The organism is Micromonospora globosa (assembly GCF_000717585.1).
GTDB classification, from domain to species: Bacteria; Actinomycetota; Actinomycetes; order Mycobacteriales; family Micromonosporaceae; genus Micromonospora; species Micromonospora aurantiaca.
The window spans coordinates 1-57332 of record NZ_JNZR01000010.1 but is presented as its reverse complement, the minus strand read 5'-3'; the positions used below and the strand labels follow the sequence as shown (position 1 = coordinate 57332).

The 57332-nt window shown below is 73.3% G+C and carries 52 protein-coding genes (1 of these 52 running past the window's edge); 19 read left to right on the top strand and 33 right to left on the bottom strand.

The genetic code is table 11. The features are described 5' to 3' along the window. Positions 1-1589, bottom strand: partial view of an aspartate--tRNA ligase gene (gene aspS, locus IF06_RS0112105; protein ID WP_030271027.1) — the 5' portion only. It extends 217 nt beyond the left edge of the window; only the first 1589 of its 1806 coding nucleotides appear in the window; it begins with the start codon at positions 1587-1589; the stop codon falls past the left edge of the window. 149 nt (positions 1590-1738) lie between these two features. On the opposite strand from aspS, the gene IF06_RS0112100 reads away from it, so the two are divergent. Beyond that, a complete protein-coding gene (locus IF06_RS0112100) occupies positions 1739-2437 on the top strand; it encodes a DUF998 domain-containing protein (RefSeq protein WP_036310672.1) in 699 nt (232 codons plus the stop codon). A gap of 59 nt (positions 2438-2496) precedes the next feature. Here IF06_RS0112100 and IF06_RS0112095 read toward each other — a convergent pair whose 3' ends face one another. Together IF06_RS0112095 and IF06_RS0112090 are read right to left on the bottom strand one after the other, a co-directional pair. Continuing rightward, positions 2497-3546, bottom strand: a complete 1050-nt coding sequence (locus IF06_RS0112095; protein WP_013285478.1) for a S1 family peptidase — start codon at positions 3544-3546, stop codon at positions 2497-2499. 202 nt (positions 3547-3748) lie between these two features. Continuing rightward, positions 3749-4225: a winged helix-turn-helix transcriptional regulator gene (locus tag IF06_RS0112090; RefSeq protein ID WP_013285477.1), complete on the bottom strand. Its 477-nt coding sequence runs from the start codon at positions 4223-4225 to the stop codon at positions 3749-3751. A gap of 56 nt (positions 4226-4281) precedes the next feature. Here IF06_RS0112090 and IF06_RS0112085 point away from each other — a divergent pair, with 56 nt between their 5' ends. Next, positions 4282-4782 carry a PaaI family thioesterase gene (locus tag IF06_RS0112085; RefSeq protein ID WP_013285476.1) on the top strand — a complete coding sequence of 167 codons (501 nt, stop codon included), beginning with the start codon at positions 4282-4284 and terminating at the stop codon, positions 4780-4782. 116 nt (positions 4783-4898) lie between these two features. On the opposite strand, the gene IF06_RS0112080 is transcribed toward IF06_RS0112085, so the two are convergent. The 3 genes from IF06_RS0112080 to IF06_RS0112070 are packed head-to-tail and all read right to left on the bottom strand — an operon-like array spanning position 4899 to position 8006. Then, positions 4899-5840, bottom strand: a complete 942-nt coding sequence (locus tag IF06_RS0112080; RefSeq protein ID WP_013285475.1) for an acyl-ACP desaturase — start codon at positions 5838-5840, stop codon at positions 4899-4901. A 51-nt stretch (positions 5841-5891) separates the two neighbouring features. After that, the gene (hisS, locus tag IF06_RS0112075; RefSeq protein WP_013285474.1) at positions 5892-7232 is read right to left on the bottom strand and encodes a histidine--tRNA ligase; all 1341 of its coding nucleotides are present in this window, start codon (positions 7230-7232) and stop codon (positions 5892-5894) included. Between the two features lie 54 nt (positions 7233-7286). Then, entirely contained in the window at positions 7287-8006 is a 720-nt protein-coding gene (locus tag IF06_RS0112070; protein ID WP_030271023.1) for an MBL fold metallo-hydrolase, read from the bottom strand. Between the two features lie 236 nt (positions 8007-8242). Here IF06_RS0112070 and IF06_RS0112065 point away from each other — a divergent pair, with 236 nt between their 5' ends. Continuing rightward, entirely contained in the window at positions 8243-9112 is an 870-nt protein-coding gene (locus tag IF06_RS0112065; protein ID WP_013474876.1) for a peptidylprolyl isomerase, read from the top strand. 94 nt (positions 9113-9206) lie between these two features. Continuing rightward, positions 9207-10049 (top strand): peptidylprolyl isomerase, encoded by an 843-nt coding sequence (locus IF06_RS0112060; RefSeq protein WP_013285471.1) that lies wholly within the window; start codon positions 9207-9209, stop codon positions 10047-10049. 71 nt (positions 10050-10120) lie between these two features. On the opposite strand, the gene IF06_RS0112055 is transcribed toward IF06_RS0112060, so the two are convergent. From IF06_RS0112055 to ruvC, 8 genes are all read right to left on the bottom strand, one after another. Beyond that, complete coding sequence (locus tag IF06_RS0112055) at positions 10121-12592, bottom strand: RelA/SpoT family protein (protein WP_013285470.1); 2472 nt, start codon at positions 12590-12592, stop codon at positions 10121-10123. 226 nt (positions 12593-12818) lie between these two features. Beyond that, positions 12819-13385, bottom strand: a complete 567-nt coding sequence (locus tag IF06_RS0112050; protein ID WP_030271021.1) for an adenine phosphoribosyltransferase — start codon at positions 13383-13385, stop codon at positions 12819-12821. A gap of 97 nt (positions 13386-13482) precedes the next feature. Continuing rightward, a complete protein-coding gene (gene secF, locus IF06_RS0112045; RefSeq protein WP_013285468.1) occupies positions 13483-14670 on the bottom strand; it encodes a protein translocase subunit SecF in 1188 nt (395 codons plus the stop codon). Between the two features lies 1 nt (position 14671). Continuing rightward, the gene (secD, locus tag IF06_RS0112040; RefSeq protein WP_030271019.1) at positions 14672-16579 is read right to left on the bottom strand and encodes a protein translocase subunit SecD; all 1908 of its coding nucleotides are present in this window, start codon (positions 16577-16579) and stop codon (positions 14672-14674) included. A 224-nt stretch (positions 16580-16803) separates the two neighbouring features. Further along, on the bottom strand, positions 16804-17148 hold the full coding sequence (gene yajC, locus IF06_RS32095) for a preprotein translocase subunit YajC (protein WP_036345294.1): 345 nt from the start codon (positions 17146-17148) through the stop codon (positions 16804-16806). Positions 17149-17288: 140 nt separating this feature from the next. Beyond that, positions 17289-18353, bottom strand: a complete 1065-nt coding sequence (gene ruvB / locus IF06_RS0112030) for a Holliday junction branch migration DNA helicase RuvB (RefSeq protein WP_030271015.1) — start codon at positions 18351-18353, stop codon at positions 17289-17291. After that, positions 18350-18952 carry a Holliday junction branch migration protein RuvA gene (gene ruvA / locus IF06_RS0112025; RefSeq protein ID WP_030271013.1) on the bottom strand — a complete coding sequence of 201 codons (603 nt, stop codon included), beginning with the start codon at positions 18950-18952 and terminating at the stop codon, positions 18350-18352. Before ruvA ends, ruvB begins: the two co-directional genes overlap by 4 nt. Continuing rightward, positions 18949-19476 (bottom strand): crossover junction endodeoxyribonuclease RuvC, encoded by a 528-nt coding sequence (gene ruvC / locus IF06_RS0112020; protein WP_030271011.1) that lies wholly within the window; start codon positions 19474-19476, stop codon positions 18949-18951. Before ruvC ends, ruvA begins: the two co-directional genes overlap by 4 nt. A gap of 184 nt (positions 19477-19660) precedes the next feature. On the opposite strand from ruvC, the gene IF06_RS0112015 reads away from it, so the two are divergent. Further along, positions 19661-20443 (top strand): 3-hydroxybutyrate dehydrogenase, encoded by a 783-nt coding sequence (locus IF06_RS0112015; RefSeq protein ID WP_013285462.1) that lies wholly within the window; start codon positions 19661-19663, stop codon positions 20441-20443. Positions 20444-20457: 14 nt separating this feature from the next. Further along, positions 20458-22377 (top strand): helix-turn-helix domain-containing protein, encoded by a 1920-nt coding sequence (locus IF06_RS0112010; protein ID WP_013285461.1) that lies wholly within the window; start codon positions 20458-20460, stop codon positions 22375-22377. Positions 22378-22414: 37 nt separating this feature from the next. Here IF06_RS0112010 and IF06_RS0112005 read toward each other — a convergent pair whose 3' ends face one another. From IF06_RS0112005 to IF06_RS0111995, 3 genes are all read right to left on the bottom strand, one after another. Next, positions 22415-23023 carry a TetR/AcrR family transcriptional regulator gene (locus tag IF06_RS0112005; RefSeq protein ID WP_013474870.1) on the bottom strand — a complete coding sequence of 203 codons (609 nt, stop codon included), beginning with the start codon at positions 23021-23023 and terminating at the stop codon, positions 22415-22417. A gap of 11 nt (positions 23024-23034) precedes the next feature. Beyond that, positions 23035-24600 carry an MFS transporter gene (locus tag IF06_RS0112000; RefSeq protein ID WP_030271009.1) on the bottom strand — a complete coding sequence of 522 codons (1566 nt, stop codon included), beginning with the start codon at positions 24598-24600 and terminating at the stop codon, positions 23035-23037. 119 nt (positions 24601-24719) lie between these two features. Further along, the gene (locus IF06_RS0111995; RefSeq protein ID WP_030271007.1) at positions 24720-25781 is read right to left on the bottom strand and encodes an FAD-dependent monooxygenase; all 1062 of its coding nucleotides are present in this window, start codon (positions 25779-25781) and stop codon (positions 24720-24722) included. 54 nt (positions 25782-25835) lie between these two features. On the opposite strand from IF06_RS0111995, the gene IF06_RS0111990 reads away from it, so the two are divergent. After that, entirely contained in the window at positions 25836-26393 is a 558-nt protein-coding gene (locus IF06_RS0111990; RefSeq protein WP_030271005.1) for a TetR/AcrR family transcriptional regulator, read from the top strand. Between the two features lie 58 nt (positions 26394-26451). Here the strand turns inward: IF06_RS0111990 and IF06_RS0111985 are convergent, their stop codons facing one another. The 4 genes from IF06_RS0111985 to IF06_RS0111970 form a co-directional block, all read right to left on the bottom strand. Then, positions 26452-27093 carry a transcriptional regulator gene (locus tag IF06_RS0111985; RefSeq protein WP_232236670.1) on the bottom strand — a complete coding sequence of 214 codons (642 nt, stop codon included), beginning with the start codon at positions 27091-27093 and terminating at the stop codon, positions 26452-26454. Positions 27094-27183: 90 nt separating this feature from the next. Beyond that, a complete protein-coding gene (locus tag IF06_RS0111980) occupies positions 27184-28260 on the bottom strand; it encodes an alcohol dehydrogenase catalytic domain-containing protein (protein WP_225319659.1) in 1077 nt (358 codons plus the stop codon). Next, positions 28257-29699 (bottom strand): aldehyde dehydrogenase family protein, encoded by a 1443-nt coding sequence (locus IF06_RS0111975; RefSeq protein WP_013474866.1) that lies wholly within the window; start codon positions 29697-29699, stop codon positions 28257-28259. The genes IF06_RS0111980 and IF06_RS0111975 overlap by 4 nt, the downstream gene beginning before the upstream one ends. A 45-nt stretch (positions 29700-29744) precedes the next feature. Beyond that, positions 29745-30398: a TetR/AcrR family transcriptional regulator gene (locus tag IF06_RS0111970; protein ID WP_030271001.1), complete on the bottom strand. Its 654-nt coding sequence runs from the start codon at positions 30396-30398 to the stop codon at positions 29745-29747. An 87-nt stretch (positions 30399-30485) separates the two neighbouring features. Here IF06_RS0111970 and IF06_RS0111965 point away from each other — a divergent pair, with 87 nt between their 5' ends. Next, the gene (locus IF06_RS0111965; protein ID WP_030270999.1) at positions 30486-31658 is read left to right on the top strand and encodes an acyl-CoA dehydrogenase family protein; all 1173 of its coding nucleotides are present in this window, start codon (positions 30486-30488) and stop codon (positions 31656-31658) included. 4 nt (positions 31659-31662) lie between these two features. Here the strand turns inward: IF06_RS0111965 and IF06_RS0111960 are convergent, their stop codons facing one another. Then, positions 31663-32700: an aminotransferase class V-fold PLP-dependent enzyme gene (locus tag IF06_RS0111960; RefSeq protein WP_030270997.1), complete on the bottom strand. Its 1038-nt coding sequence runs from the start codon at positions 32698-32700 to the stop codon at positions 31663-31665. Positions 32701-32997: 297 nt separating this feature from the next. Beyond that, positions 32998-33882, bottom strand: a complete 885-nt coding sequence (locus IF06_RS0111955; protein WP_030270992.1) for a hypothetical protein — start codon at positions 33880-33882, stop codon at positions 32998-33000. An 890-nt stretch (positions 33883-34772) separates the two neighbouring features. On the opposite strand from IF06_RS0111955, the gene IF06_RS34950 reads away from it, so the two are divergent. Continuing rightward, on the top strand, positions 34773-35723 hold the full coding sequence (locus IF06_RS34950; protein ID WP_420063439.1) for an N-acetylmuramoyl-L-alanine amidase: 951 nt from the start codon (positions 34773-34775) through the stop codon (positions 35721-35723). A gap of 39 nt (positions 35724-35762) precedes the next feature. On the opposite strand, the gene dnaE is transcribed toward IF06_RS34950, so the two are convergent. Further along, entirely contained in the window at positions 35763-39296 is a 3534-nt protein-coding gene (gene dnaE / locus IF06_RS0111945) for a DNA polymerase III subunit alpha (RefSeq protein WP_013285448.1), read from the bottom strand. Positions 39297-39480: 184 nt separating this feature from the next. Here dnaE and IF06_RS0111940 point away from each other — a divergent pair, with 184 nt between their 5' ends. The 4 genes from IF06_RS0111940 to IF06_RS0111925 all read left to right on the top strand — a co-directional run bounded on the left by IF06_RS0111940 (position 39481) and on the right by IF06_RS0111925 (position 42010). Continuing rightward, entirely contained in the window at positions 39481-39822 is a 342-nt protein-coding gene (locus tag IF06_RS0111940; RefSeq protein ID WP_013285447.1) for a PadR family transcriptional regulator, read from the top strand. After that, the gene (locus IF06_RS0111935; RefSeq protein ID WP_013285446.1) at positions 39819-40763 is read left to right on the top strand and encodes a permease prefix domain 1-containing protein; all 945 of its coding nucleotides are present in this window, start codon (positions 39819-39821) and stop codon (positions 40761-40763) included. The genes IF06_RS0111940 and IF06_RS0111935 overlap by 4 nt, the downstream gene beginning before the upstream one ends. A 145-nt stretch (positions 40764-40908) precedes the next feature. Then, a complete protein-coding gene (locus IF06_RS0111930) occupies positions 40909-41448 on the top strand; it encodes an RNA polymerase sigma factor (RefSeq protein WP_013285445.1) in 540 nt (179 codons plus the stop codon). After that, the gene (locus IF06_RS0111925) at positions 41441-42010 is read left to right on the top strand and encodes a hypothetical protein (RefSeq protein WP_013285444.1); all 570 of its coding nucleotides are present in this window, start codon (positions 41441-41443) and stop codon (positions 42008-42010) included. Before IF06_RS0111930 ends, IF06_RS0111925 begins: the two co-directional genes overlap by 8 nt. 9 nt (positions 42011-42019) lie before the next feature. Here the strand turns inward: IF06_RS0111925 and IF06_RS0111920 are convergent, their stop codons facing one another. Beyond that, positions 42020-43384 (bottom strand): serine/threonine-protein kinase, encoded by a 1365-nt coding sequence (locus tag IF06_RS0111920; RefSeq protein ID WP_013285443.1) that lies wholly within the window; start codon positions 43382-43384, stop codon positions 42020-42022. A gap of 118 nt (positions 43385-43502) precedes the next feature. Here IF06_RS0111920 and IF06_RS0111915 point away from each other — a divergent pair, with 118 nt between their 5' ends. Further along, positions 43503-44102, top strand: coding sequence for a hypothetical protein (locus tag IF06_RS0111915; protein WP_013285442.1), 600 nt, complete (start codon positions 43503-43505; stop codon positions 44100-44102). A gap of 52 nt (positions 44103-44154) precedes the next feature. Here IF06_RS0111915 and IF06_RS0111910 read toward each other — a convergent pair whose 3' ends face one another. Continuing rightward, positions 44155-44715: a GNAT family N-acetyltransferase gene (locus IF06_RS0111910; RefSeq protein WP_030270988.1), complete on the bottom strand. Its 561-nt coding sequence runs from the start codon at positions 44713-44715 to the stop codon at positions 44155-44157. 87 nt (positions 44716-44802) lie between these two features. On the opposite strand from IF06_RS0111910, the gene IF06_RS0111905 reads away from it, so the two are divergent. From IF06_RS0111905 to IF06_RS0111890, 4 genes are all read left to right on the top strand, one after another. Continuing rightward, positions 44803-46095 (top strand): sensor histidine kinase, encoded by a 1293-nt coding sequence (locus tag IF06_RS0111905; RefSeq protein ID WP_030270986.1) that lies wholly within the window; start codon positions 44803-44805, stop codon positions 46093-46095. Further along, positions 46092-46769 (top strand): response regulator, encoded by a 678-nt coding sequence (locus IF06_RS0111900; RefSeq protein WP_013285439.1) that lies wholly within the window; start codon positions 46092-46094, stop codon positions 46767-46769. Before IF06_RS0111905 ends, IF06_RS0111900 begins: the two co-directional genes overlap by 4 nt. A gap of 81 nt (positions 46770-46850) precedes the next feature. Next, positions 46851-47744, top strand: coding sequence for an ABC transporter ATP-binding protein (locus IF06_RS0111895; protein WP_030270984.1), 894 nt, complete (start codon positions 46851-46853; stop codon positions 47742-47744). Beyond that, positions 47741-48802, top strand: a complete 1062-nt coding sequence (locus IF06_RS0111890) for an ABC transporter permease (RefSeq protein ID WP_030270983.1) — start codon at positions 47741-47743, stop codon at positions 48800-48802. Before IF06_RS0111895 ends, IF06_RS0111890 begins: the two co-directional genes overlap by 4 nt. Positions 48803-48869: 67 nt before the next feature. Here the strand turns inward: IF06_RS0111890 and IF06_RS0111885 are convergent, their stop codons facing one another. The 7 genes from IF06_RS0111885 to pgsA all read right to left on the bottom strand — a co-directional run bounded on the left by IF06_RS0111885 (position 48870) and on the right by pgsA (position 54873). Next, complete coding sequence (locus IF06_RS0111885) at positions 48870-49619, bottom strand: YebC/PmpR family DNA-binding transcriptional regulator (RefSeq protein ID WP_013285436.1); 750 nt, start codon at positions 49617-49619, stop codon at positions 48870-48872. A 230-nt stretch (positions 49620-49849) separates the two neighbouring features. Beyond that, entirely contained in the window at positions 49850-50455 is a 606-nt protein-coding gene (pdxT, locus tag IF06_RS0111880) for a pyridoxal 5'-phosphate synthase glutaminase subunit PdxT (protein WP_013285435.1), read from the bottom strand. A gap of 73 nt (positions 50456-50528) precedes the next feature. Then, positions 50529-51440, bottom strand: a complete 912-nt coding sequence (gene pdxS / locus IF06_RS0111875) for a pyridoxal 5'-phosphate synthase lyase subunit PdxS (RefSeq protein WP_013285434.1) — start codon at positions 51438-51440, stop codon at positions 50529-50531. 126 nt (positions 51441-51566) lie between these two features. Further along, positions 51567-52070, bottom strand: a complete 504-nt coding sequence (locus IF06_RS0111870; RefSeq protein ID WP_013285433.1) for a hypothetical protein — start codon at positions 52068-52070, stop codon at positions 51567-51569. Positions 52071-52153: 83 nt separating this feature from the next. Next, entirely contained in the window at positions 52154-53314 is a 1161-nt protein-coding gene (locus tag IF06_RS0111865) for a glycosyltransferase family 4 protein (protein ID WP_030270979.1), read from the bottom strand. A gap of 9 nt (positions 53315-53323) precedes the next feature. Further along, positions 53324-54256: a phosphatidylinositol mannoside acyltransferase gene (locus IF06_RS0111860; protein ID WP_030270977.1), complete on the bottom strand. Its 933-nt coding sequence runs from the start codon at positions 54254-54256 to the stop codon at positions 53324-53326. Continuing rightward, the gene (pgsA, locus tag IF06_RS0111855; protein WP_030270975.1) at positions 54253-54873 is read right to left on the bottom strand and encodes a phosphatidylinositol phosphate synthase; all 621 of its coding nucleotides are present in this window, start codon (positions 54871-54873) and stop codon (positions 54253-54255) included. Before pgsA ends, IF06_RS0111860 begins: the two co-directional genes overlap by 4 nt. A 252-nt stretch (positions 54874-55125) precedes the next feature. On the opposite strand from pgsA, the gene IF06_RS0111850 reads away from it, so the two are divergent. Next, a complete protein-coding gene (locus IF06_RS0111850; RefSeq protein ID WP_030270973.1) occupies positions 55126-57282 on the top strand; it encodes an elongation factor G-like protein EF-G2 in 2157 nt (718 codons plus the stop codon). The last annotated feature ends 50 nt before the right edge of the window (positions 57283-57332 follow it).

Genomic DNA, 57332 nt, shown 5'->3' with positions numbered 1-57332 from the left:
CAGCCGAACGCGATGCCGCCGTGCGGCGGGGCGCCGTACTTGAACGCCTCCAGCAGGAAGCCGAACTTGTCCTGCGCCTCGTCGGCGGTGATGCCGAGCAGGTCGAACACCCGCTGCTGCACGTCGCCGCGGTGGATACGGATCGAGCCGCCGCCGATCTCGTTGCCGTTGCAGACGATGTCGTACGCGTAGGCGAGCGCCCGGTCCGGTGCCTCCTCGAACCGGTCCACCCACTCGGCGTTCGGCGAGGTGAACGGGTGGTGCACGGCGGTCCAGCCGCCCTCGTCAGTGCGCTCGAACATCGGCGCGTCCACGACCCAGCAGAACGCCCAGGCGCTCTCGTCGATCAGGTTCGCCCGCTTGGCGATCTCGATCCGGGCCGCGCCGAGCAGTTCCTGCGCCTCGCGGGTGTTCGTGCTCGCGGCGAAGAAGACCGCGTCGCCGGGCTTCGCGCCGACCGCGTCGGCCAGGCCGGACAGGTGCGCCTCGGACAGGTTCTTCGCCACCGGGCCGCGCGCCTCGCCGGTCTCGGCGTCCAGCACCACGTACGCCAGGCCGCGCGCGCCGCGCGCCTTGGCCCAGTCCTGCCAGCCGTCCAGTTCCTTGCGGGTCTGCGACGCGCCGCCGGGCATGACCACCGCGCCGACGTAGCCGCCCGCGTCGATCGCGCCGGCGAACACCCGGAACTCGGTGCCGCGCAGGTAGTCGGTCAGCTCGGTCAGCTCCACGCCGTAGCGCAGGTCCGGCTTGTCGGAGCCGTAGCGGGACATGGCGTCGTGCCAGGTGATGCGCGGGATCGGCCGGGCGATCTCGTGGCCGGCGAGGTCCTTCCACAGCGCCGAGACGATCGCCTCGCCGAGGTCGATCACGTCGTCCTCGGTGACGAACGACATCTCGATGTCGAGCTGGGTGAACTCCGGCTGCCGGTCGGCGCGGAAGTCCTCGTCGCGGTAGCAGCGGGCGATCTGGTAGTACCGCTCCATGCCGCCGACCATCAGCAGCTGCTTGAACAGCTGCGGCGACTGCGGCAGCGCGTACCAGCTGCCCGGCTGCAGCCGCACCGGCACCAGGAAGTCGCGGGCGCCCTCCGGGGTGGAGCGGGTCAGCGTCGGCGTCTCGATCTCCAGGAAGTCCCGCTCGTGCAGCACGCCGCGGGCGATCTGGTTGGCCCGCGAGCGCAGCCGCATGGCCTTGGCCGGGCCGCCCCGGCGCAGGTCCAGGTAGCGGTACTTGAGCCGGATGTCGTCGCCGGCCTCGATCTGGTCGTCCACCGGCAGCGGCAGCGGCGCGGCCTCGGAGAGCACCTCCAGCTCGGACGCGGTCACCTCGACCTCGCCGGTGGGCAGGTCCGGGTTCTCGTTGCCCTCCGGGCGGCGGGTCACCTCGCCGGTGACCTTGACGCAGAACTCGTTTCGCAGCGCGTGCGCGTCCTCCTCGCGGAAGACCACCTGCACGACGCCGGAGGCGTCGCGCAGGTCGACGAAGATGACACCGCCGTGGTCGCGCCGGCGGGCCACCCACCCGGCGAGCGTCACCGTCGAGCCGGCGTCCGCGGCGCGCAGGCTTCCGGCATTGTGGGTACGGATCACGGCTGGCGTCTCCTCAATCTGGTCCACTCACTGCTCCCCCGCATTCTGTCAGGGCGGGCGGGCCCGCTCCCGGGCACCCGTCGAGCCGGTCCGCCCCGACGGTGGCGAAAGCGCCGTGCGGGCCGGGTCCGGCGGTCTACCGTGGCCGGGTGCGTGCCGTACCGAGCTGGGCCGTCGTCACCGCGGCCGCCGCGCCCGCGCTGCTGGTCGCGGGCTGGACGGTGGCGGGCGCCCGCCAGGGGCCGGGGTACGACCCGGTGCGGGACACGATCAGCGAGCTGGCCGGTGAGGGCGCCACCGATCCGTGGCTGATGGCCGGCGCGCTGGTGCTGCTCGGCTGCTGCTACTGCGCCACCGCCGCCGCGCTGCACGCCGCCGGGCTGCCGAGCCGCTTCCTGCTGGCGGTCGGCGGGGTGTCCACCGTCGCGCTCATCGCGTTCCCCCGGCCGCAGGTGGGCGGTTCCCCGGCGCACGGGGTGGTGGCCACCGTGGCGGTGCTCGCGCTGGCGCTCTGGCCGGCCGGGTCGGCGCTGCGGCTGCCCCGCAGGGTGCCGCGCGAAGTGGCCGCCTCCCCGGCGGGCCGGCCGCCGTGGGCGTTCCGCCGGCCGGTGGCGCTGGCCGTGACGGCCGTGCTGCTGGCGTTGTTCGGCTGGTCGGTGGCGGAGGTGACGGGCGGCTCCCGGACCGGGCTGGCCGAGCGGGTGGCGGCGCTCGCGGTGACGCTCTGGCCGCTGGCGGCGGTGCTGTCGGCGCGGCGGGCCCACCGGCACTGGACGGTCCGGCCGTCGGACCCGCCCCGCCCGGACGGCCCGCCGGTCGGTCCGGGCCGCCTCGGGGCAGGCACCTGAGACGGGTACGCGGAACGGGCCGCCGGTCACCCGGCGGCCCGTTCACAGCGGTGCGTGGATCAGAAGACGCTCACGCCGTAGCGGCTGAGGGCCTCGGTGACCGGCTGGAAGTAGGTGGTGCCACCGGTGCGGCAGTTGCCGCTACCACCGGAGGTGAGGCCGAGCGCGACGGTGCCGGCGAACAGCGAGCCGCCGCTGTCGCCCGGCTCGGCGCAGACGTTGGTGCGGATGAGGCCGGAGACGCTGCCCTCGGCGTAGTTCACGGTCGCGTTGAGGGCGGTGACGCTGCCGCTGCGCAGGCCGGTGGTGCTGCCGGAACGGCGGACGGACTGGCCGACGTACGCGTTGCCGGCCGAGGTGATGTCCTGGAAGCTGCCGTTGTAGAGCGACACGTTGCCGGCCGCGTTGGCCGAGTTGTTGTGCCGGACGATGCCGTAGTCGTTGCCCGGGAAGCTGGTGCCGGTCCGGGTGCCGAGCAGGCTGGTCTGCGCGGAGTTGCTGTACCAGCTCGACGAGATGTTGGTGCAGTGACCCGCGGTGAGGAAGTAGTAGGTCGAGCCGCTGCGGACGTTGAACCCGAGCGAGCAACGGCCCCCGCCGCCGGCGTAGATGGCCTGGCCGCCGGAGATCCGGGTGCTGAGCGTGCCGGCCTCGGCCTCGATGCGGATCGCGCCGTTGTGACGGGCGGCGGCGGCCTTGACCCGCTCCAGCTTGGCGCCGGTGACGGTGCTGTCGACGGAGACGACGACCTGGTTCGTGGCCGGGTCGGTCCACCAGGCGGTGCCGGGGATCTTGGCGGAGCGCTCCAGCTCGCTGGTGGCGGCGTTGAGCTTGTCCGCGCCGCGCGCCACGATCTTCGGGATGGCACCGGCGGCGCGCACCTGGCGGGCGGTCGCGGTGTCGGTCACCGTGACGACCATCTTGCCGCTGGCGTCGGCGTACGTGCCGGCCGCGCGGGCACCGAGCTTCTCGACGAGGGTGGCGGCGGCGTCCGGCGAGAGGGCCGTGGGGGCGGCCTGCGCGGGTGCGCCGAGCAGCGAGCCGGTGACCAGGGTGCCGGCGACGGCGACTGCGGCGGCGCGGCGGAGCGTGGACCTCGTGGGTCGCATGTAACAACCTCCGAATGGGGGTGAACGGGCGCTGTCATGGGGGCGCGCCCGAGGACAACCCGGGCGACCTGGGGAAACCGCCCGGGTGCCCAAAGTATTCACATATTTAAGATCGTAAGCAAGACATGACTTTGCCCGGATTCGCACCCGCGCCCGATGTAACGCCGGAGCAACAACATCGACATCATCTGTCAGAGCCGGTTCAGGGCGTACGGCGACGGGCGCCCGGACCCGGGCGGGGCAGCACGTCCCGCGCCCCGGTGATCTCGTGCCCCTCGCCGCAGCGCAAGGCGACCCGGACCTCGGCGCCGCAGTCACGGTGCGCCACGCTCAGCGGCGAGCCCTCCGGGTCGGCCAGGTAGCGGTCACCCCATCCGAGCACCGCGACGAGCACGGGCCACAGGTCCAGGCCCATCTCGGTGAGCCGGTACTCGTGGCGCGGCCGGCTGCCCGGCTCGCGGTACGGCTCCCGGCGCAGCACACCGCGCTCGACGAGCATGGCGAGCCGGTTCGTCAGCACCTGGCGCGGAATGCCGGTCCGCACCCGCATGTCGTCGAACCGGCGTACGCCGTTGAAGACCTCGCGGAGCACGACGAGGGTCCACCGCTCGCCGAGGATCTCCATGGCGCGTGCGATGGTGCAGTTCTCCACCGACCAGTCCAGTGCCGCGGGTCTCATGCCGACCAGGCTAGGTCTGATTGACAGACTCAGCAACGCGCTGCGAGGCTGAGTCCATGACGCAGACGCAGGAGCGCACCCGCACGTTCACCTGGTCCGACCCGGCGGCCGGCGCCGCGCACCTGGGCCGGCGCAGCGGCCTGGAGCTGATGCAGGCGATGATCGCCGGCGAGCTGGACGCGCCGCCGATCATGCACCTCGTCGACATGTCCCGGATGGAGGCCGAGGAGGGGCGCGTCGCGGTCGAGCTGCTGCCGCAGGAGTTCCACTACAACCCGCTCGGCACCGTGCACGGCGGCGTCATCTCCACGCTGCTGGACACCGCCGCGGCGTGCGCCGTGCACACCACGCTGCCGGCCGGCGTCGGCTACACGTCGCTGGACCTCAACGTGAAGTTCCTGCGCCCGGTAACCGTCGACACCGGCACGCTGCGCTGCGAGGGCACGGTGCTCCAGCGAGGCCGCCGTACCGCCCTGGCCGAGGCCCGCCTGACGGACCCGGCCGGCCGCCTGGTAGCCCACGCCACCTCGACCTGCCTCATCTTCCCCCTCCCCTGACCGCCCCGCTCGTTCTCGGCGATCTTGCAGTTGCGGCCCCCGCGGCGCCGGTTTCGCGGCAAATGCGGGGGCCGTAAGTGCAAGATCGCGCGGGAGAGGAGGGAGAGGGGCGGGGGTCAGGCCTGGGTCGTCGCGGAAACGCGGGCGGCTCGGGCGGCTCGGCGGTCCTCGAAGCGGGACGCCTGGGTCTCCAGGGTGTCCAGGTGGGCGGCGATCTGGTCACGGGCGGCCTCGCCGTCGGCGTTCAGGCCGGTCACCTCGAACAGGTTCCACTGGCGCAGCACCGGCATCACCACCTCGTCGCGGTGCTGGCGCAGGTCGTAGATCCCGGCCAGCGCGATCGCCACCGACTTGCGGGCGAAGCCGTCGATGCCGACACCCGGCATCTGGAAGTTGGCCAGCACGTCGGCGACGGCGCGCATCGCCTGCGACGGCGCCAGCTCGAACGCCGCGCCGAGCAGGTTGCGGTAGAAGACCATGTGCAGGTTCTCGTCCGCGGCCACCCGGGCCAGCAGCGCCTCGCACATCGGGTCGCCGGTGGCCCGGCCGGTGTTGCGGTGCGAGATGCGGGTCGCCAGCTCCTGGAACGACACGTACGCCAGCGAGTGCAGCATCTCCTGGTCGTGGACGTTCTGGTAGCCCGCCGACATGTGCACCATGCGGGCCCGCTCCAGCGCCACCGGGTCCACCGCCCGGGTCACCGTGAGGTAGTCGCGGATCGCCGTGCCGTGCCGCCCCTCCTCGGCGGTCCACCGGTGCACCCAGGTGCCCCACGCGCCGTCGCGCCCGAACAGGGTGGCGATCTCGTGGTGGTACGACGGCAGGTTGTCCTCGGTGAGCAGGTTGACGATCAGCGCGGTACGCGCCACCTCGGGCAGCGTCGAGTCCTCCGGCGACCAGGCCTCGCCGCCCAGCGGGCCGTCGAAGGTGCGGCCCTCGCTCCACGGCACGTACTCGTGCGGGAACCACTCCTTGGCCAGCGACAGGTGGCGGTCGAGGTTCTTCTCGACCACCGGCTCGAGTTCGGTGAGCAGAGCGGTCTGGCTGAGCACGGTCACGACGTTCTCCCTACGGTGGCGTAACTTACGCCACCGTAGGTCGAAACGTCGTCAGGCGCCAGTGCCGGCCGGGCCGACCAGCGGTTTCAGGTCCGCCCGAGGCGGCGTCCACTCCCCCGCCGCGGCGGGCACCTGCTCGCCGGAACGGATGTCCTTGACCTCGTCGCCCTCCGCGCCGGGGAACCAGACGTACGGGATGCCACGCCGCTCGGCGTACCGGATCTGCTTGCCGAACTTGGCCGCCGACGGGGACACCTCGGTGGGCACACCGCGCGACCGCAGCGCCGCCGCGACCGCGTCGCTGGCCGCCCGGTCCTCCTCGGCGGTGACCGCCACCAGCACGCAGGTCGGCACCGAGCGGGACACCGACAGCGCCTCGGCGCCGAACAGCAGACCGAGCAGCCGGGTCACCCCGATCGAGATGCCCACCCCCGGGAACCGGACGTTGCCCGAGCTGGCCAGGTTGTCGTACCGGCCGCCGGAGCAGATCGAGCCGAACCGCTCGTAGCCGATCATCTGCGTCTCGTAGACCGTACCCGTGTAGTAGTCCAGGCCCCGCGCGATGCGCAGGTCGGCCACGCAGAGGCCGGGTGCGTGCGCGGCGGCGGTCTCCACCACGGCGGTCAGTTCCGCGACGCCCTCGTCCAGCAGCGGGTCGCTCACCCCGAGGCCGCGCACCGCGTCGGCGAAGGAGGCGTCCGGCGCGGAGATCTCGGCCAGCGACAGCACGGCCTTGGCCTGCGCCTCACTCGCCCCGGCGGTGCTCGCCAGCAGCTCCGTCACCCCGGCCGGGCCGATCTTGTCGAGCTTGTCGACGGCGCGCAGCGCCGCCTCCGCGTCGGTCAGCCCGATGCCCCGGTAGAACCCCTCGCAGATCTTGCGGTTGTTGACCTGGATGCGCACCGGCGGGATCGGCAGCGACCGCAGCGCGTCGCCGATGACCAGCGGCATCTCCGCCTCGTAGTGGGCCGGCAGGGTGTCCCGGTCGACGATGTCGATGTCGGCCTGGAGGAACTCCCGGTACCGGCCCTCCTGCGGACGCTCACCGCGCCACACCTTCTGGATCTGATAGCGGCGGAACGGGAACTGCAGCTTGCCGGCGTTCTCCAGCACGTAGCGGGCGAACGGCACGGTCAGGTCGAAGTGCAGGCCGAGCGCGTCGTCGCCGGCCGGGCCGTCGGTGTCGGCCTGCAACCGGCGCAGCAGGTAGACCTCCTTTGCGGTATCCCCCTTCCGCAGTAACTGATCCAGCGGCTCCACCGAGCGGGTCTCCAGTGGCGCGAAGCCGTACAGCTCGAACGTGGCGCGGATCCGGTCGAGCACGAACTGCTCGATCATCCGCTGAGCCGGCGTCCACTCGGGGAAGCCGGAGATGGGCGTGGGCTTGCTCATGGCGTACTCCTCGATCCCGCGCGGGGCGCGGGCGAACGTCGTGGGTCGCGGCGGTCAGAGGCCTCGGGTGGGCGCGGCCGGGCGCGCGCCGCCGGTGCCCGCCACCTCGACGAGGTACGGGTTGGTCGCGCGCTCGCGGCCGATCGTGGTCGCGGGGCCGTGGCCGGGCAGGACGACTGTGTCGTCGGCCAGCGGGAGCACCTTGTCCCGCAGGCTGGACAGCATCCGGGGCATGCTGCCGCCCGGCAGGTCGGTGCGGCCGATCGAGCCGGCGAACAGCACGTCACCGGAGAGGCAGATCTGCTCCGCCTCCCAGCGCGAGCCGGCGCCGGGCAACCGGAACAGCACCGACCCGCCGGTATGGCCGGGGGCGTGGTCGACGGTGATCTCCAACCCGGCCAGCGACAGCGTCGCGCCGTCGGTCAGCTCGGCCACGTCGTCCGGCTCGGCGTACGGCAGCCGGCCGCCGAACAGCTGGGTCAGGTCCATCGACAGCGCCTTGCTCGGGTCGGCCAGCAGCTCCCGGTCGTCCGGGTGGACGTAGGCGGGGATGCCCCGCGCACCGCAGACCGGGGCGACGGAGAACGTGTGGTCGAGATGGCCGTGGGTGAGCAGCACGGCGGCCGGGTGCAGGCGGTGCTCGGCGAGCACGGCGTCGAGCCGGTCGAGCACCCCGATGCCGGGATCGACCACCACGCACTGCTCCCCCGGCCCGGTCGCCACCACGTAGCAGTTGGTGCCGAAGGCGTCCGCGGGAAAGCCGGCCACGAGCACGTCGCTCCCCTTTCCGTCCGGTCGTCGTCTGCCTGCAGCCTAGTCGTAGCGGCCGGCGAGTTCCGTCCGCCACCGGCCCGGTCCGCCCCGGCCGGGCTGAGACGGCGGGACCTCGTACACCACATTCACAGTCGCTACCCGTACACTCTGGCGGGCGTGTGGCGTGGCGCACCCCGATCGGAACGGCGGACGGCGCCCGGCGCCGGCGGCGATCAGGCAGAGGAAGGGGAGCGCGCGTGGCTTCCAGCAGGGACCGGCAGCGCAAACTGGCGCGCGCCAAGCTCGACCGGCAACTCGCCCGGCGGGCGGCGGTCGCGAAGCGCCGCCGGCAGATCCGGGCCGGCGTGGGCGCCGCGGTGGTGCTCGTGCTGATCGTGGCCGGCTCCGCCTGGGCGCTCGGCGCGTTCGACTCCGAGCCGGAGAAGAAGGCCGCCGAGGACGTCTGCCTCTGGAGCGCGGAGGACGGCGCCGTCAACACCAACCTCAAGGACGTCGGCCAGCCGCCCACCACGGGCCTGCCCACCTCCGGCACCCGCCCGATGACGATCACCACCAACCAGGGTGGGCCGATCACCGTCGAGCTGGACCAGACCGACGCGCCGTGCGGCGCGGCGAGCCTGAGCTACCTGGCCGGCCGGTCGTTCTTCGACAACACCACCTGCCACGAGATCACCGCCGAGGGCGCGCTGCGCTGCGGTGACCCGACCGGCACCGGGCTCGGCGGCCCGACCTACTCGTTCTACGACGAGAACGTCCCGGCCGCGCCTGAGCCGAGCCCGTCGGCCTCGCCGGCGCCCGGGCAGCCGGCGACGTACCCGAAGGGCACTGTCGCCATGATCGGCAACCCGCCCGGCAGCAACGGCAGCCAGTTCCTGATCTTCTTCAAGGACGCCAGCCCGGCCAAGCCGGCCTACTCGGTGGTCGGCAAGGTCACCGGTGGGCTCGACGTGGTGGAGAAGATCGGCGCCATGCCGACGGTGGACAATGGCAACGGCGCCAAGGTCAAGCCGAAGACGCAGGTGCTGGTCCAGAGCGTCACAGTCGGCGAGCCCGGCGCGGCGCCGGCCGGCAGTCCCGCGCCCTCGCCCAGCGCCAGCGCGGGCTGACCCGACAACCCGATCCGGCGGCCCCGCCGCCGGTGACCCACACGTGACCGGCGGCGCGCGCGCCGACCCCATACGCAGCAGGTGAGGAGTGACCGTGACGTCCACCAGAGACCGCCAGCGCGCGGCGGCGCGGGCCAAGCTCGAGCGGGAGATGGCGGAACGGGCCGGCCGGGCCCGCAAGCGCCGGCAGACCCAGGCGATCGTCGGGGCCGCGGCGGTGCTGGTGCTCGTCGTGGCCGGCACGGTCTGGCTCGTCGCCGCGCTCGGCGACGACGACGACAAGCAGGGCGGCACCACCGCCGATGCCGGGGCCGTCCAGTGCGCGTACACGGAGGTGCCCAAGGAGGGCCGTCCGCCGCAGATCAAGGACGTCGGCCTCCCGCCGACCCAGCAGTCCGGCAAGGGCACCCAGACGATGACCATCGACACCAACCTGGGCCCGATCACCGCCAAGATCGACCGTGCCGCCGTGCCCTGCACCGCCGGTAGCTTCACGCACCTGACGGAGAAGGGCTTCTTCGACAACACCAAGTGCCACCGGCTGGTCACCGAGGGCATCAAGGTGCTCCAGTGCGGCGACCCGAGCGCCACCGGCAAGGGCTGGCGGGACACCGACGGCACCGGCGGCCCGTCCTACAACCTGGCCGAGGAGAACCTGCCGACCAACAAGCGCCCGCCGTACCCGGAGGGTGTCATCGCGATGGCCAACTCCGGCCAGCCGGGCAGCACGGGCAGCCAGTTCTTCATCGTGTACGGCGACTCGCCGCTCGACCCGAACTACACGGTGCTGGGCACCATCACCGGCGGCATGGACGTGGTGAAGCAGGTCGCCGCGGCCGGTGACGACGGCGCGTTCGCCAAGCAGGCCGGCGGTGGTCACCCGAAGAAGGAGATCACCATGACCAAGGTGACGATGAGCCCGGTCCAGGGCGGCTGACCGCACCCGTACGACGACGAAGCGCCCGCCGGCTGATCGCAGCCGGCGGGCGCTTTCGCGTGCGTGGTGGCTCAGGCCCCCGAGGTGACCCGGTACGCGTCGAACACGCCGTCGACCTTGCGGACGGCGGCCAGCAGGTGCCCGAGGTGCTTCGGGTCGGCCATCTCGAAGCTGAACCGGCTGACCGCCACCCGGTCGCGGGTGGTGGTGACGGTCGCGGAGAGGATGTTCACCCGCTCCTCGGACAGCACCCTCGTCACGTCGGCGAGCAGCTTGTGCCGGTCCAGCGCCTCGACCTGGATGGCGACCAGGAACGTGGAGGCGGAGGTGAGCTTCCAGCTCACCTCGACCACCCGCTCGGGCTGAGCGCGCAGGTCCTCGGCGTTGGCGCAGTCGTCCCGGTGCACGCTGACCCCGCCGGAGCGGGTGACGAATCCGAACACCGAGTCCGGCGGCACCGGCGTGCAGCAGCGGGCCAGCTTGATCCAGACGTCGCTGACACCGCGGACCACGACACCCGGGTCGGCGCTGCTCTGCCGGCTGCGCGGCGGCCGGGTGGCGACGGCGGTCTCGGCGATGTCCTCCGCCGCGCCCTCCTCGCCGCCGTAGGAGGCCATCAGCTTCTGCACGACCGACTGCGCGGAGACCTGGCTGTCGCCGACCGCCGCGTACAGCGAGGCCACGTCGGCCAGATGCAGGTCCCGGGCGATCGCCATCAGCGCGTCCGAGGTGAGCATCCGCTGCAACGGCATGCCCTGCTTGCGCATCGCCTTGACGATCGCGTCCTTGCCGGCCTCGATCGCCTCCTCGCGCCGCTCCTTGTTGAAGTACTGGCGGATCTTGGTACGCGCCCGCGGGCTCTTGACGAAGCCCAGCCAGTCCTGCGTCGGCCCGGCCGTGTCGGACTTCGACGTGAAGATCTCGATCACGTCGCCGTTGGACAGCGTCGACTCCAGCGGCACCAGCTTGCCGTTGACCCGCGCGCCGATGCACTTGTGCCCGACCTCGGTGTGCACCGCGTACGCGAAGTCCACAGGCGTCGACCCGGTCGGCAGCGGGATGACGTCACCCTTCGGGGTGAAGACGTACACCTCCTGGCTGGACAGGTCGAACCGCAGCGCGTCCAGGAACTCGCTCGGGTCCGCCGCCTCACGCTGCCAGTCCAGCAGCTGCCGCAGCCACGTCATCTCGTCGATGTGCGCCGGCGGGCCCACCACCGGGGTGCCCTTGTGCTCCTTGTACTTCCAGTGCGCGGCGATGCCGAACTCGGCGGTGCGGTGCATCGCGTACGTGCGGATCTGCATCTCCACCGGCTTGCCGGTGGGCCCGATGACAGTCGTGTGCAACGACTGGTACATGTTGAACTTGGGCATGGCGATGTAGTCCTTGAACCGGCCCGGCACCGGCTGCCAGTTGGCGTGGATGACCCCCAGCGCCGCGTAGCAGTCCCGCACCGTGTCGACCAGGATCCGCACACCGACCAGGTCGTAGATGTCGTTGAAGTCGCGCCCCCGCACGATCATCTTCTGGTAGATCGAGTAGAGGTGCTTCGGCCGGCCGGTGGTCTCCGCCTTGATCTTGGCGGCCTTCAGGTCGGTGGACACCTTCTGCGTCACCTGACGCAGCAGCGCCTCGCGCTGCGGCTGGTGCTCCCCGATCAGCCGGTTGATCTCCTCGAACCGCTTCGGGAACAGCGTGCCGAAGGCCAGATCCTCCAGCTCCCACTTGATCGTGTTCATACCGAGGCGGTGCGCCAGCGGGGCCAGGATCTCCAGCGTCTCCTTGGCCTTCTGTTCCTGCTTGGGGCGGGGCAGGAAGGTGAGCGTCCGCATGTTGTGCAGCCGGTCGGCCAGCTTGATCACCAGGACCCGCGGGTCCTTCGCCATCGCGACGACCATCTTGCGGATGGTCTCCGCCTTGGCCGCGTCGCCGAGCTTGACCTTGTCGAGCTTGGTGACGCCGTCGACGAGCAGCGCGACCTCACCGCCGAAGTCGGCGCGCATCTGGTCGAGCGTGTACTCGGTGTCCTCGATGGTGTCGTGCAGCAGCGCCGCGACCAGCGTGGTGGTGTCCATGCCCAGGTTCGCCAGGATGGTCGCCACGGCGAGCGGGTGCGTGATGTAGGGGTCGCCGGACTTGCGGTACTGACCCGAGTGCCACCGCGCGGCCGTGTCGAAGGCGCGCTGGAGCAGCCGCGCGTCGGCCTTGGGGTGGTTCTCCCGGTGCGTCGCGATCAGCGGCTCCAGCACCTCGCTGACCTGCGAGGTCTGCCAGGGCGCGTTGAACCGGGCCAGCCGGGCGCGTACCCGCCGGCCGGTGGGCGCGTTGGAGAGGGCGAAACCGCTGCCGGGCGTGGACTCGGTGGAACCCTCGGTCGGGAACGGCACCACGACCGCCCCGCCGTCGGCCGTCGCGTCGGACGCGCCGCCGGTGGCGCCGGTCGCCCGGGCCGGCGGGTTGCCGCTGCGCTCGGTCACCGAGCCGTCCGCGTCGCCTGTCGGGTGCACCGTGCCCTCCACCGGAGGGACGACATCGTGGGACACCGGCCTCCTCACCGCTCGCCGGGATGCGCCGGCCGTCCGGCCGACGTCTGGTTCAACCGGCCCGGAGGCCGGTCTTGTTCCACGCGGTCGCCGGGGCCGGGCCCCGGCGCCTTCGCCGCCCCGGACAGGTCGGCCGGGTCGGGCAAAGGGCAATGCTACCCGTACGCAGGGTACGCCACCGCTCCCCCGGACGGTCGGCGCCGACCGGCCCGACGGGCCGGCCTGGTCAAACGGTCAACAGGGCATGGACCGGGCGCTGCGCCAGCCGCTTACGGCCCTCGAGGAAGCCCAGCTCCAGCAGCACGGTGAACCCGGCCACCGTGCCGCCGGCGCGTTCCACCAGGTCGAGCGTCGCCTCGGCGGTCCCGCCGGTGGCGAGCACGTCGTCGAGCACCAGCACCCGGTGGCCCGCGGTGAAGGCGTCCTGGTGCACCTCCAGCGTCGCCTCGCCGTACTCCAGCGCGTAGGAGGCGGAGTGCGTGGCCCGGGGCAGCTTGCCGGCCTTGCGCACCGGCACCACGCCGACGCCGGTGGCGTACGCGACCGCCGCCGCCAGCACGAACCCGCGTGCCTCGATGCCGGCGACGGTGTCGAACGACTCCGGCCCGTGGTACGCGATGATGCCGTCGATCACCGCCCGGAACGCCTCACCGTCGGCGAACAGCGGCATCAGGTCCTTGAACACGACACCCGGCTTGGGGAAGTCCGGCACGTCCAGCAACCGGCTGGCGACGAGCTGGGCGACCTCCGGGCCGCTGTCTCCCCGTACCCCTGTGGTGTGGGTCTCCGTCACTGTGCGTCCCATGTCCTCTCGAAACGACGACGGCGTCCGTCATGCTGATGTCACGGCATGACGGACGCCGTCGGACCGATTCCGTCCGGCCCTGCGGTCAGCGGCGCTTGCCGCCGGGCCGGTTGCCGCCGCCCCCGGCGGGACGGCCGCCGCGGGCACCGCTGGGACGCTTGCCGGCCGGCCGGGCGCCCACCTTGGGTGCGGCACCGGCCAGCGCCGCCGCCTCCGGGTCGATCGGCGCGTCGGCGGCCGGCGTGGTGGCACGCGGGCCCTTCGGTGTGATCTCGCCCCGGGCGAGCGCGGCCCGGCGGGACAGCACCCGCTTGTTGTGGGCGCTGATCCGCGGGTCCATGTTCTTCAGCAGCACCAGCAGCGGCGTGGCGAGCAGGATCGAGGTCAGGAACGCCACCGCCATACCGACGAACAGCACCAGGCCAAGGTCCTTCAGCGTGCCCGCGCCGAGCAGGCCGGCGCCGATGAACAGCAGACCGCCGACCGGCAGCAGCGCCACGACCGAGGTGTTCAGCGACCGCATGAGGCTCTGGTTGAGCGCCAGGTTGGACGCCTCGCCGTAGGTGACGTTGTTGTTCGCGGTGATGCCGCGTGTGTTCTCCTGCACCTTGTCGAAGACCACCACCACGTCGTAGAGCGCGAAGCCCAGGATCGTGAGGAAGCCGATGATCGTCGACGGGGTGACCTCGAAGCCGACCAGCGAGTAGATGCCGGCGGTCAGGGCCAGGTTGGTCAGCAGCGAGACGATGGCGGCGGCCGCCATCCGCCACTCGAAGCGCAGCACCAGGTAGATCGACACCACCGCGATGAAGATCACCAGACCGAGGAAGGCGCGCGAGGTGACCTGGCTGCCCCAGGCCTCGGAGACCTGGCTGCCGCTGATCTGGTCGGCCGGGATGCCGAACTCCTGCGCCATCGCGGTCTTGGCCGCGTTGGCCTGCTCGGCGGAGAGCTGGCCGGTGCGCATCTCGTAGAACTCGCCGCTGGTGCCGCCGACCTTCTGCGCGCTGACCACCTCGACGCCCGGCGCCTCGTCGGCCAGCACGTCGTCGACGGTCCGCTCGGCCTGGTCCAGAGTGCCGACGCTGGCCGGCACCTGGAACGAGTTGCCGCCCGCGAACTCGATGCCCAGCTTGAAGCCGCTGATCGCGAAGCTCAGCACGGCGATCAGCACGAGCACGCCGGCCACGCCGAACCACAGCTTGCGCCGCCCGACGATGTTGAGATCCGCCTCACCCCGGTAGAGCCGGGCGGCCAGACCGCTCTTAGCCATCTCAGGCCTCCTTCACACGCGGGTTGCGGGCGTTGCCCGGCTCGGCCGACCGGGCCGGCAGCGCCCGGCCCAGACCGCTGACCCGCGGCGACAGGAACGCCCGGGTACGGGCGAACATCGTCATGATCGGGTGGCGGAAGAGGAACACGACGACCAGGTCGAGCACGGTCGCCAGGCCGAGCGCGAAGGCGAAGCCCTTCACCGCGCCGACGGACACGATGTAGAGCACCACTGCCGACATCAGCGTGATCGCGTTCGCCGAGATGATCGTCCGACGGGCGCGGATCCAGGCGCGCGGCACCGCGCTGCGTGGACTGCGGCCCTCCCGGATCTCGTCTTTCAGCCGTTCGAAGTAGATGACGAACGAATCCGCCGCGACGCCCAGCGAGACGATCATGCCGGCGATGCCGGCGAGCGTGAGCGTGAAGCCGATCGACCGGCCGAGCACCACGAGCGCGCCGAACACCAGCAACGCGGAGAGCACCAGGCTCAGGAAGATGACCGAGCCGAGCAGCCGGTAGTAGAAGAACGAGTAGATGATGACCAGCAGCATGCCGATGCCTGCGGCCAGCAGACCCGCCTTGAGGTGGCTGTCGCCGAGCGTCGCGGTGACGTTCTGCTGCTCCTGCGGCTCGAACGTCACCGGCAGCGCGCCGTAGCGCAGCTGGCTGGCGAGCGCGTTCGCGGCCTTGTTGTCGAAGCTGCCGGTGATCTGCGAGTCGCCGGTCAGCACGCCCTGGATCTCCGGGGACGAGACGATCTCGTTGTCCAGCACCACGGCGACCCGGCACTTGCCGTCCTGGCCGAGCGCGGTCTGGTCGCAGGCCTGGCCCTCGTTGGTGAACGCCTCGCGGGTCAGCGCGGTCCACTTCTCCTGGCCGCTGCCGGTGAAGTTGAGGCTGACCACCCAGGAGCTGGTCTGGTCGAGCTGGGCGGAGGCGTTCTTGACGTCGGTGCCCAGCACCTTCGCGACGTCCAGCAGGTACTTGGCGCCGGACTCGCAGGCGACCGCCTTCTGCTTCTCGTCCTTGATCGAGGCGGCGGGCCGCTTGTCGAGCTGGGCGCAGGTGATGGTCGGGACGTTGAACTGCATCTCCACCGGCAGGACGGCGATCTCCTGCGGGGTGAGCGTGCCGAACGGCTTGAGCTTGTCCGCCAGCGACGGGTCGGTGGTCAGGTCCGCCGGGGCCTGCAGGCCCGAGGCGGCGGCCCAGGCGGCCGCGCCGACCTTCTGCTCGACGGCCTTGCGCTGCTGCTCGATGCTCTGCGGCACCGGCTCGGCGCTGGCGCTCGGGCTCGGCGCGGCGGCGCTCGGCGAGGCCGACGGCGTGGCCGAGGCGCTGGCGCTCGGCGTCGGGGCCATACCGCCCTGCCCGCCGGCGCTCGGCGATCCGCTCACCTTGGGGCTCGTGCTCGCCTTCGGCGACGCGCTGCCCGACGGCGTCGGGCTGGCCGCACCGGACGGGGTCGCGCTCGGGACCGGCGCGGGCGCGGCGGCGGCGCCGCTGCCGTCGGTGGCCTTGAGCACCTTGCGGAAGCGCAGCTCGGCGGCCTCACCGACGTCGGTCAGGTCGCGGTTCTGGCCGGGCAGGGAGATGACGATGTTGCGGTTGCCCTCGGTGACCACCTCGGCCTCGGCCACGCCGTAGGCGTTGACCCGGCTCTCGATGATCTGGCGGGCCTCCTCGAGGTTGTCGGCGGTCGGGGGCTTGCCGTCCACCGTGTTGGTGGCCTCGAGCGTCAGCCGGGTGCCGCCGACGAGGTCCAGGCCGAGCCGGGGCTCCAGCCGGTCCTTCCAGCCACCGCTGGCGCCGCCCGAGAAGAACACCAATAGATAGAGGACGACGAAGATGAACCCGAGCACGGCGAGCTGCCGTCCGGGCCGCATCTGTCCCTGAGGTGGTGCCACGGCTGTCCTGTCTCCCTGTACGGTCGCGCCGCTTCCACGGCGGCGACAACTGTCGGGCCGGGGGTGTCCGCCCGACTGCTCCGGCGGGTCGGCACCGGAGGACGGCACGCCGGCTGGTGCGCGGCGCGGGGGCGCCGCACGGCCCGGCCGGATGCCGGCGCCGCGCGCCGACCCCAACTATCCACTTGTACGGATGAATCCGCTGCCCCGTCCGGGACGGGTGGTCACTCCTTGACCGGCTCGGCTTCCTCGGTGATCGTCTCGGCCGCCGGCGCCTCGGCGCGCTTGATCACCCGCGCGACGGCGGGGCGGGCGTACCGGGTCTGCACGCCCGGAGCGACCTCGAGCAGGACCGTCTCGTCCTCGACCGCGGTGACCGTGCCGTGCAGGCCGCCGATGGTGACCACCTCGTCGCCCGGGGCGAGAGCGGACTGCATCTGCTCTGCCTCGCGGCGGCGCTTCTGCTGCGGACGGATCATCATGAAGTACATGACGACGAAAAGCAGAGCGATCATGAGGATCGGCGTCAGACTGCCGGCTCCCCCGCCACTCGCTGCTGCGTAAAGCACGGTGTAGACCTTCCGGTTGGCCTCCACCCCGGCGCCGGAGGGCGCCGCAGCGGAAGCGGATTCTCACGTCCTGTACAAACCGCGGCGAAGTCTAGTCCCTGCTCCTGAGAAGACCGAATGCGGCACAGATCACGAACGGATCACGGCTGGTCGGTCTGCACCGAGAACAGATCGGGCCCCGGAGGGGCATCCGCACCAAATGTACCATTCGGGGGCGTACGGCCCAGATGGCGCCAGGCAGCCTCGGTCGCCACCCGCCCGCGCGGGGTCCGGGCCAGCAGCCCGGCCCGGACCAGGAACGGCTCGCAGACCTCCTCGACCGTGTCCGGCTGCTCGCCCACCGCCACAGCGAGAGTGGACAGGCCCACCGGGCCGCCCCGGAACGAGTCGACGAGCGCGGTCAGCACCGCCCGGTCGAGCCGGTCCAGGCCGAGCGCGTCCACGTCGTAGACGGTCAGCGCGGCCCGTGCGGTCTCCAGCGTGACCACGCCGTCGGCGCGGACCTCGGCGTAGTCGCGGACCCGGCGCAGGAGCCGGTTGGCGATACGCGGGGTGCCCCGGGACCGGCCCGCGACCTCCGCCGCGCCGTCGGCGGTGATCGGCACGCCGAGGATCCGGGCCGACCGGTGCAGCAGCGTCTCCAGGTCGGCCGGCGCGTAGAAGTCGAGGTGCGCGACGAAGCCGAACCGGTCGCGCATCGGGCCGGTCAGCAGGCCGGAGCGGGTGGTGGCGCCGACGAGCGTGAACGGCTCCACGTCGAGCGGGATGGCGGTGGCACCCGGGCCCTTGCCGACCACCACGTCGACGCGGAAGTCCTCCATGGCGCTGTAGAGCAGTTCCTCGGCCGGCTTGGCGATCCGGTGGATCTCGTCGATGAACAGCACGTCGCCCTCGGCGAGGCCGGTCAGGATCGCGGCCAGGTCGCCGGAGCGCTCGATGGCCGGGCCGCTGGTCACCCGGATCCCGGTGCCCAGCTCGGCGGCGACGATGTTGGCCAGGGTCGTCTTACCGAGGCCAGGCGGCCCCGAGAGGAGGATGTGGTCGGGCGGGGAGCCTCGCCGCATCGCGCCCTGCAACAGCAGGTCGAGCTGGTCGCGGACCCGGTGCTGGGCGATGAACTCGTCCAGCCGCTTCGGGCGGACGCTGGCCTCCGCGTCCAGCTCGGCGTCGTTCACGTACGCCGAGACCAGGTTCTCCCCGGTCATCGGGTCCGGCCCAGGAGGCGGATGGCCTGCTTGAGCAGCACCGGCACCGGCGGGGTCTCGCCGTCGACGGTCTCCGCCACCGCGGCCACCGCCTGCTCCGCCTGCCCGGCCGTCCAGCCGAGGCCGACGAGGGCCTGGCGGACCTGCTCCGGCCAGGCGCCCCCGGTCACCCCGGCCGCGCCGTCGGCGCCCACCGGGACCGGGCCGACCCGGTCGCGCAGCTCCAGCACCAGCCGCTCGGCGCCCTTCTTTCCGATGCCGGGCACCCGGGTCAGCGCGGCGGTGTCGGCGTTGGCGATGGCCTTGCGGACCGCGTCGGGCGTGTGCACGGCGAGCACCGCCTGGGCCAGCCGGGGACCGACCCCGCTGGCGGTCTGGAGCAGCTCGAACAGCTGCTTGGCGTCGTCGTCGGCGAAGCCGTAGAGGGTGAGCGAGTCCTCCCGGACCACAAGGCTGGTGGCGAGCCGGGCGGGCTGGCCCACGCGCAGGTCGGCGAGCGTGCCGGGGGCGCACTGCACGGCCAGGCCGATGCCGCCCACCTCCACCACCGCGTGATCCGGGCCGGTGGCGGTCACCGTGCCGCGTACGCTCGCGATCATCGCGTCCCTCCTCGTCGGGCCCGTTGCGCGGCCTCGGCCAGCTTGGACCGGGTGCCCCCGCGCCACACGTGACAGATGGCCAGCGCCAGCGCGTCGGCGGCGTCGGCCGGTTTCGGCGGCTCGGGCAGCCGCAGCAGCCGGGTGACCATGGTGGTCATCTGCTTCTTGTCCGCCTGCCCCGAGCCGGTCACCGCCGCCTTGACCTCGCTCGGCGTGTACGTCGTCACGGGCAGCCCGGCCCGGGCCCCGGCGAGCACCGCGACGCCGCTGGCCTGCGCGGTGCCCATCACGGTGCGGACGTTGTGCTGGCTGAACACGCGCTCCACCGCGACCGCGTCCGGCCGGTGCTCGACGACCAGGTCGGTGAGCGAGCGGTCCAGGTGCAGCAGGCGCAGCGCCAGGTCGTCCTCCGGGTCGGTGTAGACCACGTAGTAGGCCACGAGCGTGCAGGGACGGCCCGGCACGCCCTCGACAACGCCGACCCCGCACCGGGTCAGCCCCGGGTCGACGCCCAGCACGCGCACGCCGCCTCCTCCCCGAGCCGCCAGCAGTACGTGTGTTCGACACACCCTACTGGTGCCCGCCGACACCGGGACGGCCGGACACGCCGGGCACGGGCGGTGACGCGGCGCACCACACACGCAGGCGGTGGAGTATGTGTCGCCGCCCCATGTGCCAGGGGGCACCCGGCTCGTACGTTCATGCGCCATGACGGCAGAACCCGTGGCGGTCCCCCACGTCGTACACGTCGACCTGACCGGTCGCACCGCGCTGGTCACAGGTGGTGGCGGCGGCATCGGACGGGCCTGTGCCCTGCGCCTGGCAGCGGCCGGCGCGACGGTCGTGGTGCTGGACCGCGACGTGGCGGCGGCCGAGGCGGTGGCCGCCGAGGCCGGCGGCCGGGCGGTGGGGATCGACCTGGCCGACCCGGCGGCTGTGGACCGGCTCGACGTCGACGCCGACATCGTGGTCAACAACGCCGGGCTGCAGCACGTCGCGCCGGTGCAGGACTTCCCGGTCGAGCGCTTCGAGTACATCCAGCGGGTGATGGTGGAGGCGCCGTTCCTGCTGATCCGCCGCGCGCTGCCCCGGATGTACGCGAACGGCTGGGGCCGGGTCGTGAACATCTCCTCGGTGCACGGGCTGCGCGCCTCGCCGTTCAAGGCCGCGTACGTCTCGGCCAAACACGCGCTGGAGGGCCTGTCCAAGGTGGTGGCGCTGGAGGGCGCCGCGCACGGCGTCACGGCCAACTGCATCAACCCGGCGTACGTGCGCACCGCGCTGGTGGAGAGCCAGATCGCCGACCAGGCGGCCACCCACGGCATCGGCGAGGACGAGGTGGTCGAGAAGATCATGCTGGCTCGGGCGGCGATCAAGCGGCTGATCGAGCCGGCGGAGGTGGCCGAACTGGTGGCGTACCTGTGCTCCCCGCCGGCCGCGTTCCTCACCGGCACCTCGATCGCCCTCGACGGGGGCTGGACGGCGAACTAGTGGGCCCGCGCACAATGTCGGTCATGTCGTCGCCGGTGGAGTTCCTGGAGCTGCTGGCGCGCGAGGCCGCCGCGGTCGAGTTCGAGGGCCCGCTGGTGGCCGCGCGCGCCGCCGGCCTGCCCGCCGAACGGCTGGCCGAGCTGGAGCAGGCGAAGGTGGTGGCGCTGCGGGTACGGGCCCTGCTGGCCCGCAGGCGCCGCCGGGAGACCGAGCTGTCCGGCCTGTACGACACCGCGAGCGACCTGGCCGGACTGCGCGACCTGGACGACGTGCTGCGCGCGATCGTGCACCGGGCGCGGATCCTGCTCGGCACCGACGTGGCGTACATGACGCTCAACGACGACGAGCGCGGCGACACGTACATGCGGGTCACCGACGGCTCGATCTCGGCCCGGTTCCAGCGGCTGCGGCTGGAGCTGGGCGACGGGCTCGGCGGGCTGGTCGCGCAGACCGGCACCCCGTACGTCACCTCGAACTACCAGGAGGACGAGCGGTTCCGGCACACCGGGGAGATCGACGGCGGCGTGGGCGAGGAGGGCCTGGTGGCCATCCTCGGCGTGCCGCTGCGGCTCGGGTCCAGCGTGATCGGCGTGCTTTACGCGGCGAACCGCTCGGCCCGGCCGTTCGCCCGCGAGGAGGTGTCGCTGCTGGTGTCGCTGGCGGCGCACGCGGCGGTCGCGATCGACACCGCGCGGCTGCTCGCCGAGACCCGGGCGGCGCTGGCGGAGCTGTCCGCGGCGAACAGCACCATCCGGGCGCACAGCAGCTCGGTGGAGCGCGCCGCCGCTGCGCACGACCGGATGACCGCGCTCGTGGTGCGCGGCGGCGGCATGGAGGACGTGGCGGCGGCGGTCACCGAGGTGCTCGGTGGCGCGCTGCTGGCGCTGGACGCCGAGGGCCGGCGGCTGGCCCGGGTCGGTGAGATCGAGGAGCCGGACCGGGCCGACATCGTGGAGGCGGTCGCCGCGTCCCGTACCGAGGGGCGCAGCGTGCGCCGGGGCCCGCTCTGGTACGCCGCGGTGGTGGCCGGTGCGGAGAACCTGGGCGCGCTGGTGCTGCGCCCGGACGACGAGCTGGTCGACGCCGACCAGCGCATCCTGGAGCGGGCCGCGCTGGTGACCGCGTTGCTGTTGCTGTTCCGCCGGACCGTGGCCGAGGCGGAGGGGCGGGTACGCGGTGAGCTGCTGGACGACCTGATCGCCCGGCCGCTGCGCGACGCCGACGCGCTGCGCGCGCGGGCCCGCCGGATCGGGGTGGACCTGGACGCCCCGCACGTGCTGGTGGCGGTCGGTGACGACGCGTTCGCCGAGACCGGCTCGGCCCGGCAGCGGGTGCTGTCCTGGGCCACCACGTACGCCTCGACCCGGGGTGGCCTTGCCGCGGCGCGTGCCGGACGGGTGGTGCTGATGCTGCCCGGCCACGACGCCGGCGGTGCGGCCCGCGCGGTGGCCCGGGACCTGTCCCGGGTGACCGGCCGCCCGGTGACCGCCGGGGCGAGCGGGCCGTCGACCGGTCCGGCGTCGCTGGCCGTCACGTTCGCCGAGGCGGAGCGCTGCCTGTCCGCGCTCGGTGCGCTGGGCCGGGCCGGGCAGGGGGCGAGCACCACCGAGCTGGGTTTCGTCGGGCTGCTGCTGGGCGCGGTCGGTGACGCCGGGGACCGGGACGTGGCCCGGTTCCTCGCCACGACTGTGGGGCCGGTGCTGGACTACGACGCCCGGCGGGGCACGGCACTGGTGAAGACGCTGGAGGCGTACTTCGGGGTGGGCGGCAGCCTGGCTCGCGCCGCCGAGCAGCTGCACGTGCACGTGAACACGGTCACCCAGCGGCTGGAGCGGGTCGGCCACCTGCTCGGCGCGGACTGGCAGCGGCCGGAGCGGGCGCTGGAGGTGCAGCTCGCGCTGCGCCTGCACCGGCTGCGCACGCCCGCCCGCTGAGCGGCCGGACCGCGCCGGGCGGACCGGCCGGCCCGGGTCAGCGGACGCGCAGGCCGTCCAGGACCGTGTCCACGATCCGCTCGGGAAGCATCCGCTCGTCGCGCTCGGGGTGCCAGCGCAGCATCCGCTGGGTGAGCATCGGCGCGGTGAGCAGCGACATGGTCACCTCGATGTCGAGGTCGGCGCGCAGTTCGCCCCGGTCGATCGCGCGGCGCAGCACCTCGCGCATCGCCGCGCGCCGGGGCTCGACGATCGCCTCGTACGCCTGCCGGTGGGCCGAGCTGCGGTTCACCTCGGGCACCAGGCAGGGCATGATCTTGCGGACCCGGGGGTCGGCGTGCTGGCCGACGGCGCCGACGAGCAGCACCAGGTCGTCGCGGACGGAGCGCCCGGCGGTGCGGGGCGCGGGCCCCTTGAGCGTGCGCAACGCGTCCAGCAGCAACGCGTCCTTGCCCGGCCAGCGGCGGTAGATGGTGGCCTTGCCGACTCCGGCGCGGGCCGCGATCGCCTCGATGGACAGCGACTCTATGGTGCTGCCCTCGGCCAGCAGGTCGAGGGTGGCGTCGACGATCGCCTCGTCCGCACGGGTGCTCCGCGGTCGCCCGGGCGACCGCGGAGCATCCGCCGTGGAAGTCATGTCAGACATTGTCCACGAACCTACGCGGTACCGGCCAACTCCCTGTCGGTGACCGGCGCCGCGTCGGGGGCGACGACCGGCCGGCCCGGCATCCAGCGCAGCACGATCACGATGCCGAGCGCGGCCACCACCGCGGAGGCGCCCGCCGCCCAGTGCATGGCCGAGACGAACGAGTCGTTGGCCGCGTCGATCAGTCGCGGCGCGTCGGGGCCGAGCCGGCCGGCGACCGCGTACGCCCCGGACACCGACTCGCGGGCCGCGTCGCGTACCGGGGCGGGCAGGGCGGCCACCGCCGGGCCGACCTGGTCGCGGTAGACGGCGGAGAGCACCGAGCCGAGCACCGCCACGCCGAGCGCGCCGGCCACCTGGCGCACGGTGTTGCTGACCGCGGAACCGACACCGGCCTTCTCCCGGGGCAGCGAGGACATGATCGACTCGGTGGCCGGCGGCATGATGTTCGCCATCCCGGCGCCCTGGAGGAAGCCCAGCGCCGAGAAGATCCAGATCGGGGTGTCCGCGTCGATGAAGACGAACGCGGCGAGCGCCACAGTGGTGAGCAGCAGCCCGACGGCCGCGACCGCCCGGCCGCCGTAGCGGCGGACCATCGCCGCGCTGCGCGGCGCGAAGATGAGCTGGGCCGCGGCGAACGGCAGGAACAGCAGGCCGCTCTCCAGCGGGCTGTAGCCGCGCACGAGCTGGAGGTAGAACGCGCCGAAGAACATCACGCCCATGGCGGCGAAGAAGACCAGCCCGACCAGGGCCACCGGCGCGGCGAAGCGGGGCACCCGGAACAGCCGTACGTCCAGCGACGGGTGGTCGCTGCGCAGTTCGTGGGCGACGAACCAGCCGAGCACCGCGAGGCCGCCGAGCACCGCGACCCACACCTGCAGGCGGCCGAAGCCGTGCTCGCCGCCGTCGATGATGCCGTAGGTGAGGGCGACCAGGCCGACCACCGAGAGCAGCACGCCGAGCAGGTCGACCCGGCCGGGCTTGGGATCGCGGGACTCGGGGACCAGGGCCGCGACGAGCACCACGCCGAGCGCCACCACCGGCACGTTGATCAGGAAGACCGAGCCCCACCAGAAGTGCTCCAGCAGCGCGCCGCCGAGCACCGGGCCGATCGCCACCGCGAGGCCGACCGCGCCGGCCCAGACGCCGATCGCCTTGGCGCGCTCGCGCGGGTCGAAGACGTTGGAGATGATCGAGAGCGTCACCGGCATGATGGCCGCGCCGCCGACGCCCATCAGCGCACGGGCCGCGATGAGCTGGGCCGGGTCCTGCGCGTACGCGGACAGCAGCGAGGACAGGCCGAAGAGCGCCAGCCCGAGGATCAGGAAGCGGCGGCGGCCGAGCCGGTCACCGAGCACGCCGAAGGTGAACAGCAGCCCGGCGAAGACGAGCGTGTAGGAGTTGATCGCCCACTCCAGCTCGCCCTGGGTGGCGCCGAGGCCGTGCACCGGGTCGGCCAGCGTGCGCAGCGCGACGTTGAGGATGGTGTTGTCGAGGACGACCACGAGGAGGCTGATCACCAGCACCCCGAGGATCGCCCACCTCCTCGGGTGTCCGGTGTTCTCGTGTGGTTCCACGTCCGTGCTCCCCCCGGTTTCCCCGCGTCGGAATACGATACGGGTCAGACTCGTAACGGAGCCGAGCGTAGGTGAGCGGGTTTCGATACGGAACGGGTTCGTATCGAATGTGTCTCAGGTCACGCGGGCGGTCCGGCCGCCAGCGCCAGTCGCAGCAGCGCGTCCCGCACCGGCAGCAGCCGCCGCACACCGGACAGCCGCCCCGCCCACCGCGCGCCGGCCGCGATCCGCTGCGTGGGACGCCGGCGCCTCCTGTCGTACGCGCGCAGCGCGGCCGGCACGTCGCCGGCGTCGCGCAGGCAGTCGGCGAGCGCCACCGCGTCGATCAGCGCCTGGCAGGCGCCCTGCCCGAGGTCCGGGGTCATCGCGTGCGCGGCGTCGCCGAGCAGTGCCGTCCGGCCGGCCACGTACGACGGCAGCGGCGTGAGGTCGCGGATCTCGTGCCGCAGGATCCCGTCCGGCGTGAGCGCGTCGAGCACCCGCGGCACCGGCGGGTGCCAGTCACCGAAGAGGCGGCGCAGCTCGGCGCGGTCGTCGGGCGGTGCCGGGTGCCCCTCGGGCAGCCGCACCGCGGCGTACCAGTTGGTGCGGCCCGGCCCGGCCGGGGTCAGCCCGAACTTGCGCCCCCGCCCCCAGGTCTCGCCGCCCTCGGCCAGATCCAGGTCGACCACGCCGCGCCAGGCCACCGCGCCCGCGTACCGCAGCGGATACCGCTGCCCGTACATCTGCGCGCGCACCACGCTGTTGATCCCGTCCGCGCCCACCACCAGGTCGTACGCGTCGCGCAGTGACCCCGGGCCGGTCACCGGGGCGCCGAGGCGCAGCGCCGGTCCGGGCAGCGCGCCGGCCAGGACGGCGAGCAGCACCGGCCGGGTGACCAGGTGCACCGGCTCGCCGTGCCGGCGCTCCAGCCGCTCGACGTCGACGGTGGCGATCCGGCTGCCGTCCGGGCGCCGGATCGACCCGCCGGCCTGACGGCTGCCCCGGCGGCGCACCTCGTCGCCGACGCCGAGGGCGTCCAGGGCGCGCATCGCGCCGGGCCAGATGCCCAGCCCGGTGCCGGTGTGCGGCAACGCGGCCGACCGCTCCCGGACCGTCACCTCCCAGCCCACCGCCCGCAGGCCGATGCCCGCCGCGAGCCCGCCGATCCCGCCCCCGACCACGACCGCGCGTCCGCCCATGCCGTCACCGTACTACAGATGTAGTCGAGTGCACTACGCCTGTAGTCTGTCCGGGTGACCGATCGCCGGCAGCTCCTGCTCGACGCCGCCATCCGGGTGCTCGGCACCGGCGGGCCGCGCCAGCTCACCCACCGGGCCGTGGACGCGGAGGCGGGCCTGCCCGAAGGCTCGGCGTCCAACCGGTTCCGCACCCGGGAGGCGCTGGTCACCGGCGTCTTCGACCGGCTGGTCGAGGTGGAGACGGCGGCCTGGCAACGGCTCGCCACGGACCTGCCGCCGGGCGACGTCACCGCGTTCGCCGCAGTGGTCGGTCGGCTGATCCGGGAGTTCACCGACCGGCAGCGCGTGGTCACGCTCGCCCGGTACGCGCTGTTCGTCGAGGCGGCGGTGCGGCCCGATCTGCGCCCGGCCATCGAGGCCGCCCGGACACGGCTGGCCGGCTGGGGGGAGCCGCTGCTCGCCACGCTCGGCTCGGCCGATCCGCCGGCTCACTTCCGGATGCTGCTGGCACTCGTCGACGGGCTGCTGAGCAACCAGCTCGCCTCCCCTGATGACGGCTTCGACCCGGAGTCGGCCGTCGCCACGCTGGTGCGCGGATTCCGCACCGGCTGATCCTGGTCGCGCCGGTCTGCTCGCGCCTGGCGTCAGTCCGCCGTGTCAGGAGCCGGTGTCAGGTGGCGCCTCCGGCGGCCAGGCAGGCCAGCGTCGCCTCGCCGAGCGTGGTGAGGCGCTGCGGAGCGGCCGAGGAGGGCGGGAACGGCTCGATCCACCCCGGACCGGCAGCGAGCACGCGTACCCCGGGCAGGTCCCGCCGCAGACGGACCAGGCGGTACGCGCGGCCGGTCAGCGGCGTCTGCGACCAGACCACCACCACCCGCGGACGGACCCGGACCACGGCACTGGTCAGCGCGGACCACGGCAGCGCCGGGCCGAGGTGCAGCGCGCCCCGGCCGCGTTCGCGCAGCGCCGCGGCGAGCGCGTGCAGCCCGAGACAGTGCGTCTCGTGCTCGGCGCCTGCGAGCAGCACGCCCTGGGCGGGAAGCGGCCGGGACGGCTCACGGCCGAACACGTCCAGGCCGACGCGTACCCCCTCGGAGAGGGCGTGCTCGACGGCGATCTCGGCGGCGCTGTCGCCGCGCAGCGTGCCGAGCAGCGGCAGGCAGACCTGTTCCCAGGCGGGCACCACCCCGGCCTCGGCGGCCAGGTCGAGCACCAGCCCGGCGACCCGGTTGTCGTCCAGGTCCTCGGCGGCGGCGGTCAGCCGTTTGCGGGCCGTCTCGACGGCCCCGGCCGGCATGTTCTCGGTCAGCAACGGACGTACCCCCGGGTAGCTCTCCTACCCTGGGGTTCGTCCGCACGGCCCGATCCGGATGCGCCGGCGGCGAATCCGGCCGGAGCCCGGTCAGTCCGGGAACGTGACGACCCAGCGGGCGCCCTCGCCGCGGGCCAGCCGCTCCAGCGCCGCGGGCGCCTCGGTCAGCGGCACCGTGCCGCTCACCAGCGGCCCCAGGTCCAGGTCACCGGCGGCGAGCGCGGCAGCCAGCTCCGGGACCTCCCGGTCCGGGTCGGTCGAGCCGTACACCGAGGAGCGCAGCGTGCGCGCGGAGTGGAAGATGTCCAGCGCGGAGAGGCTGAGCATGTCGTCCTTGCCGCCCATGCCGACCACGGTGACCGCTCCCCCGCGCCGCGTCGCCCGCCAGGCGGCGCGGATGGTGACGGACCGGCCGACGCACTCGAACGCGTGGTCCACGCCGCGCCCGTCGGTGCGGGCCCGGATCTCCTTGCCCAGCCGGTCGTCGGAGCGCAGGAAGTCGGTCGCCCCGGCGGCGAGCGCGAGGTCCCGCTTGGCCTCCACCACGTCCACGGCGAGGATCGGCGCCGCGCCGGCCCGCCGCGCGGCGGTCAGCACGGCCAGGCCCACTCCGCCGAGCCCGATCACCGCCACCGACTCGCCGGGGGCGACCCGTGCGGTGTTGCGGACCGCGCCGACGCCGGTGAGCACCGCGCAGCCGAGCACCGCGGCCTGCTCCGGCGGCAGTCCGGCAGGCACCGGTACGGCGGCGTGCTGCGGCACCACCACCTCCTCGGCGAGCGCGCCGAGCCCGAGCGTGACCTGAAGGGGCTCACCGGCGGCCGTCTCGCCGCGAGGTGTCGACGGGTTGGGGTTGGCGGCGCAGAGCCACGGTTCGCCGTGCCGGCAGTGCCAGCAGTCGCGGCAGGCCGGCGCCCAGTTGAGCACCACGGGCGTGCCGGCCGCGAGCGTCGTACCGGGTCCGGCCTCGGCCACCACGCCCGTCGCCTCGTGCCCCAGCACCAGCGGGTACGCGGGCGCCAGCGTGCCGTCCACCATGGCCAGATCGGAGTGGCAGATGCCGGCGGCGCGGATGCGTACCCGCAGCTCGCCCGGGCCGGGCGCGGGCAGGCGTACCTCCTCGACCGCCGGTGTGGCGCCCCGGCCGCGTACCACGAGCGCCCTCACCGCTGGATCGCCTTCAGCTCGGTGAACTCCTCCACGCCGTACGCGCCCAGCTCCCGGCCGAGGCCGGACTGCTTGTAGCCGCCGAACGGGGCGAGCGGGTTGAACGCGCCGCCGTTGACGTCCACCTGGCCGGTACGCATCCGCCGGGCCACTGCCAGCGCCGCGTCGGAGTCGGCGGACCAGACCGCGCCCGCCAGCCCGTACCGGGAGTTGTTGGCGACGGCGACCGCCTCGTCGGTGTCGGCGAACGGGATCACCGCGAGCACCGGGCCGAACACCTCCTCCTGGGCGAGCGCGCTGTCCGGGTGCACGTCGGCGAAGACGGTGGGCGCGACGAAGTGCCCCTGCGGCGGCAGTGGCGCGTCCGGGCCACCGGCGACGAGCCGGGCGCCGTCGGCGAGCGCCCGGTCGACGTGGTCGCGTACCCGCCGGGCCTGCGCGGCGGAGGCGAGCGGGCCGAGCCGGGTGGCCGGGTCGAAGGGGTCGCCGAGCCGGTAGCCGGCAACCGCCGCCGCGACCAGGTCCAGCGCCTCGGCGTAGCGGTCGCGGTGTACGAGCATCCGGGTCCAGGCGGTGCAGGTCTGCCCGGAGTTGAGCAGCGCGTTGCCGACGCCGACCTTGACCGCGGTGGGCAGGTCGGCGTCGGCCAGGATGACGTTCGCCGACTTGCCACCGAGTTCCAGCGACACCCGGGCGATCCGCTCGGCGGCCAGGTGGGCGATGCGCCGGCCGGTGGCGGTGGAGCCGGTGAACGAGACCAGGTCGACGTCGGGGTGCGCGGCGAGCGCCTCGCCGACCACCGGGCCGGTGCCGGGCACCAGGTTCACCACGCCGGGCGGCAGCCCGGCGTCGGTGATCGCGTCGAACAGCAGGTACGCGGTCAGCGGCGTCAGCTCGCTGGGCTTGAGCACCACTGTGCAGCCGGCGGCGAGCGCGGGCGCGACCTTGGCGACCACCTGGTGCAGCGGGTAGTTCCACGGGGTGATCGCGCCGACCACGCCGACCGGCTCCCGGACGACGAGCGAGTTGCCGACCGTGTGCTCGGCCGCCGGGCGGGCGGCCAGGTCGACGATGCTCCGCAGCACCGTCAGCGGCAGGCCGGCCTGGACCCGGGTGGCGAGCTTGAGCGGGGTGCCCAGCTCGGTCGCCACGGTGCGGGCGATCTCGTCGGCGCGGGCGGCGAGCGCGCTGTGCAGCCGGTCCAGGTGCGCGGCCCGCTGCTCGGGGGCGGTGGCGGCCCAGCCGGGGAACGCGGCACGGGCGGCGGCGACCGCGCGGTCCACGTCGGCCGGTGTGCCGGCGGGCACCTCACCGACGATGCTCCCGGTGGCCGGGTTCTCCACCGGGATGGTGTCGCCCGACGACGGGTCGACCCAGTCACCGGCGACGTGCAGGTGGCGGCGCGTCAGCAGGGCGGGAGGGGCGGCGGCGAGATCCATGGCGTCCTTCGGGGGCGGCGGAAACTAGCGGTGGGAGTTTCGACGCTACTCCGGACCGCCGACCCGTTCCAGCGGGGCGACGGTGGCGGCGTACTCGGCGGCGAGCCCGTGCAGCAGCGCGTCCAGGCCGAGCGTGAACGCGCCCTCGTCCACGCTGCGCTGGTGGCCGGCGAGCCGGTGCGCCTGGTTGAGGTGCGGGTGCGCGGCGTAGAGCGAGGGGTCCTCGACGAAGCCGCGGGCGAACGAGCCGAGCGCGGACCCGGCCACGAAGTAGCGCATCGCGGCGCCGATGTGGGTGGCCCGCGCGGGCGGCCAGCCGGCCCGGACCAGCGCGCCGTACACCGCGTCGGCCATGGCGAGCGCAGCCGGACGACGGCCCGGCCCCTGCGCCAGGTACGGCACGATGTTCGGGTGCGCCGCCAGCGCGGCCCGGTACGAGCGCGCCCAGCGGCGAAGCGCGTCGAGCCACTCGCACTCGTCGAAGACGCCGATGTCGACTGTCCCCGCGACGCCGTCGGCCACCGCGTCGAGGATCTCCTCCTTGGTGGCGAAGTGGTTGTAGAGCGAGGGGCCGCGGACACCGAGCGCGGCGGCGAGCCGCCGGGTCGAGAGCGCGTCCAGCCCGTCGGCGTCGATCAGCGCCAGCGCGGTCTCGACGATCCGGTCGCGGGTGAGCAGGGCCTGTCGGGGTCGGGGCACCTGGTCATCATCCTCCCTTCGACATCGGGTCTGGACGCGGTAAAACTTCCAGCGCTAGTTTAGAGCCAGTCGACCTGAGGGGGCACCGTGGACTTCGCACTGTCCGACGAGGAACGCGCGATCCGGGACACCGTTCGCACGTTCGTCACCCGCGAGGTGATGCCGCTGGAGGCGGAGGTGCTGCGCCGCGAGCGCGCCCACCAGCCCGGCCTGGACCGCTCCGAGCTGCGCGAACTCCAGCTCAAGGCGAAGAAGTTCGGCTTCTGGGGGCTGGCCACGCCGGAGGAGTACGGCGGGATGGACCTGCCGGCGGTCATGCAGTCGCTGATCTGGACCGAACTGGGCCGCAGCTTCGTGCCGTTCCGCTTCGGCGGCGAGGCCGACAACATCCTGTTCCACGCCACCGAGGAGCAGAAACGCGAGTTCCTGATCCCCACCATCGAGGGCGAACGGATCTCCTGCTTCGCCATCACCGAGCCCGGCGCGGGCTCCGACGCGGCGAACATCAAGCTGCGCGCCCGCCGCGACGGCGACGACTGGGTCCTCGACGGCGAGAAGACGTTCATCACCAACGGCAACGACGCCGACTTCGCCATCGTGGTCGCGGTGACCGACCCGGAGAAGGGCGCCCGCCGCGGCGGCGCCACCGCGTTCCTGGTGGACCGCGCGATGGGCTGGCGCTCCGAGTTCATCCAGACCATGGGCGAGGGCGGCCCCGCCTCACTGATCTTCGACGGCGTACGGGTGCCGCACCGCAACATCCTCGGCGAGATCGGGCAGGGCTTCACGCTCGGCATGGAGTGGATCGGCAAGGGCCGCTACACCATCCCGTCGCACGCCATCGGCATCGCCGAGCGCGCCCTTCAGATGGCCATCGACCACGCCAACACGCGGGAGACGTTCGGCGCGCCGATCGCCACCAACCAGGCCATCCAGTGGATGATCGCCGACTCGGAGACCGAGCTGGAGGCGGCCCGCTGGCTGATCCTGCGCTCGGCCTGGACCGTCGACCAGGGCCTCGACCCCCGGCACGCCTCCTCCATGGGCAAGCTCTACGGCGCCGGCATGGTCAACCGGGTGGTGGACCGGGTGCTCCAGATCCACGGCGGCATGGGCTACACCCGTGAGCTGCCGATCGAACGCTGGTACCGGCAGGTCCGGCTGTACCGGATCTTCGAGGGCACCGACGAGATGCAGCGGCTGATCATCTCCCGCGACCTGCTGCGCGGCTACACGAAGATCGGCGGCCACCTGGCCTGAGCAGTCAGCCGGTCAGCGCCTCGACCGCCCGATCCACGTCCGCCTCGGTCGTGTAGAGGTGGAACGAGGCGCGCACCCGGCCCGCCCGTACCGCCGCGCGCACCCCGGCGCGGGCCAGCCGCTCCTGCGCGTCCGGCACGTCCACGCTGACGATCGCGCTGTCGCCGGGCGGCCGGCCCAGCCCGGTCAGGAACCGGTTGGCCAGCCCCACGTCGTACGCGCGCACCGCCTCCGGGTCGAGGTCGGCGAGCAGTTCCAGCGCCGGGGCGGTGCCCGCGTAGCTGAGCCACGGCGGCGCGATGTCGAACCGGCGCGCGTCGTCGGCCAGGCGCAGTGGCAGCCCGTAGTAGGAGGCGTGCGGCTCGCGGCCCGCGTACCACCCGGCCGCGTCCGGGCGCATCCGCTCGCGCAGCGCCGGGGCCAGGTAGGCGAAGGCCGATCCACGCGGCGACATCAACCACTTGTACGCCCCGACCACCACCGCGTCCGCCCGGTCCGCCGCGAACGGCAGCCACCCGCACGCCTGCGTCGCGTCGGCCACCACGAACGCGCCGTGCGCCCGGGCCGCCGCGACGATCTCGTCGTACGGGAGCACTGTGCCGTCGGCGGACTGCACCACGCTGAACGCCACCAGATCGGTGTCGGCGTCGATCGCGTCGACCAGGCCGGCCAGCGGCACGGTGCGTACCCGCACGCCGCGGTCCTGCTGCACCAGCCACGGGAACAGGATCGAGGTGAACTCGGTCTCGGGGACCACCACCGTTGCGCCCGCCGGCAGCCCGGCCGCGATCGGCGCGACGAGTTGTGACGCGCTGGCGCCGATGCTCACGTCGGCGACGTCCACACCGGTCAGCCGGGCGAACGCGGCCCGGGACCGGTCCACCGACTCCTCCCACACCTCGAACGACACCCGCCCGGTCCGCCAGTCGGCGAGCACCCGCTGCACGGCGTCCCACACCGGCTCCGGCGGCAGTCCGTAGGTGGCCGTGTTCAACCAGCCCGGCTCCGGCTGCCACAACTTCTGCGCCTGCTCCAGCTCCATGCCACCGACGCTAACCACCCCCGCCCCCACCCCGGCACCGCCAATCCCACCCCCGTGGCCCCACCCCGCCCGAGCCCGCCCCACCCCGCCCGCGATCTTGCACTTTCGGCCCCGGCAAATCGTGGCAAACCAGCGATCCGCAGGGCCGAAACTGCAAGATCGCGCGGCACGAGCAGGGGCGCGGGGGCGGGCGGGGACGCGACGCACCAGCACCCCCGCCCGGACGATCATGAAGTTGGCGGTGCCGGCTGTCCGAATTGTCGCCGCCAACCTCATGATCGTCGCGGAGGGTGGGGGTCAGGTCGGTGGAGGGAGGTCGGCCAGTGCGGCGGCGATCTCTGCGCGGACGCGGGGCAGGGGCCACCCGGCCAGGTCCCGCAGGGAGTGGTGGCGGCGCAGGTGTCGTACCGCGGTCAGGCCGACCAGGTAGCCGCAACGCTTCGGCAGACCGCCGGCCAGCGGCGAGTCCCGCATCAGGAAGTACGGGGCGTGGTGCTCCGCGTCCGTGGCGTCGAGGTCGGCGCGTACCCGGCGCAGGATCTCCGGCCACCGGCGGCGGCACTCGTCGAGCCACCGCCGGTGACCGGGGCGGCCGAACCAGAGGTACTCCTCGTCCGGCCGGCCGGCGTCCAGTTCCGCCGTGACCTGTGTGGCGAGCCCTTCGGTGAACAACGCGTTCGCCACCCCGCACTCGGGCCAGTCGCGGATCGCGGCGCCGCGGTCGTGCACCACGTGCGCGGCCTCGTGCCGCACCAGCAGGTCGAGATCCTCCGGCGGCCCGAGCTGTTCCACTGCGAGGAAGAGCGCGTACCTGCCGTTCAGCTCTCCGGCCCAGCCGTTGGCCTGGTTCAGCCCGACCAGCACCACGCACTCGACCGGCCCGCCGTCGCCGGACCAGCCCAGCGCACCGGCCACCGCCGTGACGCCGTCGGGCAGCAGCGCGCGTACCCTCTCGGCTCGTGCCGCCAGGTCGGCGGCGCGGCCGCGGAGCCCGTCCAGGACGGATGCCACGCCGGCGGCGTCGGACCAGTCGCCGTCGCGGCGCAGCACCCGGACCGCGTCCGGATGCGCGGCCAGGTAGTGCGCGCTCCACGGCTCCGGCGACGCGGACCGGCGCCCCTCGGCGCAGGCGAGGAAGTCGGGCACCAGGTCACGAACGCGCAGCAGGTCGGCGGGCGGCATCCGCCCGATCCTGCCCGGCCGTGGCCCGCCGGGCAACACCGCGACGGTACGGGGGCAGCTCACGCCGACCAGGCCGAGGGGTGATCCCCGAGCACGGTGGACACCGCCTCCGGAACGGGCCGGGGCGCGGCGGCGGGCGGCGCGACTGCCGGAGATGCCGCACACCTGAAGGAAGTCTTCATCAAAGGGCCCGTTGATGCAAGGTATCGACATAGACGAACGTCACGCTATAGGGTGCGGCGAACCGGCGACGTGAGCCAGTCGCCCCCTGTAGTGGACGAGGAGTGCCTGTGACGATTCGGAGACCCTCGCGTCGGGTGAGCCACCTGCTCGGCGGCGCCATGATCCTCATGATCGGCCTGACCGGCCAGCCGGCCCAGGCCGCGCCACAGCACGGCGCGCAGCCGCTCGCCGCCGCCTTCGACCGGGCCGCCACCGCCTCCGACGTGCCGCGCGACCTGCTCGCCGCGCTCGGGTACGCCGAGACCCGCCTGGACGGCCACGGCGGCGAGCCCAGCGTCTCCGGCGGATACGGCGTGATGCACCTGACCAGCAACCCGAAGGTGCGGACCCTCGACGAGGCCGCGCGCCGGACCCGGCTGGACCGCGCCGAACTGCGTACCCGGGACGCGGCGAACGTGGCCGGCGCGGCGGCGGTGCTGCGCTCCTACGCCGACGAGGCCGGGCTCACCGCGGCGCAGCGCGACGACGTCAACCAGTGGTACGGCCCGATCGCCCGCTACGGGGGCTCGACGGACGCGGCCACCGCCCGGCTGTACGCCGACTCCGTGTACGACCTGCTCGCCAGGGGCTTCATCGCGACCACCGCCGGCGGCGAGGTCAGCGTGGACGGCCGTCCGGTCGCACCCCAGCGGGGCCGGTACGCCGCCGTGGCGCCCTTGGGCACCGGCGACTTCGGCACCCTGAGCACCGACTACGGCCCGGCGGCCTGGGTGCCGGCCAACTCGTCCAACTACACGGTCTCCAGCCGCGAGTCGGCGTACCCGATCAACTACATCGTCATCCACACCATGCAGGGCAGCTACGCCGGCTCGATCAGCTGGTTCCAGAACGCCGCCGCCGGCACCAGTGCGCACTACCTGCTCCGCTCCTCCGACGGCGCGGTGACCCAGATGGTGCGGGACAAGGACATCGCCTGGCACGCCGGCAACTGGACCTACAACACCCAGTCGATCGGCATCGAGCACGAGGGGTACGTCGAGAACGCCTCCTGGTACACAGACGCGATGTACCGGTCGTCGGCGGCGCTGACCCGGTTCCTGTGCGACAAGTACGGCATCCCGAAGACCCGCAACAACATCATCGGGCACAACCAGGTGCCGGGCGCCACGCACACCGACCCCGGTCCGAACTGGAACTGGACCTACTACATGCAGCTCGTCACCGGCGGCACCACGCCGCCGCCGACCACTTGGTCGACGGTCGTGGACAACACCACCGCCGGCCGGTTCACCGCGAGCGCCAACTGGAGCACCTCGACGTACTCGGCGCAGCGCTACGGCGCCGACTACCGGTACGCCAACCCCGTCGCGGCCAGCGACGCCGCCTGGTACAAGGTGAACATCCCGGCGACCGCCACCTACCGGGTGGAGGTCTGGTATCCGGCCGTCGCCGGCTACAACACCAGCACGCCGTACATCGTCGCGACCACCAGCGGCAACCAGACGGTCTCGGTGAACCAGACAGCCAACGGCGGTACGTGGCGTTCGCTGGGCACCTTCACCCTGGCCGCCGGGGACGCCAACAAGGTGGGTGTCAGCCGATGGTCCGGCAGCACCGGGTACGTGATCGCCGACGCCATCCGCGTCACCCGCGTCTAGCGGCACGTCCCGGCGCCGCGCCGGAGGCGCTCGGCCCGGTCAGCTCACGTTGGCCGGGCCGAGCACGCTCTTCAGGTCACCCATCAGCGCTGTGGTCGGCGCGACCCGGAACGGGCCGAGACGCAGCGTGGTGACCTTGCCGCCGTTGAGCAGCTTGACGTGCACCTCGGTGTCGCCGGGGTGCAGCACCAGCGTCTCCTTGAGCCGTTCCACGAGCGGCGGCGTGCAGCGGTGCACCGGGATGGTGAGCGTGATCGGCTTGCTCCCCGGGGTGCTGCTGACGTCCGGCATGGACATGTCCATCGCCATGATGCGCGGGGTGTCGTCGCGCCGGTCCACCCGGCCCTTCACCACCACGATCGCGTCCTCGGCGATGTACTGCCCGATCACCTCGTACGTATTCGGGAAGAACAGCGTCTCCACGCCGCCGGCGAGGTCTTCGAGGGTGGCCGACGCCCAGGCCCGGCCCTGCTTGGTGACCCGGCGCTGCACGCCGGAGAGGATGCCGGCCAGCGTGACCACCGCGCCGTCGGGCACCGTGCCCTCCTCCGACAGCGCGGCGATCGTGGTATCCGCGGCGGCACCGAGCACGTGCTCCAGACCGAAGAGCGGGTGGTCGGAGACGTACAGACCGAGCATCTCGCGCTCGAACGCGAGCTTGTCGCGCTTGTCCCACTCCCCCTCGCCGATGACCGGCATGACAGTGGTGCTGCCACCGGTGTCCGCCTCGCCGAATCCGGCGCCGAACAGGTCGTACTGGCCGACCGCCTCCTTGCGCTTGACGTCGGCGTACGCGTCGATGGCGTCGGCGTGCACGGCCAGCAGGCCCTTGCGCGGATGCTGGAGCGAGTCGAACGCCCCGGCCTTGATCAGCGATTCGATGGTCTTCTTGTTGCAGACGACGGCGTCGACCTTGGACAGGAAGTCGTAGAAGTCGGTGTAGTCGCCCTTCTCCTCGCGGCACCGCATGATCGAGGCGACCACGTTCGCACCGACGTTGCGTACCGCGCCGAGACCGAAGCGGATCTCCTTGCCGACCGGGGTGAACGGCCCGGCCGAGGTGTTCACGTCCGGCGGGAGCACCTGGATGCGCATCCGGCGGCACTCGGACAGGTACAGGGCCATCTTGTCCTTGTCGTCACCGACGGAGGTGAGCAGCGCGGCCATGTACTCGGCCGGGTAGTGCGCCTTGAGGTACGCGGTCCAGTAGGAGACCAGGCCGTACGCGGCGGAGTGGGCCTTGTTGAACGCGTAACCGGCGAACGGGACCAGCACGTCCCACACGGCCTGGATGGCCTCGTCGGAGTAGCCGCGCTCGCGGCAGCCGTCCCGGAACGGGATGAACTCCTTGTCGAGGATCTCCTTCTTCTTCTTGCCCATCGCCCGGCGCAGCAGGTCGGCCTGGCCGAGCGTGTAGCCGGCGAGGATCTGCGCGGCGCGCTGCACCTGCTCCTGGTAGACGATCAGGCCGTACGTGGGCGCGAGGATCTCGCGCAGCGGCTCCTCCAGCTCCGGGTGGATCGGGGTGATCTCCTGGAGCCCGTTCTTGCGCAGCGCGTAGTTGGTGTGCGAGTCCACGCCCATCGGGCCGGGCCGGTAGAGCGCCAGGACGGCGGAGATGTCCTCGAAGTTGTCCGGCTTCATCAGCCGCAGCAGCGAGCGCATCGGCCCGCCGTCGAGCTGGAACACGCCGAGCGTGTCACCGCGGGCCAGCAGCTCGTACGCCTGCCTGTCGTCAAGCGGCAGGCCGAGCAGGTCCAGCTCCCGGCCGTGGTTGAGCTGGATGTTCTTCACCGCGTCGTCGATGATCGTCAGATTCCGCAGGCCGAGGAAGTCCATCTTCAGCAGCCCGAGCGACTCGCAGGTCGGGTAGTCGAACTGCGTGATGATGACGCCGTCGGAGTCGCGCCGCATCAGCGGGATGTGCTCGATGATCGGTTCGGCGGACATGATGACGCCGGCGGCGTGCACACCGGTCTGCCGGATCAGGCCCTCGATGCCCTTGGCGGTCTCGATGACCTTCTTGACGTCCGGGTCGGACTCGTAGAGGCCCCGGATCTCGCCCGCCTCGGCGTAGCGCGGGTGCTTCGGGTCGAAGATGCCGGACAGCGGGATGTCCTTGCCCATCACCGCCGGGGGCATGGCCTTGGTGATCCGGTCGCCGACCGCGTACGGGAAGCCGAGCACGCGGGCCGAGTCCTTGATCGCGGCCTTCGCCTTGATCGTGCCGAACGTGGCGATCTGCGCGACCTTGTCCTCGCCCCACTTGTCGGTCACGTACTTGATGACCTCACCGCGCCGGCGCTCGTCGAAGTCGATGTCGACATCGGGCATGGAGACGCGTTCGGGGTTGAGGAACCGCTCGAAGATCAGGCCGTGCGGGATCGGGTCGAGGTCGGTGATGCCCAGCGCGTACGCCACGAGCGAGCCGGCCGCCGAGCCGCGCCCCGGGCCGACCGCGATGCCCTGGCTCTTGGCCCACTGGATGAAGTCGGCGACCACGAGGAAGTACGACGGGAAGCCCATCTGGATGATGACGCCCAGCTCGTACTCGGCCTGGACGACGTGGCCCTCGGGGATGCCGCCGGGGAAGCGGCGCGCCAGGCCGGCGAAGGTCTCCTTGCGGAACCAGGATTCCTCGGTCTCGCCCTCGGGGATCGGGAACCGCGGCATCAGGTTGTGGAACGTGAACATGCCGGCCGGGTCGACCTTCTCGGCGACCAGCAGCGTGTTGCGGCAGCCCTGCTGCCACAGCTCGGAGGAGTCGACGGCGCGCATCTGGTCGGCGGACTTGACGAAGTAGCCGCCGCCCTCGAACCGGAACCGGTTCGGGTCGGCCACGTTGCTGCCGGTCTGGACGCAGAGCAGCACGTCGTGCGCCTCGGCCTGCGCCTCGTGCGTGTAGTGCGAGTCGTTGGTGACCACCGGCGGGATGTCGAGCTTGCGGGCGATCTCGGTGAGCCCGTCGCGGACCCGGCGCTCGATGTCGAGGCCGTGGTCCATGATCTCCAGGAAGTAGTTGTCCTTGCCGAAGATGTCCTGGTACGCGGCCGCGACCTTGAGCGCCTCGTCGAACTGGCCCAGCCGCAGCCGGGTCTGCACCGCGCCGGACGGGCAGCCGGTGGTGGCCATGATGCCCTCGGCGTGCTCGGCGATCAGCTCCATGTCCATCCGGGGCCACTTCACGTAGTGGCCCTCCATGGAGGCGCGGGAGTTGAGCTTGAACAGGTTGTGCAGGCCGTCGCGGTTGGCCGCCCACATGGTCATGTGGGTGATCGCGCCGTTACCGGAGACGTCGTCGCTCTTCTGCTCGGGGCGCCCCCACTTGACCCGGGCCTTGTGGAAGCGCGACTCCGGCGCGACGTACGCCTCGACGCCGAGGATGGGCTTGACCCCGGCGTCCATGGCCTGCTTGTAGAAGTCGTTCGCGCCGTGCATGTTGCCGTGGTCGGTGATCGCCACCGCCGGCATGCCGAGCCGCGCCGCCTCGGCGAAGAGGTCCTTGAGCCGGGCCGCCCCGTCGAGCATCGAGTACTCGGTGTGTACGTGCAGATGCGCGAACGAATCGCCCATGCGTGGCGCCCCCCGGGTTGTGGATCAAGCTGCGTCGGAGTCGACCGACCCACCCTACCGAGGTGATCGTGCGGGCTCCACCGTCCGCGCCGAGGGTGGCCCGGGTCTCTCCGGCCGACCGGTGTACGGCACGCGATGTTCTTCTCTGTTGCAATGGTGTGTGGCACACAGTATCGTGTTGCACATGGTCAGCGAAGAGGTCCTCCGGACCCACCTCCAGGAGCTACGGCGCGGCACGGTCGTGGTGGCCAGCCTGGTCGCCCTGCACCGCCCCGACTACGGATACGCCCTGCTGCAACGGCTGGCCGCGCACGGCTTCGCGGTCGACGCCAACACGCTCTACCCGCTGCTGCGCCGGCTCGAGGACCAGGGCCTGCTGACCAGCGAGTGGAACACCGAGGAGAGCCGGCCGCGCAAGTTCTACCGGACCAGCGACGACGGCGAGGCCGTCCTGAACCGCCTGCTCGACGACATGACCGCGGTGCGGACGTCCGTCACCGACCTGATCGAAGGAGCGGAACGATGAGTTCCCTGACCGACCGTTACGTCGCCGCCACCATGCGGACCGTGCCCGCGCAGCGCCGCCTGGAACTGGCCGAGGAACTGCGCGGCTCCATCGCCGACATGATCGACGACCGGACCTCTGGCGGGCAGGACCACGCCTCCGCCGAGCGCGAGGTGCTCACCGAGCTGGGCCACCCGGAGAAGCTCGCGGCCCGCTACAGCGACCGCACCCTGCAACTGATCGGCCCGCGGTACTACCTGACCTGGTGGCGGCTGCTGCGGCTGCTGCTCACGTACATCCCGGCGATCGTGGGCGTGCTCGCCGGCCTCGCCAAGGCGCTCATCGACGGCGAGCCGGGCGCGGCGATCGGCGCGGCGATCGTGGCCGCGATGCAGACCGCGGTCCAGATCGCGTTCTGGGTCACGCTGGTGTTCGCCGTGCTGGAGCGCACCCGCACGCCGCTCGGCCTGCCCGAGTGGACCGTCGACCAGCTCCCCGAGGAGAGCCGGGAACGGCAGATCAGCCACTCCGACAGCATCGCCTCGGTGGTGTTCCTGCTCGTCACCGTCGGCTTCCTGATCGGTCAGCACTTCCAGCGCTGGACCACCGACGACGGTTCCCGGATGGCGGTGCTCGACCCGGCGCTCTGGGGCTTCTGGCTGCCGGCCCTGATCGTGGTGCTGCTGGCCACCGTCGGCCTGGAGATCGCCAAGTACCGGGCCGGGCGGTGGACCTGGCCGCTGGTCGTGGTCAACGCGGTGCTCAACGCGGCATTCGCCGCCCCGGTGCTCTGGCTGCTCGCCACCGACCGGCTGCTCAACCCGGAACTGGTCGAGCGGTTCGCCTGGCTGCGCGACGGCGGGACCGTCGAGTTCGCCCGGGTGGCGGGCGCGGTGGTCGTGCTGGTCGCGATCTGGGACGTGGTCGACAGCGCGGTCAAGGCCGCCCGCGCCGCGCGCTGACGCCCGGCGCCGCGCTCCCCGTCCCGCCCCGGTGCCGTCGGCGCCGGGGCGGGACGCCGTCGGCTGCCCGACTCAGCCGGGGCGGCACGGCCTCCCGGGGCATAGCCTGGGGTCCGGACCACCGGCGAGCACTGGGACGCCCCTGATGCCCCTCCCCGACGGCACGGACGAGCTGGCCCGGTCGGCGGCACGCGGCGACCGCGAGGCCCTCGACGCCCTGCTGGCCACCGTACGGCCGGAGGTGCTGCGGCAGTGCGCCCGGCTGCTGCCCCACCGGCAGGACGCCGAGGAGGCCTGCCAGGACGCTCTGCTCGCGCTCGCCCACGGGATCACCGGGTTCGAGGGCCGCTCGTCGTTCGACACCTGGCTGTACCGGATCACCGCCAACCGGGCCCGCTCCACCTACCGGACGTTGCGGCGACGGTGGCGGCGGGAGGCCGGCGGCGTCCCGCTGCCGGACCGGCCCGACCCGCGCCGGACCAGCGTGGTCGCCGGCACCCGGCTCGACCTGCTCGACGCCCTCGACGCGGTCCCGCCGGACCTCGCCGAGGCGGTGACCCTGCGCGATGTGCTTGGACTGAGCTACCGGGAGATCGCCGGCCTGCTCGACGTGCCGGAGGGGACCGTGAAGTCCCGCATCCACGAGGCCCGCCGGCAGCTCCGGGCGCGGCTGTCCGATGCGTGACCCGGCCCGCCGTCGGCGCGGCGTCGCGGTCGTCGCACTCGTCGCCCTCGCCGGGACGCCCGCCTGCGCCGACCGCCCGGTCTCGCCGCTGCCGGTACAGCCGGCGGTGACCAGCGCCGTCGCCGCCGCGCCGCCCACCGCCGCGACCTCACCCGGCCCCACCCCGGCGCCGCTGGGCACGGGCACGCCGGTCCCGGAGCCGTCGGGGGCCACGCCGACGAGCACGCGTACGCGGTCACGGCCGCCGGTCACGCCCCGGACCACCCGGCCCACCCCGTCGGTACGCACCACGGCGCCGGCCGCGTGCTTCGGGCCGGTCCGCTACGACCTGGTGCTCGCCGAGACCGAGCTGGCGCTGCTGAAGTCCCTCTGCTTCGCCGCCGGCGGGATCCTGCGCATCCGGGGGATCGGGCCGGGTGAGGTCACCGTGGACCGGGAGGACCTGGTCTCGCGCAGCTACGAGGCCGGTGTGGTGGACATCCGGTTCGTGCGCACCGGCACGGTGGTGGTCACCATCCCGCAGGACGGCCGCACGTACCCGATCACGGTGGTGGTGGTCTGAGCCCGTCACCTACCCGGTCCGAACTCCGGCGAGCACGCGGTCGGCGAAGTCCGCGCCCGCGTCCGGCGGCGGCACGAGCTGGACGTAGAGCAGACCGGCGCGGCCGGTGGCCGGCCCGGCCGCCTCGACGATCATCGGGCGGCCGGTGGGGCAGGTGTACGTGACCACCGTCCACTCGACGCCACCCTGCCGGCTGCGGCGCGGCGGGGCCGCGGCACAGTCCGCGTGGGCCCGTCCGGCGAGGAAGGCCGCCGGGTCGGCACGACGCGTCTCGCCGCTGGCGAGGCCGACGAAGGCGCCGGGCAGCGTGGGGTCGGCCGCCCAGTTCCCGGGGTCCGGGGAGATCACCAGCGCCGGTTCGAGGTCACCGTCGTCGCCGTACCGTCCCGCCCAGCCGGTCCCCTCGGCCCGCCAGCCGGCCGGCAGGACCACTGTCAGCGGCCCGCTGCGGCCCACCGCACCCGCCGGGGCGGGGTGGACCGCGTCCGCCGCGCACGTGCCGGCGACGGCGAGCGCCACCGCGACCCCGGCGACGAGCCGGCCCGGGTGCGGTGCCCACCCCGCCCGCACGGCAGCGGGCCCACCCGTCACCGCGCGCCGCAGCGCCTGCCGGAACGCGTCCGCGTCCGGGTAGCGGTCGGCCGGGCGCACGGCGGTCGCGGTGCGCAGCACCGTGTCCACGGCGGCGGGCACCCCGGCCCGCAGCCGCGAGCCGGCCGCCCGGCCGTCGGCCGCACCGCCCGGTGGCCGATCCCGGCCGAGCAGCCGCAGTCCGAGGCGGCCCAGCCCGAACACGTCGGCGCGGGTGTCGACCACGGCGAGTGGATCGTCCTGCTCCGGCGCCATGTAGCCGGGCGTGCCGGCCCGGGCGGTCAGCCCGGAGGCGGAGGCGAGCGCCTTGGCCAGCCCGAGATCGGCGATCAGCACCCGGTCGCCGCCGGGCGCCGAGTGGAACAGGACGTTGCTCGGCGTCAGGTCACGGTGCACCACCCGGTGCCGGTGCAGCACCGCAACGCCGGCCGCGATCTCGTCGAGGACCGTCAGGGCCCGCCCCACCGGCAGCGGGCCGCGGGTCAGGCGGTCCCGCAGGCTGCCGCCGTCCGCCCAGGCCAGCACGGCGTACGGGCGGCCGTCGGGCAACTCCCCCACGGCGTGCACCCGGACCAGGCGGTGGTGGTCCAGCTTCCGCAGCAACCGCGCCTCGTCGAGGAACCGTTCCCGCACCCGCAGGTCGTGGCTCCAGTTCTCGGCCAGAACCTTGACCGCCACCCGGTCCGCGAGCGCCGGGTCGTACGCGAGCCAGACCGTGGCGAAGGACCCCGTCCCGAGCAGACGCTCCACCCGGTACGCCCCGATCCGCGCCGGCGTGATCATCGCACCACCTCCGGGACCGCCACCCGGACCATCACGTCGACGGTAGACGATGGACCGAACCGAACCGGTCCGGGCGGAGACCAACAGGACAGGAGAACCCGACCGAAGGAGATCCGCCATGAACCGTCTCCCGTCCACCATCCTCGCCGGCTTGCTGGCGCTGACCGGGATCGCGCCGGTCGCCGTCGGCGCACCGGCCGCCTCCGCCGCTCCCGCGCACTCGGCGACCGCCGCCCGCGGCGACGGCACGCCGGCCCGCGTCCGGCCGACCGTCGCGGAGAACGAGGTGCTCAGCGTCCGTGGCGCCGGCCCGTACCGCATCGGAGCCCGGCTGGACCGGCTCGTCGCGGCCGGACTGATCGACTGGACGGCGCCCGGCTGCCCCGGAGTGGTGCACGCCGGTGCCACCGGCTCCTGGGCCGGGGCGATCCTGCTGGCCTTCCGGGACGGCCGGCTCGTGTCAGTGGGCACGGCCACCGCCCCGCCGCGCTCCCCGGCCGGCGGGTCGGTCGGGATGTCCTTCGCCGAGTTGGAGCGCATCTACGGACCGCGCGGCGGCATGATCCGCAACGACGCGGGTGACGCCGAGGCGTACCTGGTCCGGTTCGGGTCGCGGGTCGAGCTGTTCAGCGACCACCCGATCCGGCCCGGTGCCGGCTTCTACGAGGCCGGTGTGGCGTCGTACGTCGAGCGGTCGTTCCGGCAGGGCTGCTGCTGAGCGACGCCGGGGCCCGCCGGACGCGGGCCCGGCCGGCGCGCCGGGCCCGCGCTCAGTCCGCCGACCGCCACTGGCGGGCCAGCAGCGCGTAGACCACCTCGTCGGTCCACTCCCCCTTGACGAACTCGTTCTCCCGCAGGTGCGCCTCCCGGCGCATGCCCAGCCGCTCCAGCACCCGGGCCGAGGCGGTGTTGCGGGCGTCCAGCCGGCCCACGATCCGGTGCAGCCCCAGCCCGTCGAAGCCGATCCGCAGCAGCTCCCGGGCCGCCTCGGTGGTGTACCCCCGGCCGGTGTGCGCGGGGTGCGCCACGTACCCGATCTCGCCCTGCCGGTGCTCCCCGCTCGTCCAGCTCAGCAGCACGTCGCCGAGGAACTCGCCGGTGTCCGCCAGCGTCACCGCCAGGTTGAGCACGTCGCCGGGGGCGCGCAGCGCGGTCCGCCGGACCAGCCGGTCGATCGCGGCCCGGGCGGCGGCGTCGTCGTACGGCTGGTGGTAGAGGTAGCGGGTCACCTCCGGGCGGCCCCGGTAGTCCCGGACCACGGCGAGGTCGTCGGTGGTGAAGGCGCGCAGCAGCAGGCGCTCGGTGCGTATCGGCAGATCGGGCACGAACACCCCGGCAGGCTACGTCGCGGCTGTCGTCCGGCCCACCCGATTACGCCCCGGGCACCGCACCGGGCGCGGCGGTGGCATGGTCGTACGGTGAGCACCGCACCCACCACCGCCTGGCGCCGGCCGGCTCCCACGGCCGCGCAGTTGCGCGCCGACCTCTGGGTCGGACTCGCGGTCACCGTGCTGGCCCTGTTCGAGCTGACCCTGGCGCGCAGCACCGGGGCCTTCCTGCTCGGCCCGCCGCCGAGCCTCGCCGAGCAGGTCTGGTGGACCGTGGCGGTGACCGCCCCGCTGGCCGTACGGCGGCGGTGGCCCGCCGCCGTCGCGGTGGTCGTCTCGATCGCGTTCATCGCCGGGCAGGCGCGGGCGGTCCCGCTCGCCCAGCTCCCGTCGGGCGCGCTGTTCGCGGCCCTCTTCACGCTCGGCGCGTGGGGTGCCGACCGGCGGCTGGCCGGGCGGCTGCGGGCCGGCGTCATCGTGGCGATGTTCGGCTGGCTCGCGCTGTCCCTCGCGCTGCGGGCCGACCAGATCTCGGCGGCCTCCTTCGCCGACGCCGCCGGTCCGGTGCCGCCGGTGCTCGCCGCCGTGGTGAACGGCGTCTTCTACAACGTGCTGTTCTTCGGGTTCGCCTACTACTCCGGGCAGACCGCCTGGGTGGCCGCGCGTCGCCGGCACGAACTGCGGGAGCAGGCCGAGCAACTGCGCCGATCACAGGTCGAGGCGCGCGAGCGCGCGGTGATGGGCGAGCGGGTCCGCATCGCCCGCGAGCTGCACGACGTGGTCGCCCACCACGTGTCGGTGATGGGCGTGCAGGCCGCCGCGTGCCGGCGCGTGTTCGACCGTGACCGCGACAAGGCGCGGACCGCCCTGGCCGCGATCGAGGAGACGGCCCGCACCTCGGTCGACGAGCTGCGCCGGATGCTCGGCGTGCTGCGCGACCCGGACGCCGCGGCCGGCGCGACCACGCCGGAGGACACCGCCGGCATCGATCAGGTCGCCGCGCTCGTCGACCGGGCCCGGGACACCGGGCTGCGGGCCGAACTCGGTGTGTACGGGGAACCGGCGCCGCTGCCCCGCTCGGTGTCGCAGGCGGCGTACCGGATCGTGCAGGAGGCGGTGACGAACGTGGTCAAGCACGCTCACGCCACCACGCTGGACGTGCGCATCCGCTATCTGGCGAGGGAACTGGAGATCGACGTGAGCGACGACGGACACGGGGGCGTACCCGAGGCCGGGGCCGGGGCCGGGCTGGGCCTGATCGGCATGCGGGAGCGGGTCGCCGCGCACGGCGGTGAGGTGGAGGCCGGGCCGCGTCCCGGCGGCGGGTTCCGGGTCCGGGCCCGCATGCCGCTGCCGGTCGAGGCCGCCGGGCGGGCGGCGTGAGCGCCCCGGTGCGGGTGCTGCTCGTCGACGACCAGCACCTGGTCCGGACCGGATTCCGGGTGATCCTGGAGGTCGAGGACGACATCGAGGTGGTCGGCGAGGCCGCCGACGGGCAGCGCGCCGTGTCGATGGCGACCGCGCTTCGGCCGGACGTGGTGCTGATGGATGTGGAGATGCCGGTGCTCGACGGGCTGGAGGCCACCCGCCGGATCACCGCCGACGCGACGCCGGGCGGGCCGGCGGTGCTCATCCTCACCACGTTCGACAGGGACGACTACCTCTTCGCCGCGTTGCGCGCCGGGGCGAGCGGTTTCCTGCTCAAGAACGGCACCCCGGAGGACCTGATCGACGCGGTCCGGGTGGTGGCGCGCGGCGAGGGACTGATCGCACCGGCGCTCACCCGGCGGGTGATCTCCACCTTCGCCCGGCCCGGGGCGGCGCCGCCGGACCCTCGGCACGACGCGGCCACCGCGGACCTGACCCCGCGCGAGCGGGAGGTGCTGGAACTGGTGGCGCGCGGGGCCAGCAACGCCGAGATCGCGGACGTCCTGCACGTCGGCGAGGCGACTGTGAAGACCCACGTCAGCCGCGTCCTGGCCAAACTCGGGCTGCGCGACCGGGTGCAGGCGGTGGTGTTCGCGTACGAGCACGGGGTGGTGCGGCCCGGCGGGTGACGCCCGTCCGCCGCGCGACGGACCCGATGATCGCCCCGTGGTGGGACGACGGGAGCGGGGGCCGGCCGTAGCGTCGGGATCATGACAAGCGTGCTCCGCCTCGACGGCGTCGACCGCAGCTTCGGCGACCGTCAGGTGCTCAAGGACGTCTCCTTCGACGTGACCGCAGGGCGCATGACCGGATTCGTCGGCGGCAACGGCGCCGGCAAGACCACCACCATGCGGATCATCCTCGGCGTGCTCGCCCCGGACGCCGGGCAGGTGACGTGGCGGGGGCGGCCGCTCGCGCGCGAGGCCCGGGCCCGGTTCGGCTACATGCCGGAGGAACGCGGCCTCTACCCGAAGATGACCCCCCGCGAGCAGGTGGTTCACCTCGGCCGCCTGTACGGGCTGGACGCCGCCGGGGCGCGCCGGCGTACCGACGCGCTGCTGGAGCGGGTCGGTCTCGGCGAGCGGGCCGACGACCTGCTGGAGACGCTGTCGCTGGGTAACCAGCAGCGGGCGCAGATCGCCGCCGCGCTGGTGCACGACCCGGAGGTGCTGATCCTGGACGAGCCGTTCTCCGGACTCGACCCGCTCGCCGTCGACATGGTGGTGGCGGTGCTGCGGGAACGCGCCGCCGCCGGAGCGCCGGTGCTGTTCTCCAGCCACCAGCTCGACGTGGTGGAACGGCTCTGCGACGACCTGGTGCTCATCGCGGGCGGGACGATCCGGGCCGCCGGCGCCCGCGAGGAGCTGCGCGCCGCGTACACGCTGCCCCGGTTCTCGCTCGTGGTGGACGGCGACGCCGGCTGGCTGCGCGACCAGCCCGGCGTGCGACTGGTCGACCTCGACGGCGCCCGCGCCGTGTTCGAGGTGGACCCGCCCGCCGACGACCAGGCGGTGCTGCGCGCGGCCCTGGCCCGCGGCCCGGTGCGCGCGTTCGGCCCGGTCACCCCGTCCCTCGCCGAGATCTTCCGAGAGGTCAACCAGTGAACACGTTCCAGGCCACCCGGCTGGTCGCGGCCCGCGAGATCAAGGTCAAGGTCCGCGACAAGACGTTCCTCTACAGCACGCTGATCTTCCTGCTGCTCGCCGTCGTCGCCACAGTGGTGCCGGCGATGGTGAGCAGCGGTCCGTCCACTGTGGCGGTGACCGCCGCCGGTGCCGAACCGCTGCGCGCGGCGGGGCTGGACGTCCTCGTGGTCGCCGACGACGGCGCCGCCGAGCAGGCGGTACGCGACGGCGACGCGGACGCCGCGGTGGTGGCCGGTCCGCTCGTGGTCGCCGACGAGCGGGCCCCGGACGACGTGGTCTCCGCGCTCAGCGCGGCCCCGCAGGTGAAGCTGCTGGACCCGGACGCGGTGGATCCGCTCGTCGCGTACCTGGTGCCGTTCGCCTTCGCGTTCGTCTTCTTCTTCATGTCCCAGACGTTCGGGTTGCAGATCGCGCAGAGCGTCACCGAGGAGAAGCAGACCCGGATCGTGGAGATCCTGGTGGCCGCCGTGCCGGCCCGGGCGCTGCTGGCCGGCAAGATCCTCGCCGCGGGCGCGCTGGCGCTGGGACAGATCACCCTGATCGCGGCAGTCGCGCTGATCGGCATGCGCCTGACCGACGGCGGCGACCTGCTGGGTCTGATCGCGCCCGCGATCGGCTGGTTCGTGCCGTTCTTCCTGTGCGGCTTCCTGCTGCTGGCGGCGATGTGGGCGGCCGCCGGTGCGCTGGTGAACCGGCAGGAGGACATCGCCGGGGCGTCCACGCCGGTGCAGCTCGCGGTGATGGCGCCGTTCTTCGCGGTGATCTTCCTGAACGACAACGCCGCCGCGATGCGGATCCTGTCGTACCTGCCGATCTCCTCGCCGACCGCGATGCCGGTACGGCTGTTCACCGGCGACGCGGCGCCGTGGGAGCCGATCGTGTCGCTGGCGCTGCTGCTGCTCGCCGCGGCCGGGTTCCTGCTCGCCGGGGCGCGGATCTACGAGGGTTCGCTGCTGCGCACCAACGGGCGGACCTCGGTGCGGGCGGCGTGGCGGCAGCGGGAGCCGATCGGCTGACCGTGCGAGACGCCGAGCGCCGGCCACCCCGTGATCCGGGGGCCGGCGCTCGGCACGTCGGGCGGAATCAGCCGACGGCGGCCATGACCTCGTCGGAGACGTCGAAGTTGGCGTAGACGTTCTGCACGTCGTCGCAGTCCTCCAGCACGTCGATCAGCTTGAAGATCTTGCGCGCGCCCTCCTCGTCCAGCGGCACGTTCACGCTGGGGATGAGGGAGGACTCGGCCGACTCGTACTCGATGCCGGCGTCCTGCAGCGCGGTGCGGACCGCGACCAGGTCACCCGGCTCGGAGACCACCTCGTACGCCTCGCCGAGGTCGTTGACCTCCTCCGCGCCCGCGTCGAGCACGGCCATCATCACGTCGTCCTCGCTGGTGCCGGCCTTGGGGACGATCACCACGCCCTTGCGGGAGAACATGTACGACACCGAGCCGGCGTCGGCCAGCGAGCCGCCGTTGCGGGTAAGGGCGGTGCGCACCTCGGTCGCGGCGCGGTTGCGGTTGTCGGTGAGGCACTCGATCAGCATCGCCACGCCGTTCGGCCCGTAGCCCTCGTACATGATCGTCTGCCAGTCGGCGCCGCCGGCCTCCAGGCCGGAGCCGCGCTTGACCGCGCGATCGATGTTGTCGTTCGGGACCGAGTTCTTCTTCGCCTTCTGGATGGCGTCGTAGAGAGTCGGGTTGCCGGCCGGGTCACCACCGCCGGTACGGGCCGCCACCTCGACGTTCTTGATCAGCTTGGCGAACATCTTGCCGCGCTTGGCGTCGATGACCGCCTTCTTGTGCTTGGTCGTCGCCCACTTTGAGTGGCCGGACATCTGTTACCTCCGTTGCTACCCGCCGTCTGCATCGACCGCACCGCACACGCCCCGCTCCCCCGCCGGCGCACGTCGAGGTGCCGTGATCTTCGCTGGGAGCCGCGGCGGGCTGATGGCCCTGCCGAATCTCGGCAATCCTACCGGCGAGGGCCGGGTGACTGTCACGCGCCGCACGGCACCGGCCCGCCCGAGGCCGCCCGAACCGGCACAACCAGGGACGGACCGGATGCTCAGGAGGCGGCCCGGACGAGTTCCACGAAGGACCGGTGCAGGCGCAGGTCGCCGGTCAGCTCGGGGTGGAACGACGTGGCCAGCAGGTTGCCCTGCCGTACCGCGACGATCCGGCCCGCCGCCGGCCCTTCGGTCACCCGACCGAGCACCTCGACGTCCGGGCCGACGCGCTCCACCCAGGGCGCCCTGATGAACACCGCGTGGAACGGCCCGCCGTCGACGCCGGTGAGCGCCACCGGCGCCTCGAACGAGTCGACCTGGCGGCCGAACGCGTTGCGCCGCACCGTCATGTCGACGCCGGCGAATCCGCGCTGGTCGGGGCGGCCGTCCAGCACCTCCGCCGCCAGCATGATCATGCCGGCGCAGGAGCCGTAGACCGGCATGCCGGCGGCGATCCGCTTGTCGATCGGCTCGCGCATCTCGAAGATGTCCACCAGCTTGCTGATCGTGGTCGACTCGCCGCCGGGGACCACCAGGCCGTCGACCGCGTCCAGCTCGCCCGGCCGCCGCACCGGCCGGGCGTCCGCGCCCACCCCGGCCAGCGCGGCGACGTGCTCGCGTACGTCGCCCTGAAGCGCGAGCACGCCGATCACGGGTACGGCCACGATGCTCCCTCCGGGGTGTTAAAAGGGGGCCCCGCCTCTACCGCAGGCGTTAACAGGGGGCCCTTCCTTGCACTCACCAGCCGCGCTCGGCCAGGCGGTGCGGCTGGGGGATCTCGTCGACGTTGATGCCGACCATCGCCTCGCCCAGCCCCCGGGAGACCTTCGCGAGCACGTCCGGGTCGTCGTGGAACGTGGTCGCCTTGACGATCGCGGCGGCCCGCTGGGCCGGGTTGCCGGACTTGAAGATGCCCGAGCCGACGAAGACGCCCTCGGCGCCGAGCTGCATCATCATGGCCGCGTCCGCGGGGGTCGCGATGCCGCCGGCGGTGAACAGCACGACCGGCAGCTTGCCCTGCTCGGCGACCTCCTTGACCAGCTCGTACGGGGCCTGGAGCTCCTTGGCCGCGACGTACAGCTCGTCGGAGGGCAGCGACTGGAGCCGGCGGATCTCCTGCCGGATCTTGCGCATGTGGGTGGTGGCGTTGGAGACGTCACCGGTGCCCGCCTCGCCCTTCGAGCGGATCATCGCGGCGCCCTCGGTGATCCGGCGCAGCGCCTCGCCCAGGTTCGTCGCACCGCACACGAACGGGACGGTGAACGCCCACTTGTCGATGTGGTTGGCGTAGTCGGCCGGGGTCAGCACCTCGGACTCGTCGACGTAGTCGACGCCGAGGGCCTGGAGGACCTGCGCCTCGACGAAGTGGCCGATGCGGGCCTTGGCCATCACCGGAATCGAGACGGCCTGGATGATGCCGTCGATCATGTCCGGGTCGCTCATCCGGGACACGCCGCCCTGCGCGCGGATGTCGGCCGGCACGCGTTCCAGGGCCATCACGGCGACCGCGCCGGCGTCCTCGGCGATCTTCGCCTGCTCGGGGGTGACCACATCCATGATCACACCGCCCTTGAGCATCTCGGCCATGCCGCGCTTGACGCGGGCGGTGCCGACGGCGGTGGCGGTGGTCGGGGCTGCGGATTCAGACACGGGACATCGCTCCTCGGCGTGCTCGGGAGGTGACTGCGCAGGAATGCTACGACCGGCACGGCGCCGATCCGAGCGCCAATCGAACCCCCGGTGGCCTGCCGTGTGGCCCCCGTCACGGCCGGTGCGTCAGCCGGTGGTCACGTCCGCGTGCGAGGCCAGCGTGGGGTCGTCGATGTCGAAGTAGCGCGGCCACTCCCGCCCGCGTCCCATCCGGAACAGCCGCACCACCGGACGCCCCCGCGCCGAGCGGGCGTCCCGGACCAGGTCGGTGTGCACCTGCCGGGCCAGCCCCAGCCGCCTGCTGGCCGCGATCACCGCCGCGCAGGCCGGGTCGTCCGGGTCCAGCCGCACCGCGCGCAACTGCCGGGTCAGGTCGTTCTCGGCCGCCTCGCGCTCCTCCGGGGCGGCGTCCAGCGCGATCCGGGCGGCGGCGTACAGCTCCACGCCGTACCGCTGCTCGGCCAGGACCGCGGCGGCGGCCGCGCGGCGCAGCAGGTGCGCGTCCAGCGCGCGGGCCGCCGAGTCCGCGCGGACCTGGAGCCGCTGCACCCGGCCGGAGGTCCAGATCAGGTACGCCGAGAGCAGCCCGAGCACCGCGACCGCGCCCACCACCCACCACATGCCCGGCATCGTAGTGCTGCTCCTCATCCCGGCCGGCCGGCGCGGTGCACCGGTCGACGCGCTCGTCACAGCGGCCGCAGCGGCCACAGCGGTCAGCCCAGACCCGCCCACTCCTGGTCCATGACCCGGCCGTCGGTGGCCTCGATCGCGGCTGCGTATACCTCCAGAACGCGGCGGGCAACCACGGGCCAGTCGAAATTCGCCACCACCTGGTCGCCGCAGGCGGTCAGCCCGGCCCGGCGGCCGTCGTCGTCGAGCAGCTCGGACAGCGCGGCGCCCAGCGCGGCCGCGTCGCCGGTCGGGAACAGCCGGCCGGCCCGCCCGCCGTCGAGCACCCGGCGGAACGCGTCCAGGTCGCTGGCGACCACCGTGGTGCCGGCGGCGAGCGCCTCGGTGAGGATCATCCCGAAGGACTCCCCTCCGGTGTTCGGTGCGACGTAGAGGTGCACGCTGCGCAGCATGCGTGCCTTGTCCGCCTCGGAGACCAGGCCGAGGAACGTGACCCGGTCGCGCAGCCCGGCCGGGAACCGCCCGTACAGCTCGTCGGCGTCACCCGGGCCGGCGACCAGCAGGCGCAGGCCGGGGCGGTGCTGAGCCAGCGCGACGAACGCGTCCCGCAGGATCGGGAAGCCCTTGCGCGGCTCGGTGAAGCGGCCCAGGAACCCCAGCGTGCCGCCGGTGCCCGGGGCGCACTCCCCCGGCCAGCCCGGCAGTGGCGGCACCCCGGCGAACTTCGCCACCGCCACCCCGTTGGGGATCTCCACCGCGCCGCCGTCCATGTGCTCGACCTGCACCTTGCGGGCCAGCGCACTGACCGCGATCCGGGCGGTGATCCGCTCCAGCACGATCTGGAGCACGCCCTGCGCGGCCGACATCACCCGGGAGCGGGTCATCGCGGTGTGGAAGGTGGCCACCACCGGGCCGCGGGCGCAGAGCACCGCCAGCATCGACAGGCTCGGCGTGAGCGGCTCGTGCACGTGCAGCACGTCGAACTCGCCACGGGTGATCCAGCGGCGCACCCGGGCGGTGGAGACCGGGCCGAACGCGATCCGGGCCACCGACCCGTTGTACGGCAGCGGCACCGCCCGGCCGGCCGACACCACGTACGGCGGCAGCGCCGAATCCTCGTCGGCGGGCGCCAGGACGCTCACCTCGTGACCGAGCCCGAGCAGCGCCTCGGCCAGGTCCATGACGTGGTTCTGCACGCCGCCCGGCACGTCGAACGAGTACGGGCACACGATGCCGATACGCACTGCGCCCCCCTAGACCGTCCCGGTGGTGGCCGGTGGCTGCGCCGACGTGGGCGTACCGTCCCGGCCCTGGTCCAGCCACATCCGCTGCAACATGTGCCAGTCTTGCGGATGCCGGGCGATGCCCGCCGCCAGACCGTCGGCAATCCGCTGCGTCACCGTGCGGACCCGCTCGTCGAGCGGCGCGCTGTCCGGGTCCGGCAGCGGCAGCGGGCCCTCGATCGAGGCGCACGCCGCGTCCGGTTCGTACCACATCGAGGCCACGTAGAGCGGGGCGCCGGTGCGGATGGCCAGCAGCGCCGGCCCGGCCGGCATCCGGGTCCGGCCGCCGAAGAAGTCGACCTCCACGCCCCGGGCGGACAGGTCCCGGTCGGCGAGCAGGGGCACCACGTAGCCGGTGCGCAGGCGGTCCACCAGCACGTCGAACGCGGGACGCGGGCCGCCCCGGTTGGGCAGGATCTCCATCCCCAGCCCTTCCCGGAACCCGACGAACCGCTCGTAGACGCCGTCCGGAAGCCGCTCTGCCACCGTGGTCATCGGCCAGCCGGTGGCAGCCACCCAGGCGCCCGCGGCGTCCCAGTTGCCGGCGTGCGGCAGCGCCACCACGGCGCCCCGCCCGGCGGCCACGTCGGCGGCGAGCAGTTCCTGCCCGTCGAGGCGGAACCCGGCGAGGATCTCGGTGCGGCTCAGGCCGGGCAGCCGGAACGCCTCCATCCAGTACCGGGCGTACGAGCGCAGCCCGGCACGCACCAGCACGTCCAGCTCCGCGTCGGGCATCTCCGGTCCGACCACCCGGCGCAGGTTGGCGCGCAGTCGACGCGTACCCCCGCCGTCCTTGCGGTGGGCGCGGTCGGCGCCCATCCGGAAGGCCGCCGCCGCGACGGGCCGGGGCAGCGCCCGGACCAGGCGCCAGCCCGCGACGAAGCCCGCCTCGGTGAGGTTCACTCGGCGCCGACCCGCTGGGCCTGGCGGTACACGTGGGCCATCCGCTGGCCCACCGTGAAGATCGAGACGGCGGCGAGCAGCCAGAGCGCGATCTCCAGCGCCGGACGGACCCCGACGCCGGTGAGCAGGCCGCCGACGCCCACGATGAGCAGCCGCTCGGTGCGCTCGGCGATGCCCACGTTGCAGGTCATCCCGAGGCCCTCGGCGCGGGCCTTGACGTAGGAGACCAGACCGCCCGCGGCCAGGCAGATCAGCGCCACCGCCACGCCCGAGTAGTCGTGCTCGGTGGCCAGCCAGTACGCGACCGCGCCGAACACCGCGCTGTCGGCGACCCGGTCCATGCTCGAGTCGAGGAACGCCCCGAACCGGGTCGACCCGCCGCTCATCCGCGCCATCGTGCCGTCGAGCAGATCGGTGAGGGCGAAGACCGTGACGATCAGCGCGCCGGCGACCAGATGGCCGCGCGCGCCGAAGCCGAGCGCGCCCACGAGCACGCCGACGGTGCCGGTCACGGTGACCGCATTGGGGGACACGCCCGCACGCAGCAGCGCGCGGGCGACCGGCTCCACGACGCGGGTCATGCCCGCGCGGGCCGTCACTTGGAAGATCTTCGCCATGGCGGTCCCACGATAACGGCCCGCAACCGCCAGGGACACAGCCGGGCGTACGACCCGCCCGGCGGCCCTTGTGCGGGCACCCCTGCGGGTGTGAGATCGAGCCAGGAGGTGAGCCAGTTCACCGGATCACCGGTCCGCGTTCCCGTCCAGCAGGAGATCACCGGAAGATATCGCCGCGGCGCCCGTCCCGGGTCCGCTCCCCCGTCGCCCGCGGCGGTCGCCACCACCACCGGTTGAGGGAGGTGCGCCGCGATGGCGCAGAAGAACGAGAAGGGTGTCACCGGCGGCGCGCCGGTGGTGACCGAGCCCGGCAGGGTTCGCAACGTGGTGCTCGTCGGGCACTCCGGTGCCGGCAAGACGACGCTCGTCGAGGCGCTGCTGGCCGCCAGTGGCACGATCGGCCGGGCCGGCGCCGTCGCCGAGGGCACCACCGTCTGCGACCACGACCCCGCCGCCGTACGCCAGCAGCGTTCGGTGAGCCTGGCGTGCGCCCCGCTGGTGCACCGCGACGTCAAGGTCAACCTGCTGGACACCCCGGGATACGGCGACTTCGTCGGCGAGCTGCGCGCCGGGCTGCGCGCCGCCGACGCGGCCCTGTTCGTGGTCTCCGCCGTCGACGGCATGGACGCCGCCACCGCCGCCCTCTGGGAGGAGTGCGCCGCCGTCGACATGCCCCGGGCGGTGGCCGTCTCCCGGCTGGACCACCCGCGCGCCGACTTCGACGAGGCCGTGGCGCTGTGCCAGCGGGTCTTCGGCGACAACGTGCTCCCGCTCTACCTGCCCATGCTCGGCGACGACGGCGAGTCGGTGGCCGGGCTGATGGGGCTGATCACCCGCCGGGTGTTCGACTACTCCGGCGGGCTGCCCGCGGCGGTACGCGAGCCGGACCCGCAGCACCTGCCGGCCATCCAGGAGTCCCGCGACGAGCTGATCGAGGGGATCATCGCGGAGAGCGAGGACGAGACTCTGATGGACCGCTACCTCGGCGGTGAGGAGATCGACCCCGAGGTGCTGATCACCGACCTGGAGACGGCTGTCGCCCGCGGCCACTTCTACCCGGTGGTGCCGGTCTGCGCGGAGACCGGCGTCGGCCTGGACGCGCTGCTCGACGGCCTGGTCGCGGCGTTCCCGTCGCCGCTGGAGCACGACCTGCCCGCCGTCACCGGCGTGGACGGCTCGCCCCGCCCGCCGCTGACCTGCGACCCGGACGGCCCGCTCGTCGCCGAGGTGGTCAAGACGACTGTCGACCGGCACGTCGGACGGGTCTCGCTGGTGCGCGTCTTCTCCGGCACGCTCCGCCCCGACCAGGTGATCCACGTGTCGGGCCACGGCATGGCCGAGCGCGGCCACCCGGACCACGACGCCGACGAGCGGGTCGGCCACGTCTACAGCCCGCTGGGTGCGACGCTGCGCGAGGTGCCCGCCTGCGTCGCCGGTGATCTGTGCGCGATCACCAAGTCGGGCAGCGCGGAGACCGGCGACACCATCTCGGCCAAGGACGACCCGCTGCTGATCGCGCCCTGGGAGATGCCGGAGCCGCTGCTGCCGGTGGCGATCGTGGCGCGCAGCCGGGCCGACGAGGACGCGCTGGCCCGCAACCTGTCCCGGCTGGTCGCCGGCGACCCGACGCTGCGGCTCGAACGCAACCCGGAGACCCACCAGCTTGTGCTCTGGTGCATGGGCGAGGCGCACGCCGACGTGGTGCTCGACCGGCTGCGCGGCGGCGGCGTCGAGCTGGACACCGAACCGGTCCGGGTGCCGCTGCGCGAGACGTTCACCGCCGCCGCGCGCGGGCACGGCCGGCACGTCAAGCAGTCCGGCGGCCACGGCCAGTACGCGGTCTGCGACATCGAGGTGGAGCCGCTGCCCCGGGGCGCCGGCTTCGAGTTCGTCGACCGGGTGGTCGGCGGCGCGGTCCCGCACAACTACATCCCCTCGGTGGAGAAGGGGGTACGGGCGCAGATGGAACGCGGCCTGATCGCCGGCTGCCCGGTGGTGGACCTGCGGGTGACGCTGGTCGACGGCAAGGCGCACAGCGTCGACTCCTCCGACGCGGCGTTCCAGACCGCGGGCGCGCTGGCGCTGCGCGACGCCGCCGAGAAGGGCCAGCCGGCGCTGCTGGAGCCGGTCGACGAGATCACCGTACGGGTACCCGACTCGTCGGTCGGCGCGGTGATGGGCGACCTGTCCGGGCGGCGTGGCCGGGTGCTCGGCACCGAGCCGGACCCGGATGCCGAGGGCCGCACGCTCGTCCGCGCCGAGGTGCCCGCGACCGAACTGCTGCGGTACGCGGTCGAGCTGCGCTCGATGACGGCCGGCACCGGCACGTTCCGCCGCGAGTTCGCCCGCCACGACCCCATGCCCGCCCACCTCGCCGACCAGGCCCGCAAGGAGTCCACCACCCGCTGACCCCGCCGCCCTCCCCCACCCTGTCTCTTATACACATCTCCCAGCCCACG

What these genes read in the sequence shown, in the direction of transcription:
- IF06_RS0111925 (WP_013285444.1), top strand. Translation starts at nt 41,441, where the DNA reads ATGCGTGACCCGGCCCGCCGTCGGCGCGGCGTCGCGGTCGTCGCACTC.
- ruvA (WP_030271013.1), bottom strand. Translation starts at nt 18,952, where the DNA reads ATGATCGCGAGCGTACGCGGCACGGTGACCGCCACCGGCCCGGATCAC.
- IF06_RS0111895 (WP_030270984.1), top strand. Translation starts at nt 46,851, where the DNA reads ATGACAAGCGTGCTCCGCCTCGACGGCGTCGACCGCAGCTTCGGCGAC.
- IF06_RS0111935 (WP_013285446.1), top strand. Translation starts at nt 39,819, where the DNA reads ATGAGTTCCCTGACCGACCGTTACGTCGCCGCCACCATGCGGACCGTG.
- IF06_RS0111940 (WP_013285447.1), top strand. Translation starts at nt 39,481, where the DNA reads ATGGTCAGCGAAGAGGTCCTCCGGACCCACCTCCAGGAGCTACGGCGC.
- IF06_RS0111885 (WP_013285436.1), bottom strand. Translation starts at nt 49,619, where the DNA reads ATGTCCGGCCACTCAAAGTGGGCGACGACCAAGCACAAGAAGGCGGTC.
- IF06_RS0112005 (WP_013474870.1), bottom strand. Translation starts at nt 23,023, where the DNA reads ATGTCTGACATGACTTCCACGGCGGATGCTCCGCGGTCGCCCGGGCGA.
- ruvB (WP_030271015.1), bottom strand. Translation starts at nt 18,353, where the DNA reads ATGACCGGGGAGAACCTGGTCTCGGCGTACGTGAACGACGCCGAGCTG.
- IF06_RS0111995 (WP_030271007.1), bottom strand. Translation starts at nt 25,781, where the DNA reads ATGGGCGGACGCGCGGTCGTGGTCGGGGGCGGGATCGGCGGGCTCGCG.
- IF06_RS0111975 (WP_013474866.1), bottom strand. Translation starts at nt 29,699, where the DNA reads ATGGATCTCGCCGCCGCCCCTCCCGCCCTGCTGACGCGCCGCCACCTG.
- IF06_RS0112015 (WP_013285462.1), top strand. Translation starts at nt 19,661, where the DNA reads ATGACGGCAGAACCCGTGGCGGTCCCCCACGTCGTACACGTCGACCTG.
- IF06_RS0111870 (WP_013285433.1), bottom strand. Translation starts at nt 52,070, where the DNA reads ATGCCGGGCATGTGGTGGGTGGTGGGCGCGGTCGCGGTGCTCGGGCTG.
- IF06_RS0112010 (WP_013285461.1), top strand. Translation starts at nt 20,458, where the DNA reads ATGTCGGTCATGTCGTCGCCGGTGGAGTTCCTGGAGCTGCTGGCGCGC.
- IF06_RS0112090 (WP_013285477.1), bottom strand. Translation starts at nt 4,225, where the DNA reads ATGAGACCCGCGGCACTGGACTGGTCGGTGGAGAACTGCACCATCGCA.
- IF06_RS0111960 (WP_030270997.1), bottom strand. Translation starts at nt 32,700, where the DNA reads ATGGAGCTGGAGCAGGCGCAGAAGTTGTGGCAGCCGGAGCCGGGCTGG.
- IF06_RS0111920 (WP_013285443.1), bottom strand. Translation starts at nt 43,384, where the DNA reads ATGATCACGCCGGCGCGGATCGGGGCGTACCGGGTGGAGCGTCTGCTC.
- IF06_RS0112085 (WP_013285476.1), top strand. Translation starts at nt 4,282, where the DNA reads ATGACGCAGACGCAGGAGCGCACCCGCACGTTCACCTGGTCCGACCCG.
- IF06_RS0111955 (WP_030270992.1), bottom strand. Translation starts at nt 33,882, where the DNA reads ATGCCGCCCGCCGACCTGCTGCGCGTTCGTGACCTGGTGCCCGACTTC.
- hisS (WP_013285474.1), bottom strand. Translation starts at nt 7,232, where the DNA reads ATGAGCAAGCCCACGCCCATCTCCGGCTTCCCCGAGTGGACGCCGGCT.
- IF06_RS0112095 (WP_013285478.1), bottom strand. Translation starts at nt 3,546, where the DNA reads ATGCGACCCACGAGGTCCACGCTCCGCCGCGCCGCCGCAGTCGCCGTC.
- secF (WP_013285468.1), bottom strand. Translation starts at nt 14,670, where the DNA reads ATGGCTAAGAGCGGTCTGGCCGCCCGGCTCTACCGGGGTGAGGCGGAT.
- IF06_RS0111930 (WP_013285445.1), top strand. Translation starts at nt 40,909, where the DNA reads ATGCCCCTCCCCGACGGCACGGACGAGCTGGCCCGGTCGGCGGCACGC.
- pgsA (WP_030270975.1), bottom strand. Translation starts at nt 54,873, where the DNA reads ATGGCGAAGATCTTCCAAGTGACGGCCCGCGCGGGCATGACCCGCGTC.
- IF06_RS0111850 (WP_030270973.1), top strand. Translation starts at nt 55,126, where the DNA reads ATGGCGCAGAAGAACGAGAAGGGTGTCACCGGCGGCGCGCCGGTGGTG.
- dnaE (WP_013285448.1), bottom strand. Translation starts at nt 39,296, where the DNA reads ATGGGCGATTCGTTCGCGCATCTGCACGTACACACCGAGTACTCGATG.
- IF06_RS0111915 (WP_013285442.1), top strand. Translation starts at nt 43,503, where the DNA reads ATGAACCGTCTCCCGTCCACCATCCTCGCCGGCTTGCTGGCGCTGACC.